Genomic DNA, 57,332 nt, shown 5'->3' on the forward strand with positions numbered 1-57,332 from the left:
GGAGTGGCGGCGCAACGCGGCACGCCTGTGGGACGTGCCTGCGGACGACGTGGCGGCGCAATGGGAGGCCTTGCAGCTCTCCTTTCCCCTGGCCGACCTGGGCGAGGTGGGCGCCTACAAGCAGGGCCTGCGCTACAGCGACCCCAAGGACTGGCACGTGGTTGCCGCGGGCCGCGCCGCGCTGGCCCGCTGGCCCGGGCAGCCCGCCGCCGTCCTGACCCGCAACATCAAAGACTTCGATCGCCGGGAACTGCGCGGCCTGGGGCTGCAATTGTACGAACCCGACCGCTATCTGGAGCTGTGCTGGGCGGCCTGGGGCGAGCCGCTGCGCCGCGGCCTGGAAGAACTGGCGCAAGAGCTCGCGCAGATCGAAGGCGCGGCTACGCTGGACGAAGTGCTGGGACGCGAACGCCTGTACCGCTTGCGCAAGCTGTGGCGCCTGCATGTCCGGCAGGCAGAGACCGGGAGCCGTCCGTCATGAAGCAGGGCATAGCCTTGTCGGTCGCCTCGTCGGGCCTGTTCGCGGTGCTGTACTACTACTCGACGATCCTGCCGCCGGTCACAGGCACGGAAATCTTCGCCTGGCGAGTGCTGCTGGCGCTGCCTTTCCTGGCCCTGCTGATTTCGCGCGGCCGCGCCTGGGGCGAGGTGGTTCGTTGCGCCCGGCGCGCCCGGACGCAATGGCGCTACGGCGCGGCGCTGGTCGTCAGCGCTGCGCTGCTCGGCGTGCAGCTCTGGCTCTTCACCTGGGCGCCGCTGCATCGCAAGGCCCTGGACGTGTCGCTGGGCTACTTCCTGCTGCCGCTGTGCATGGTGGTGGTGGGGCGCTTCTTCTATGGCGAGCGGCTCAGCCGCGTGCAATGGCTGGCGGTCGCCGCCGCCGCCGCGGGCGTGGTGCACGAAGTGCTGCGCCTGGGCACTTTTTCCTGGGCCACTGCCCTGGTGATGTTCGGCTATCCGCCGTATTTCATGCTGAGACGCAAGATACGCCTGGGATCCTTGGCCGGCTTGTGGTGCGACATGCTGTTGCTGGCCCCGCCGGCCTTGCTCGTGATCGCTACCCAGCAGCCGAGCCTGTGGCACCAGTTGGCGACGGCGCCGCGGCTGCTGGGCCTGATTCCGCTGCTGGGCGGGCTCAGTTCCGTCGCGCTGGTCTGCTATCTGTCGGCCAGCCGCATGCTGCCTCTGGCGCTGTTCGGGATCCTGGGCTATGTGGAGCCGGTGCTGCTGTTCTGGGTGGCTTTCCTGTTCCTGGGAGAGCCCATGGCCGCCGACGCCTGGTGGACCTACATCCCTATCTGGGTGGCGGTGCTGCTCATCGCCGGCGAGGGGGCGCTGCTGTGGCTGCGGGAGGCGCGACGGGCGGGCCTGAGGCAGTAACTTGAGCCGGCAGCGTGCCGTGCCACGGCTGCCGGGCACGGGGGCAACAACATGTCTTGTCCGGCTGCGGGGCCACGAAAGGCCTGCCCTGGAAACGAAGAAGCCCGCGACGCGCGGGCTTCTGGATTTTTGGGGGGCGGCCGCCGGCTGGCGGCGCGCCCCGGCGGGCTTCGTGCCTAGTTGCGGTTGTTGCCGCCCAGCACGCCCAGCAGCATGAGCAGGTTGACGAACACGTTGTACAGGTCGAGATAGATGGCGAGCGTGGCGCTGACGTAGTTGGTTTCGCCGCCGTTGATCACGCGCTGCAGGTCGACCAGCAGGAAGGCCGAGAAGATGACGATGGCCATGACCGAGATGGTCAGCATCAGAGCCGGCAGATGCAGGAAGATATTGGCCAGCGAGGCGACGATCAGCACCACTGCGCCGATGAAGAGGAATTTCTGCAGGTGCGAGAAGTCGCGCTTGGTGGTGCTGGCGATGCTGGCCATGGCGCCGAACACCACGGCGGTGCCGCCGAAGGCCAGCATGATGAGCTGGGTGCCGTTGGCCAGGCCCATGACCGCGCCGAGCAGGCGCGACAGCATGATGCCCATGAAGAACGTGAAGGCCAGCAGCAGGGCCACGCCCAGCGAGCTGTTCTTGTTGCGTTCGATGAGGAACATGAGGCCGAAGGCGCCGATCAGGAAGATGATGGCGCTGGTGCCCGGGTTGGCCCCCATGCTCTGGTTGACGCCGGTGTACAGCCCCACCAGCGCGCCGAGCACGGTGGGTATGAGTGACAGCGTCAGGAGCCAGTAGGTGTTGCGCAACACCCGGTTGCGCACGACTTCGCCCGGGGCGGCGGTATAGCCGCTGCGGGAGGGAAGGGGGGCTTGCCGAAAATCGCTCATGGTGAATCCTTTTGTGGGAGGCTGGGCGCGGGCGGCGGTGTGCCGCCACGCCAACCTCGTAGTCTACAACCTATAGGCTATAGAATAGCTTACAAATAACTGAATTATCAAGAGACCGCCCGGTAAGAGGCGGTCCGGAAAAGAACGCAGGGGGGCCGGGAGACGGCCGACAGGCATCGGCTGCGAACCGGCGGGCTACCGGTCGCGAGGCGCGCGTGCGCCGTCCCCGCCCTTGATGATTTAGACGGCTTCCGTCGTACTTGGTTCCTTGGCGGGCGAGCCCGGGCGCCGCCAGGGCGCTGCGGGGCGTTCAGGCGCGGCCCGAGACGTCGTGGGCGTGCAGCTCGTGCCCCGCGGCCTGGTAGGCACGCCAGCGCGTACGTGCCGCCTGCCGGTCGTCGGGGTCGTCCGAGACGATTTCCAGCACACGTTCGTAGGCCTGGATGCCGGGCGGACAGTCGGCGTCGAGGTTGATGAGCCAGGCGGGCAGGGCGTCGCCGGACGGCGGCGTCGCCGGCACCTCGTCGGCCAGCCACACGGGCGTGGAGGCCGCGAGCGGATCGCCTGCCGCCACGTGGGGCAGGAATGCGACGGGCTCGAAGCTCCAGAGCAGGCGGTCGATGCGCGCCAGCGTCTGCGCGTCGCGGCTGTATACCACCAGGGCCCGCCCGGCCGCGTAATGCCGCTGCGCCACGGTGCATGCCATGCGCAGGCGGTCCGGCGCGCCGAAGGCGAAATCCACCCGCGCCATCGGCCTAGGCCTGGTTCAGCAGGTACTGGACCAGCAGCGGCACGGGACGGCCGGTGCCGCCCTTGTCCTTGCCGCTGCGCCAGGCGGTGCCGGCGATGTCCAGGTGCGCCCAGGGGTAGGCGCCCGTGAAGCGCGACAGGAAGCAGGCCGCCGTGACCGAACCCGCGGGCCGGCCGCCGATATTGGCGATGTCGGCGAAGTTCGATTGCAGTTGTTCCTGGTAGGCGTCTTCGAGTGGCAGGCGCCAGGCGGTGTCGTTGGCCTGGCGGCCGGCCTGCAGCAGGCTGTCGGCCAGCGCATCGTCCTTGCTGAACAGGCCCGAGTTGACGTGACCCAGGGCGATGATGCAGGCGCCGGTAAGCGTGGCGATGTCGATGACGGCCGCGGGCTTGTAGCGTTCGGCGTAGGTCAGCGCGTCGCACAGCACCAGGCGGCCTTCGGCGTCGGTGTTGAGGATTTCTATGGTCTGGCCCGACATGCTGGTGACCACGTCGCCCGGCTTGTTGGCGCGGCCGCTGGGCAGGTTCTCGCAGGAAGGGATCAGGCCTATGACTTCCTGCTCGAGGCCGATTTCGGCCACGGCGCGCAGGGTGCCGAGCACGCTGGCAGCGCCGCACATATCGTATTTCATTTCGTCCATGTTGGCCGCGGGCTTGAGCGAGATGCCGCCGGCATCGAAGGTGATGCCCTTGCCCACCAGCACGATCGGGGCCTTGCGCGATTTGCCCGCACCTTTGGCGCCCGGCGGCGTGTGCTTGAGGATGATGAAGGCCGGCGGTTCGTACGAGCCGCGCGCGACCGACAGGAAGGAGCCCATTTTCAGGGCCTCGATCTGCTTGCGTTCGAGCACTTCGGCCTTGAGGCTCTTGAATTCGCGGGCCAGCTTGCGGGCCACGTCGCCCAGGTAGGTGGGCGTGCAGACGTTGGCGGGCAAATTGCCCAGTTCGCGCGCCAGGTTCGCGCCTTGCGCGATGGCGGCGCCGTTGCGCAGGCCGCGTTGAGTCTCGGCGGCCTGGGCGCGCGTCACCGACAGCGCGAATTTCTTGAGGCGCGGGGCGTCGTCGCGTTCGCGCTTGCTGAAGGTGGCGTCGTAGCGGTAGGCGGCCTGGCCGGCGGCCGCGGCGGCGGCCTGGGCGCGTTGCGCCAGGCCGGCAGCGGGGCATTCCGTGGCCGCGAGCGTGGACACCGCCTCGCCGATCCGGGCCTGCACGCAGAAATTGGCGAAGACCTGCTCGGCCTTGGCGTGCACGGAAGCGTTATATGCGTCTTGTTTGCCCAGGCCGATTAAAATGACCTGATTGGCGCTGACGCCTTCGAGTTTGCGCAGCGCCAGATGGGTGCCGGCCTTGGCCAGGAATTCTTTCTTGAGCACTTCGCGCAAGGCGCCATGGCTGGCACGGTCGATGACGTCGGCGGCGGGAGTGAGCATGCCGTCGGCAAAAACGCCCACAGCCAGGGCTGCGGTCTTGATCTGGTGCAGTGATGCGGTGGTCAGTGTGCTAAATTCCATGCGCGTTTTCCAAGTATTGCTGCGGGTTGCCTGCAGGATGCCGTTGATTATCTCGCATATTTTCCCATGTCTCTATTCAAGCGTTCCGTAGTTTCCGAGATCATGAGCCATGCGGGCGTGGTGTTTTCCACGCTGCTGATCGTATGGCTCAGTGTACTGCTGGTGCGCTTGCTCGGAGAGGCCGCCAACGGCAATATCGGCGCCGACGTGGTGCTGGGCCTGGCCGCGTTTTCCAGCATCACGGCCCTGCCCGTGATCCTGTCGGTGTCGCTGTTCATCGCGGTGCTCACCGCCGTCACCCGCAATTTCCGCGAGTCCGAGATGGTGGTGTGGTTCGCCAGCGGCCTGTCGCTCAAGGACTGGGTGCTCCCGGTGCTGCGCTGCGCAGTGCCGGCAGCGATACTCATCGCCATCCTGACCCTGGCCGCATCGCCCTGGGCCTACCGGCAGATCGCCGAGTACCGCCAGCGCTACGAGCAGCGCTCCGACCTGTCCAAGGTCACGGCCGGGCAGTTCATCGAGACCGAGGACGGCAAGCGGGTGTTCTTCGCCGAAGACCCCACCAAGCCGGGCGACCAGTTGGGCAAGGTGATCGCCCGCGTCATCGATCCGGAATGGCTGAGCGTGATCTCGGCCGACAGCGCGCGGGTCGAGACCGAGCCGGACGGCGACCGCTTCCTGATCCTGAGCCAGGGCCACCGCTACGATCTCAAGCCGGGCAAGCCGGACCTGCGGCTGTTCGACTTCAAGCGCTACGGGTTCAGGCTGGAAAGCAAGAACGACGCGGGCTCGATCAAGGCGGCGCGCGAGATGGCGGAGCGCCAGATCAAGGCCCGGCCCACCGATCAACTGATGCGCGACCACACAGACGATGCGCGCTCGCAGCTGATGTGGCGCCTGGCGCTGCCGCTGGCGGCGCTGAACCTGGCGCTGCTGGCCATTCCGCTGGGCGCGGTGAACCCGCGCCTGGGGCGCTCGGGCGACGTGCTGATCGCCGGCCTGGTGGCGTTGCTGTACATGAACCTGATCAATCTCTGCCGCGGCTGGATAGGCAAGGGCCAGCTCAGCTTCGGCGTGGGGGTCTGGCTGGTGCACGTCCTGTTCGCCGCGCTGATGGTCTACATGATGTGGCGCAAGCTGCGCGTCAAGGCGCCGAAGGATCCCGGGCTGCCCGCGGAACCGGCAAGCTAGCCGAGCTTCGTGCACATGGGCCGGACACGCAGGCCTGCTGTCCGGCGCCGCGATTCCCGGCCGCCGGGCCGCGCTTCCTACGGTTGCGGGTATTGCAGCCGGTCGGCGCGGCCCTGCAGCAGCGGCGCATTGAGCTGCACCGCCTTCTTCAGGTAGTCCCATAGCGCCATGACGCGCTTGGAGCGGCGCAGGTCTTCGTGGCAGTACATCCAGAAGCTGCGGGTGATGACCACCTGGTCTTCCAGCACGGGCCGCAGGCGGCTGTCCTGGGCCGCCATGAAGCAGGGCAGCACGGCCAGCGCGCCGCCGCGCAGGGCCGCATGATATTGGGCGATGACGCTGGTGCTCTTGAACACCACGCGGCTGCCGGGCAGGACGTCCTCCAGGTAGCGCAGCCTGTCGCTGAACACCAGCTCTTCCACATAGCCTATGAAGCTGTGGCCGGCCAGGTCGGCCCGGCTGCGGATGGGGCCGCTACGCTCGAGATAGGTGTGGGTGCCGTAGAGCCTGAGCTCGTAGTCGGTGAGCCGGGTGCAGATGTAGGGCCCGCGCTGCGGCTGTTCCAGGGCGATTGCCAGGTCGGCCTCGCGCTTGGACAGGCTGATGAAGCGCGGCACCGGCAGTATGTCCAGGGTGAGCTCCGGATAACGTCCCAGGAAGTCGGTCATGAGCGGCGTCAGCACGTAGTTGCCGAAGCCTTCGGTGCAGCCTATGCGCAGGTGCCCGGACAATGTCTGGCCGATGCCCGAGAGCTCTTCGCGGGCCGACAGCAGCGCGCCTTCCATTTGCTCGGCATAGGCGAACAGGCGCTGCCCGTCTTCGGTGAGGGTGAAGCCGCTGGCCTTGGATTTGTCGAACAGCACCGTGTCCAGGCTTTGTTCCAGGGCCTGCACGCGGCGCGAGACCGTGCTGTGCTGTACGCCCAGCCTGAGAGCGGCTGCGCTGACGCGCTGAGTGCGTGCCACCTCGAGGAAATAGCGCAGGCCGTCCCAATCCAGCATAGGTCTCCGATGCCGGTCGCGGCCGGCGTCATGGCGCCCTTGTCGTCCGGCCGCCGGGCTGCCCGGCGGGCCCGAGGGCGCGCGTTGCTTGTGCAAATATTAGCAAGGAATGTGCAAATATTTGCATAGTCATAGGTTTTTTAGACAACTACACTGCGCCTGTATCCCGTCCGGCCGGCCCACGGATCGACGGACGGGACGCCGGGCCCGCCAGTGGCGGGCCCGGCGGCGCGGCGCCTTCCCGCCCAGGGCGGTGTGCCGGTATCCGCTGCCTGGGGCTTGTTCACACTAAAAGGGGCACCCCTTTGTGAACAGATCCCAGGCCCATAACACTACAACGGAGACTCCCCATGAAGAAATTTTCCCTGTCATTGACGGCGGCGCTGTGCCTGGGCCTTGCGGCCGGCGCGCAGGCGAAGACCATTCCCCCTGTCAAGATCGGCGTGCTCACGGACATGTCCGGGCCCTATGCCTCGATGGGCGGCGCGGGCTCGGTGGCGGCGGCGAAGATGGCCATAGACGACTGCCTGAAGGCCGAATGCAAGGGCATGCATATAGATCTGGTCTCGGCCGACAACCAGAACAAGGCCGATGTGGGCGCCGCCAAGGCGCGCGAATGGATAGACCGCGACGGCGTCACCGCGCTGGCCGATCTGACCAATTCGGCGGTGGCGCTGGCGGTGCAGGGCGTGGCCAGGGAAAAAAATGTGGTGGCGATGTTCTCCGGGCCTGCCACGACCGATCTGACCAACAAGAATTGCTCGCCGGTGGGCTTTCACTGGATGTTCGACACCTATTCGCAGTCGGTGGGCGGGGTCAAGGCTACGGTGCACAAGGGCGGCAAGTCCTGGTATTTCCTGACGGTCGATTATGCGTTCGGCCACTCGCTGGAAAAGGGCGCGGCCGATATGGTCAAGCAACTGGGCGGCACCGTGGTGGGTTCCGTGCTGCATCCGCTGAACACTTCCGATTTCGCTTCCTACCTGTTGCAGGCGCAAAGCTCGAAGGCGCAGGTGGTGGCGCTGGCCAATGGCGGCCAGGACACGGTCAACGCGATCAAGCAGGCGCGCCAGTTCGGCATCGTCAAGGGCGGCCAGCGCCTGGTGGCCTTGCTGGTGTTCCTGTCCGACCTGCGCGCGCTGGGCCTGGCCAATGCCCAGGGCCTGACCTATGTGGACGGCTTCTATTGGGATTTCGACGATGCGTCGCGCAAATGGTCGGCGCGTTTCGCCCAAGCCTATAAAGGCCTGAAGCCGACCATGACCCAGGCAGGTGTATATTCAAGTGTGCTGCATTACCTGAAGGCCGTGGCGGCGTCGGGCTCGACCAAGGGCGACGTGGTTGCCGCCGAGATGCGCAAGATCCCCATCCAGGATCCGATCATGCACCATGCCTCGATACGCCCCGACGGGCGCGTAATACACGATATGTATCTGTACGAGGTCAAGACGCCGGCCGAATCGAAGAACGACTGGGATTATTCCAAGCTGGTGGCGACGATACCCGCCAAGGATGCGTTCCAGCCGCTGTCGCAATCGACCTGCCCGCTCGTGAAGAAGAGCTGACTCTCGCACACGCCTATATGAAATGAGCGCATCGCCGATGCGCGAAGGAGACCCTGATGAGTGCCGTACCCCGTATCCCTCTGTTGATTGGAGGCAAGCTGGTTCAATCCAAGACCACCGAATGGCGTGATGTGATCAATCCCGCCACGCAGGAGGTCGTGGCGCAAGTACCTTTCGCCACCCGCGAGGAGCTCGACCTGGCCGTGGCCGATTCCAAGCGCGCCTTCCAGACCTGGCGCAATACCAGCCAGGGCGCGCGGGTGCGGGTCATGCTGAACCTGCAGAAGCTGGTGCGCGACAATACCGCCAAGCTGGCCGAGCTGATCACTATCGAGCACGGCAAGACGCTGCCGGACGCCGAGGGCGAGGTAGGCCGCGGCCTGGAGGTGATCGAGCACGCCTGCGCGATGGCCACGCTGCAACTGGGCGAGTACGCCGAGAATGCCGCGACGGGCATCGATGTCTATACGCTGGTCCAGCCGCTGGGCGTCTGCGCGGGCATTACCGCCTTCAATTTCCCCATCATGCTGCCGTGCTTCATGTTCCCGATCGCGGTCACGGCGGGCAATGCCTTCATTCTCAAGCCGTCCGAGCAGGATCCGAGCTCTTCGCTGCTGCTGGCGCAACTGGCCCTGGAGGCGGGGCTGCCGCCGGGGGTGCTGAATGTGGTGCATGGCGGGCCCGACATGGCCAATGCGATCTGCGACCATCCCGACATCAAGGCGCTGTCGTTCATCGGTTCGACGCATGTGGGCACGCATATATACCGGCGCGCCTCGGAAGCCGGCAAGCGCTGCCAGGCGATGATGGGCGCCAAGAACCACAGCATCGTGCTGCCGGATGCCGATCGCGAAGCGGCGCTGAACCAGTTGCTGGGCGCGTCGTTCGGCGCGGCCGGCCAGCGCTGCATGGCGATTTCGGTGGCGGTGCTGGTGGGCGAGGCGCGCGACTGGCTGCCGGATTTCGTCGAGCGTGCGCGCAAGCTCAAGGTAAGTGCGGGCGTCGATCGCGGCGCCGACCTGGGGCCGCTGGTCTCGCCGAATGCGCGCAAGCGGGTCGAGGCGCTGATCGAGCAGGGCACGAAGGAAGGCGCGGAACTCGTCCTGGACGGTCGCAATATCGAGGTCTCGGGCTATGCCAAGGGCAATTTCGTCGGCCCGACGGTGTTCAATAATGTGACGGCCGATATGGCGATCTACAAGGAAGAGGTGTTCGGGCCGGTGTTGTGCGTGGTGGGGGTGGACACGCTGGAAGAGGCGGTGGATTTCATCAATCGCAATCCGAACGGCAACGGGGTGTCGATCTTCACGCAGGACGGAGGCGCGGCGCGCTATTTCCAGAACAATATCGATGTGGGCCAGGTCGGCATCAATCTGCCGATTCCGGTGCCGGTCGCGTGGTTCAGTTTCACGGGCTCGCGCGCCTCGAAGCTGGGCGATCTGGGGCCCAACGGCAAGCAGGCGGTGTTGTTCTGGACGCAGACCAAGACCGTGACGGCGCGCTGGGCGGCACATCACAAAGAGGTGAATACTACGATCTCGATGAAGTAAGTATATAACTAAAAATAATTAATATTTGTTGTTATATAACATATAATGGCCCTTCCTACAGGGCCATTTTCATGAACCTACAGCAATTCCGCTTTGTGCGCGAAACCATCCGGCGCAATTTCAATCTGACGGAGGCGGCGCGCACGCTGTTCACGTCGCAGCCGGGCGTCTCGAAGGCCATCATCGAGTTCGAGGACGAGCTCGGGATCAAGATCTTCGAGCGGCACGGCAAGCGTATCAAGGGCTTGACGAAGCCGGGTGCGGTGGTGTCGCATGTGATCGACCGCATCATGCGCGAGGTGGACAACCTGAAGAAGGTAAGCGACGAGTTCGCGCGGCGCGACGAGGGCGGGCTGGTGATAGGCTGCACGCATGCGCAGGCCCGCTATATCCTGCCGCGGGTGATTCCGGCTTTCCGCGAGAAATTCCCCAAGGTGCGTTTGTCGCTGGCGGAGGGTAATCCGCCGCATCTGGCGCAGATGCTGTTGCATGAGCAGGCGGATGTGGCGATTGCGACGGAGACGCTGAATGTGACGCCGGGGTTGGCTGCTTTGCCGGTGTATACGTGGGAGCATGTGATTGTGGTGCGCCCGGATCATCCGCTGGCCGAGCTGACATCCAGCGCGGCCAAGAAGTTGACGCTGGAGCAGTTGGGGCGGTATCCGATCGTGACGTACGATCATGCGTTTTCGGGGCGCCGCACGATAGACGAGGTGTTCGCGGCCAAGGGTGTGACACCGGATATTGTGCTGGAAGCGATCGATGCGGATGTGATCAAGACGTATGTGGATGTGGGCATGGGGATAGGGATCATCGCCGGGATGGCGTTCGATCCGCGCCGCGACAAGGGGCTGGTGGGTCTGCCGGCGGGGCATTTGTTCGGTACGCATGTGACTAATGTGGCGGTGAAGGCAGGGGTGTTCCTGCGGGATTATGTGTATGTGCTGCTGGAGATGCTGGCGCCGAACCTGACGCGGGATGTGGTGCAGGAGGCGGTGGAGACTGCGGAGAAGGGCGGGGTTGCCGGGTAGGGTTTTTCTTTTTTGATTTGAACGGGTTTCTCTCGGCCTGTGCTTTCTTCTGTTTTGATTCTTGGTCTGTGCGTTCCTTTTTTTGGGGTGTAGTGGGTTTCTTGGCCTGGGCCATGGGCGGTTGGAGCCGGTCGGGCTCGCTCTTTTGATTTTGAATGGGGTCTTGGCCTGCGTTTTGCTCTTTTTGGGGCGTTGTGGGTTCTTGACCCGCGCCGCGGGCGGCTGGAGCCAGTCAGGCTCGCTCGCCCGACCCCGGCTGCGCCGGGGTTGCCCTTGACCTCCGGGCGTTTTGGGGGCGGTCGGCAAACTCGCCCGGCGCACCAGCCCCCGGCTGGTGCGCACCCGTCGGACTCAAACAGTGCCTCCCTTGCATCCCCCAAAACACCCTACGGTGGCGGCGGGCTCGGACGAGCCTGACTGGCTCCAGCCGCCCCACAGCGCTGGACGGTGGCGTGTTTGTTGGGTTGTGGTGCGTTTGCTGGGTGATGACGTTGTTATGTTGTGGTGTCGTAGTGTCTAGTGTCGTGGTGTTATGGCGTTGTGGCATTGCGGTATAGCGGCAGCGGCAGCGGCAGCGGCATCGCGGCGTAGTAGTGTGTTTGGGGCGTGTTTTGTTTTGTGTAGCGGGTGTGCGAGGATCCGTTTGAGGGCCGTCGGCTTGCGCCGCACACGGCGGGCTCAGGGGCTGGGTGCCGGGGCGCGACGGCGTTTTCCCGCCGCGTTTCCTGGCCATAGGCTAGGCCTGCCAGTTATCACGAAATGTTTAAGATTCGATGAGGCTTTCGTAACGAGAGCGGCGGTACATTATTGACATCGGAATTGATGAGCTCGATCGACGAGTTCAATCGGCCGCGAGGTTCGATCTATCGGTTCGACGGAGGATGTCATGGCTACACGCAGGCAATTCATATTGGCCGGCGCCGGGGCCGCTGCGGCGGCGGGGGCGGCGGTGCTGTTTCCGGGCTTGATGCCGGGGGCGGCGCGGGCCGCGGACGGGGCGCCGGCCGAGCATTTCCCGTTTACTTTGACCGACGCGCAGTGGCGCGCGCGGCTTACGCCGGCGCAGTACAAGATATTGCGCCAGGATGGCACGGAGCCGCCTTATTCCAGTCCTTTGAACGATGAGCATCGCGCGGGGATTTTTTCGTGCGCGGGCTGCGGCAACCGGCTGTATTCGTCGCGCACCAAGTTCGAAAGCCACACGGGCTGGCCAAGTTTCTGGGCGCCGCTGGATGGCGCGGTCGGCACGCGCAGGGACACGTCGTTCGGGATGCTGCGCGACGAGGTGCATTGCGCGCGCTGCGGCGGGCATCTGGGGCATGTGTTCGACGACGGTCCGAAGCCCACCGGCTTGCGTTATTGCATGGATGGGTTGGCGCTGAGTTTCAAGCCGGGGGCCGCGTAAAGCCATGTTGATCCTGTTGCTTGCTTATCTGGGCGGAGTATTGACGATACTCAGCCCCTGCATATTGCCGGTGCTGCCCTTTGTGTTCTCGCGCACAGGCCAGCGTTTTACGCGCAGCGGCCTGCCGCTGCTGGCCGGCATGGCGCTGACTTTCGCGCTGGTGGCGACGCTGGCCTCGGTGGGCGGTGCGTGGGTGGTGTCGGCCAATCAGTACGGGCGCTGGCTGGCGCTGGCGTTGCTGGCGCTGTTCGGGCTGGCGCTGTTGTTGCCGAGGTTGGCCGAGCGCCTGGCGCATCCGCTGGTGCGGGCCGGCGATCGCCTGTCGCAGCCGGGGCGCGATGGGCGCGAGGCTAGCGTTTGGGCTTCGCTGCTGCTGGGAGTGGCAACGGGCTTGTTGTGGGCGCCATGCGCCGGGCCGATACTGGGTCTGGTGCTGACGGGGGCTGCGCTGCAGGGGGCGAATCTGGGTTCGACGGCGTTGTTGCTGGCTTATGCGCTGGGCGCGGCGACGTCGCTGGCCGCGGCGCTGTTGTTGGGCGGGCGGGTGCTGGCGGCGATGAAGCGTTTTCTGGGGGCGGGCGAATGGCTGAGGCGAGCCCTGGGCGGCGCGGTGCTGGCGGGTGTGGTGGCGATTGCGCTGGGCCTGGATACGGGCGTGCTGGCCCAGGTGTCGTCGTCGGGCTCGACCAATGGGCTGGAACAGGCGCTGGTGAATCGCCTGGCGCGTCAGCATGGCGTGGCGCAGGCTGGCAGCCAGGCGAGTGGTCAGGCAAACGGCCAGGCAAATGCGCAGGCAAATGCGCAGGCGGGCGCGGCGCCGGCTGAGCAGATGGCGATGCAGGGCGGTGCCGGCATGCGCGCGGCAGCGGCGCCTGCGGCGGCTCTGCCGGTGGAGGGCATGATGCCGTCGCTGGACGGTGCGGTGCAGTGGCTGAATTCGCCGCCGCTGACGACGCAGGGTTTGCGCGGCAAGGTGGTGCTGATCGATTTCTGGACGTATTCGTGCATCAATTGCCTGCGCAGCCTGCCTTATATCAAGGCCTGGGCGGACCGCTATCGCAATCAGGGGCTGGTGGTGATCGGCGTGCATGCGCCGGAGTTCGCCTTCGAGCGTGACATCGGCAATGTCAAGCGGGCGGTGCATAAGCTCGGCGTCGATTATCCGGTGGCCATCGACAATAATTATGCGATCTGGCGCGCGTTCAATAATGAATACTGGCCGGCGCATTATTTCGTCGATGCGCAGGGGCGCATTCGCTATCACCATTTCGGCGAGGGCGATTATGCCAAGTCGGAACAGGTGATCCAGGAGTTGCTGCGCGAGGCGGGCGCGCAAGGGGTGCCGGACAGCACCAGCCATGTGCTGGGGCAGGGCATCGAGCGGGCTGCGGACATGGGCGATGTCAAGTCTCCGGAAACCTATCTGGGCTACGAGCGGGCGCGCGGCTTCGCCTCGGGGCCGGCCGAGCATGATCTGGTGGCGTCGTACGACACGCCGCAGTTGCTCGGCTTGAATCGCTGGGGGCTGCAGGGCAAGTGGGATATCGGCGGCGAGCGCGCGACGCTGGTGGGCGCCACGGGACGCATCGTGTATCGCTTCCATGCGCGCGACCTGCATCTGGTGCTGGGGCCGGGCAGCGACGGCAAGCCGGTGCGCTTCAAGGTATTGCTGGACGGGCACGCGCCGGGCGATGCGCACGGGGTGGATGTGGCGCCGGATGGCACGGGGGTGGTGACCGAGCAGCGCCTCTATCAACTGTTGCGCCAGCCCGGCGAGGTGGCCGACCATACGTTCACGATCGAATTCCTCGATCCGGGCGTGTCGGCGTATGCATTCACTTTCGGCTGAGGCGTTGTCGGTCCGGCTTCGCAGCGCAGCGGACCGGCAGCCGGCCCACCCTGGCAACTGGAATTTAAACGGCTGGCCGGCAGCGGTTCGGCACTGCGTGGTACGCATCTGCAATCAAGAATTCATACAAGAGGTACTTATCTCTTTGAAAGCCGACTGGCATGAGACATCGGGCGGCTCGACGAGCCGGCCAGTGATTCGAGACTATGTAGGAGTATCGCCATGAGTATCTTCAATTCGCCACGTGCCGCCGCGGCGCCGGCGCGGCGGCGCGGCTTCCTGCGCCTGGCGCTAGGCGGTGCGCTGGCGGGCGCCGCCGGCCTGCTGGTGTGGCAGGGCGCGGCCTATTCCTTCGGCATGCAGGAACATGCGGTGGAGATCCCCAAGCCTGCGCGCGACGAGCCGGCGACGGGAGCGAAGGTGGAGCGGGCGGTCTTCGCCGGCGGCTGCTTCTGGGGCGTGCAGGGCGTGTTCCAGCATGTGCGCGGGGTGCGCAATGCTGTGTCGGGCTATGCCGGCGGCGCGGCGGCGACTGCGCATTACGATGTCGTCAGCGAGGGCGGCACCGGTCACGCCGAATCGGTGGAAGTCACGTTCGATCCGCAACAGGTCAGCTACGGCACCTTGCTGCGTGTTTTCTTTTCGGTGGCGCACGACCCTACGCAGCTCGATCGCCAGGGGCCGGACACCGGCACGCAGTATCGTTCGGCGCTGTTTCCCCTGGACGCGGCGCAGCGCGAGGTGGCGCAGGCCTATATCGCGCAACTGGACGCGGCGCACGTGTATGGCCGGCCGATCGTCACGCGCGTAGAAAGCGGCCGCAGCTTTTATCCGGCCGAGGCCTATCACCAGGATTTCCTGGTCCGGCACCCCGATTATCCGTACATCGTGATCAACGACTTGCCCAAGGTGCGCGCCCTGAAGCAGATGTTCCCGGCGCTGTACCGGGACCAGCCGGTGCTGGTCCAGCACTCGTGATGCCTGGGGACGCGGCATGGCACGTCCGCATAGTGATGCCGCGCCACGGCCCGCGGGCCTAGAGGCCCAGGTAGGCCTTCTGCAGTTCCGGATCGTCGATCAGTTCCTTGGCCGGGCCGCTGCGCACGATCCGCCCGGTTTCCAGCACATAGCCGCGGTCGGCCGTGGCCAGCGCCAGGTGGATGTCCTGTTCCACCAGCAGCACCGTGACGCCCTGGTCGCGGATGCTGACCAGTACGTCCATCAACTGGTCGACGATGATGGGCGCCAGGCCCAGGCTCATTTCGTCGACCATCAGCAGCTTCGGGCAAGCCATCATGGCGCGCGCCATGGCGCACATCTGCTGCTCGCCGCCCGACATGCTGCCGGCCAGTTGCTTGCGGCGTTCCGCCATGCGCGGGAACAGCCCGTAGATGCGTTCCAGGTCTTGCGCGACTTCGTGGCTGTTCTTGCGATGGTAGGCGCCCATCAGCAGGTTGTCCTGCACCGTCATGCGGTCGAACAACTGGCGCCCTTCGGGGACCTGGACCATGCCTTGCTCGAACACCTGGTCGGGCGTCATGTCGTTGATGAGCTTGCCCTGGTAGCGGATTTCGCCGCTGCAGGGCAGCAGGCGCGACAGCACTCGCAGCAGGGTGGTCTTGCCCGCGCCGTTGCTGCCCACCAGGGCCACGATTTCGGACGGGCGGATCTCGAGGTTGGCGTCCTCGAGCGCCAGCATCTCGCCGTAGCCGGCCGACACGCCGCTCATCTGCAGCAGGGGGGATTGGTCTTGTTGCTGGCTAGGGTTCATGCGCGTTTCTTTCCCAGATAGGCTTCGACGACGGTCTGGTTGGCCAGCACTTCGGCGGGCGCGCCGTCGGCGATCTTCTCGCCGTGGTGCAGCACCATGATGCGGTCCGACAGTGTCTTGATGGCCTTGATGACGTGCTCGATGACCAGCACGCTGATGCCCTGGCTGCGCACCTTGCGGATGACTTCGATGACTTCGTCGATTTCGGTCAGGTTCAGGCCCGCCATGACTTCGTCGCACAGCAGCACCTGCGGCTGCATGGCCAGCGCCTTGGCAAGTTCGAGGCGCTTGCGGTCGGGCCCGCCCAGCTCTTCGGCGCGCTGGTCGATGTGCCTGCCCAGGCCCACGAAGGTCAGGCATTCACGGGCCTTCTCGCGCGCCACGCGCAGCTTCTTCTCGCCGCCGCCGCGGCCGAACAACGCGCCCACGGCGACATTGTCCAGCACCGACAGGCCCGGGAAGGGGCGCATGATCTGGAAGGTGCGCCCGATGCCCAGGCGCGCCCGCTTGTAGGCGGGCACCGAATTGATCGAATGGCCCTGGAAATACACCTCGCCCTCGGTGGGCGCCAGCGTGCCGCTGAGCAGGCTGATGAGCGTGGTCTTGCCGGCGCCGTTCGGGCCGATGAACCCCAGGATTTCGCCCTGGTTCAGCTTGAAGCTGACGTCGTTGACGGCCACCAGGCCGGCGAACCGCCGCGTCAGATGGCGGGCTTCGAGTATCGTGGTCGTCATAAGCGGTTGGCCCGTATGTTTTCGATGAAATAGCGCCAGCCCAGCTTGCGGAAGCGCCGCAGCACATCGGCCAGCCCGCGCGGCATCAGGGTCACCGCCACCACGATCACCACGCCGAAGAACAGGCCGGCGATGCTGGTGACCTCGCTGGAGAGGATTTCCGAGATGGCCGACAGGATGAACGAGCCGACGATGGGCCCGAGGATGGTGCCGGGGCCGCCGAACACCGCCATGATGATCATCTTCACATTCAAGGTGATGTCGAAGGCGCTTTCGGGATCGAGGAAGGTGATCCAGTAGGCATGGATGCCGCCGGCCAGGGCGCTGAAAATGCCGGCCAGGGTGAAGGCCATGATCTTGTAGCGGGTGGTGTCCACGCCCATGACCACCGCGCCTTCTTCGTTTTCGCGGATGGCGATCAGGCCGAAGCCGAAGCGGCTGCGCGTCAGCCAGTAGATGGTCAGCGTGACCAGCACCAGCAGCACCAGCGACAGTTCGTAGAACAGCGGATCATTGTTCAGCGGCGGCAGCACCAGGCCGATGTTCTCGCCGGCGATCTTGATGTTGGAAACGATGGCGGCCATGATCTGCGCCAGGGCCAGCGTGGCGATGGCGAAGTAGTGGCCCTTCAGGCGCAGTACCGGCAGGCCCAGGCACAGCGCGAAGATCACCGCCAGCGCTACGCCCAGGGCCATGCCCACGCCAAACGGCAGGTGGAACTGCACCATGGCGATGCCCACGCCGTAGCTGCCCAGGCCGTAGAACACCGAGTTGCCGAAGGAGGCATAGCCCGTGTAGCCGCCGATGATGTTCCAGCCCTGGGCCAGCACGGCCAGCAGCAGCGTGCTGATGCCGAACTGGATCATGACGTCGGAGCCATACAGCGGCAGCAGCGCCAGCGCGATCAGCACCAGCACGATCAGGATGAAGCGCAACAGTTTCATGCGGTCCTCCCGAGCAAGCCGCTAGGCCGTACGATCAGCACCAGCACCAGCACGCCGAAGCTGGCGACGTCGGAGAAGGTGGGGCCCACGTACAGTGTGGTCAAGGATTCGACCAGCCCGAGGAACAGCCCGCCGACGATCACGCCCAGCGGATTTTCCAGGCCGCCGATGATGGCGATGGCGAAAGACTTGGCGGTCAGCGAGGCGCCGATATACGGGTTGATCTGCGAGACCGTGCCGTACAGGCCGCCGGCCGCCCCGGCCAGCGCCAGGCCCAGGCCGAAGGTGACGGCATACAGGTGGCGCGGCTCGACGCCATACAGGCGCGCGGCCACCAGGTTCTGGGCCGTGGCGCGGATCGCGCGGCCCAGCCGCGAGCGCAGCAGAAAATACCACATGCCCACGGTCAGCACCATGGCCACGCCGAACGCGGCCAGGCGCACCAGCGGTATGGTCAGCGGCCCGATCGAGAAGTTGGCGCCGGCATAGCTGGGGTTGATGGTGCGGAAGTCCGCCGAGAAGGCCAGTTGCGCCAGGTAGGTCAGCACGACCTCGAGCCCGAAGGTGATGAGCAGCGTGTTGAACATCGGCGCGCGCGCGATCAGATTCAGCAGGCCGCGCTGCACGGCGTAGCCCAGGCAGAACATGACGCAGGCGGTGATGGGCAGGCCCAGGAACGGGTCTATGTGCAGGTAAGTGAACAGGTGCCAGGAGATGTAGGCTCCCAGCATGATGAAGGCCCCGTGGGCCAGGTTGACGATGTTCAACACACCCCAGACCAGGGCCAGGCCGAGCGCCATGATGGCGTACAACCCCCCTTGCAAGATGCCGTTGACGAGGATCTGCAGCAGTAAATCCACGCTGGCTCCTATTTTATTTTGTGAATATCAATAATAGGTAGCCGGACCGGGCGTTGTGCGCCGGGTCCGGCTGGCGAGATGCGAGATTATATGCTAAGCGCTTTTAGCGGCTCGACCACGCGGGCATCGGGTACTTGGGCTGGTTGAGGAAGTCCTTGCCGTTGAAGATCGGCTTGAGTTCGTCTTTTTGCACTTGCACCACGACCTGGTCCAGGCTGATCTGGCCCGTCTTGCCGAAGGCGATCTTGCCATACAGGCTTTCGAAATCGCTGGCGGCGATCGCGTCGCGCACCTTCTGGGGATTGAGCGAGTTGGCCTTCTCGATGGCATGGACGAAGGCTTCCACGTCGGCGGCGCCCGAAGCTGCATGATAGTCGGGCTCGTAGCCATACTTGGCCTTGTAGGCGGTAGCGAACTGAGCCGCATCGCCGAACCAGCGGTCCTTGAGCTTGTCGCTGGGCAGCCAGGCGGTCATGCCGAAGGCATAGTCGGCATCCTTGCCCAGCGCCTTGCGGAAGTCTTCGCTGGGCACACCCACGGTGAACGAATACAGCTTGGGCGCCACGCCCAGGCTCTTGGCCTGGCGCACGAAGTTCAGGATTTCCGTTTCATGGCCGGCTACCAGCACGGCGTCGGCCTTCTTGGCCTTGATCTGCGACAGCAGCGAGTTGAAGTCGCTGGCGTTGGACGTATAGCGCTCGTCCATCACCGTGTCCAGCCCTGCCTTCTTGAGCAGCGGGCGGGTGCCATTGGCCACCGATACGTCGAAGGAATCGTCGGCATACAGCAGCGCCACCGACTTGGGTTCGGGCTTGAGCTGCTTGAACATGGCCAGCGTGCTGCCGAAGTAGTCGCTGGCGGGAGCCAGCGTACCGAATATGTACTTGAAGTTGCGCGCGAAGATCTGGTCGGACGCGCCGCCGCCCTGGACCATGGGCACACGGTATTTTTCCGAGACCGCGGAGTCGGCCAGCGCGAAGTTGCTGGCGAAGGGCCCGAGCAGGAAGTTGACCTTGTCCTTGGATACGAGCTGGGTGTATTGGCGTACGCTGAGATTGACGTCGGACTGGTTGTCGTAGATCTTCAGTGCCAGTTTGTAAGTCTTGCCGTTGACTTTGACGCCGCCCGCTTCATTGATCTTGTCGACAGCGAAGTTATAGGCGTCTTTATAGTAGCGGCCGGTGTTCGAAACGGGGCCGGTCAATTGCACCGAGGCGCCGAGCACGATTTCGTTGCCCGCCGCGTTGGCGACGGACATGCCCAGCGACAGGCTGATGGCCGTCAGGGCGAAGGGAAGGGCGCGCATGGAGCGCATGGATATAGGAAACATTGTGAGTAACCTCCTTTAAGACGTCCCCCATTTTCCTAGAATCGATTGACGGGAAACTGAATTTCCTTACAGCTTGTCAGTTTTATCTGTTTACATTTATATGCGATAACTGCAAGTGAGCTCGACATGCCCGAATATGCCGCCTCAATAGTTTGATTTAAAAGAAGATTTTTTGCAGGCAGAGGCTTGATTAGGATTTTCCCCAGGTGGGCTGCATAGGTGTTTCAAGGCGCTTGACTGTAGTTAATAAGAATGATTATCATTAGCACAACTATTGTTGATCAAGGAGTCGATATGTCGGGCTTAGTCAGTGCGGTGGTGGTCGGGGCCGACCGCCTGGGCAATATCCCCGAGCTGCTCAAGGGGCACAATATCGCCATCAGTCATCACATCAGCGGCCGCGATCCGGCCCATCAGAAGAAAACGCTGCAGTTGCCGTCGGGCACGGAACTGCTGATACTGCTGACCGATTTCCTCGGCCACAATGTCATGAAGACTTTCCGCGCCGCGGCGCAGCGCTCGGGCATACGCGTGCTTGCTTGTCGGCGCTCGGTCTGCAGCATGAAGCAGGCCTTGACGCAATGCGGCTATTGCGAGGCATGCCCGTCGCAGCGGGCAGGCGCCGGCGCCTTGCGGGCGATGGCATACACGCCGGCGGCGCAGCGCGCTTGAGCCGCGCCCGCATCGCCTGAGGCCAGCCTGGCCCGGCGGGCATGCCCAGGCTTGGCGCCGGGCAGGGCCCTGGCATCGGGGAAAATAAAACGGCGGCGACCCGTACAGGCGGGCGCCGCCGTTTTATTTTGTGTTTTCCCGGCCTTTGGGCCATCCGCCGGGGCGGTGTGCGCTGCCGGGCGTCAGGCCGCCGCGTTTCGCGTGCCGGCGGCCGCCGTGGCGCTTCAGCGCCGTTTGTGTACGGGCTTCCTGGCGACGGTGTGTGTGGCCTTGGCGTGTGTGGCGTGCGAGCTGACGACATGCCTGGCGCGCGTGCTGGATGTGTGCTTGACGGAGTGGGACGTGGAGCGAGCGTGCGTGGCGCGCGAGTGCGTATTGTGTGCCACCGCGGTGTGCTCGGCGCGGGCGCTGAGCGTGGGCTTGACGTCGCTGCTGGCGCTGTTGCCGGCATATGCCACCAGGCGGCGGGCGCCCGTATAGTGCTTCTGCCAGTAGGTCTCGTTCATGTCTTCGATGCGCACCACCGAGCCGCGATGCGGCGCGTGCACGAATTTGTGATCGCCCAGGTAGATGCCGACATGCGAGTAGCGGCGGCCCAGGGTGTTGAAGAAGACGAGGTCGCCTTTGCGCAGTTCGCTGCGGGGAATGGATTCGCCTTCGCGGGCCAGGCCGGCGGAGCTGCGCGGTAGCTTCAGGCCCAATGATTTTTCGGCGGCATAGTGCACCAGCCCGCTGCAGTCGAAGCCGCTCTTGGGGGAATTGCCGCCGTAGCGGTACTTGATGCCGAGGAAATCGAGCGCGGTCGAGGCAAAGGCCCTGGATGCGCCCGGCGAGGCTATGGACAGCGAAGACGAGCGGGAAGAGGGCGCCGAGTACACGACATCCTGGGCGTCTTCGTCGTCGATGTCGCCATCGTCTTCGTCATTGATGTAGGCGCCCAGCGGGTCGGCCCGGGTACGCGCAAGATAGTCGTCGCGCAGTTCGTGAGTGCTGGACAACTGCGCGTATTGATTCTTGGTGGTATTGGTGGCGGCGCAGCCCGCCAGTGCGAGAGTAGCGACCAGAACCAGATACTTGCCGGCGCGCCAGAGATTTTGGGGGTTAGAGCATAGGGATGATAGGGGGCTGGGGCGTCGATGGGGCGGCATAATCGGTCGTTCGTTTGGCCACGCCGCGCCCCTCGTTCTACAACGTCGGTATCATCGATATACGAGCATTGAAACCCTGGGCCGGGCGTACATTTGCGGCAGTAATTTTGTAGTAAGCTGACCGAGTTTAACTAATATTAACCATCAGGTAAAGCGAGGATTTTACCAATCGATGTGATCGCGGTAGCCCGCGCCTCGATGGCGGAAAACAGCCGGGCCGCAAGCCGGCCGAGGATTCGAACCAAGGAGACCGATCATGCAGAAAGTCCGCGAATTCCATCGCCAGTCCATCGAGCAGCGCGACGAATTCTGGCGGCGCGAGGCGCAGCGCATACATTGGCAGACGCCTTTCACCCAGGTGCTGGATTATACCCGCCCGCCTTTTGCGCGCTGGTATGTGGGTGGACGCACCAATCTTTGCTACAACGCCGTGGACCGCTGGGCGCAGATCGAACCCGAGCGGCCCGCGCTGATCTGGGTCTCCACCGAGGTCGACAAGGAAATCGTCTACAGCCGCGCCGACCTGGCGCGCGAAGTCAATGCGGTGGCGGCCATGCTGCGCGGCCTGGGCGTGGGCAAGGGCGACCGGGTGCTGATCTATATGCCCATGATCGCCGAGGCCGCCTTCGTCATGCTGGCTTGTGCGCGCATCGGCGCCATCCATTCGGTAGTGTTCGGCGGCTTCGCCTCGCACAACCTGGCGCAGCGCATCGACGACGCGCAGCCCAAGCTGGTCGTGTCGGCCGACGCGGGCTCGCGCTCGGGCAAGGCCGTCGCCTACAAGCCGCTGCTGGACCAGGCCCTGGCGTCCTGCGCGCATCCGCCCGCCAAAGTGCTGCTGGTCGATCGCGGCCTGGTGCCCTTCGAGGCCGTGGCCGGGCGCGATGTCGATTACGCCACGCTGCGCGCCCGGCACGACGGGGCGCAAGAGCCCGTCGAATGGCTGGAATCTTCCGAGCCCAGCTATGTGCTCTATACGTCGGGGACCACCGGCAACCCCAAGGGCGTGCAGCGCGACACCGGCGGCTATGCCGTGGCCCTGGCCGCCTCGATGGAATACGTATTCGGCGGCAAGCCGGGCGACGTCTACATGAGCACCAGCGATATCGGCTGGGTGGTCGGCCATTCCTATATTGTGTATGGGCCGCTGCTCAATGGCCAGGCTACCGTCATGTACGAGGGCCTGCCCACGCGGCCCGACGGCGCCATCCTCTGGAAGCTGGTCGAAAAATATCGCGTCAACGCCATGTTCTCGGCGCCGACCGCCATCCGGGTGCTGAAAAAGCTCGACCCGTCGCTGCTCACGCGGCACGACCTGTCCAGCCTGAAGGCGCTGTACCTGGCCGGCGAGCCGCTGGACGACACGACCGCCAACTGGATCTCGGAAGGCCTGGGCAAGCCCATTATCGACAATTATTGGCAGACCGAGACCGGCTGGCCCATATTGTCGGCGCAGCCCGGGGTGGAAGACGTGCCGACGAAGTTCGGCAGCCCCTCGTTCCCGGTCTACGGCTTCGACGTGCGCGTGGTCAGCGAGAGCACCGGCGAAGACCTGGGCCCGGGCCAGAAGGGGGTGGTGGCCATCGAGCCGCCGCTGCCTCCGGGCGCCATGAGCACGATCTGGGGCGATGACGAGCGCTACGTGCGCACGTATTTCACGTCTTTCCCGGGCCGCATGCTGTATTCCACTTTCGACTGGGGCCTGTACGACGAGGACGGCTACTGGTTCATCCTGGGGCGCACCGACGATGTGATCAACGTGGCCGGGCATCGCCTGGGCACGCGCGAGATCGAGGAATCTCTCAACAGCCATCCCGCCGTGGCCGAATCGGCCGTGGTGGGCGTGGCCGACTCGGTCAAGGGGCAGGTGGCCGTGGGCTTCGCCGTGCTCAAGGACCCTGCGGTGCTGGGCGATGCGCAGCGCGTGCTCGAACTCGAAAACGACATCAAGCGGGTCATAGAGCGGCGCATCGGCGCGGTGGCGCGGCCGGCGCGCATCCGTTTCGTGAGCACGCTGCCCAAGACGCGTTCGGGCAAGGTGCTGCGCCGGGCAATTGTGGCATTATGCGAGGGGCGCGATCCGGGCGATCTGACCACCATCGAAGATCCCGGTGCGCTGGAACAGATCAGAGACTCGATCAAGGACAACGCTGCATGAAAACCAAACCCGTATTGAACGCCGCCGACGTCAGGGCCATCATCGACGCCGCCGAGAAGCACGCCCGCGAGCACAGCTGGGCCGTCACCATCGCGGTGGTCGACGATGGCGGCCACCTGCTGGGCCTGTCCCGCCTGGACGACGCCGCGCCGGCGTCGGCCCACATCGCGCCGGCCAAGGCGCGCACCGCCGCGCTGGGGCGGCGCGAGTCCAAGGGCTACGAAGACATCATCAACAACGGCCGCTATTCCTTCCTGTCGGTGCCGTTTATCGACGGCATGCTCGAGGGCGGCGTGCCGGTGCTGGTGCAGGGCCAGGTGGCGGGCGCGGTCGGGGTGTCGGGCGTGAAGTCCAGCGAAGACGCCGAGATCGCGCGTGCAGGCATTGCCGCCCTGAACCTATGAGCCAGACGGTCCCGCAAGAAGGCGGGGCCGGCCAGGCCCACGCCGCGGCCGGCTTTCGCGACACGCTCAATCCGGGCGTGGCGCGGCGCGAAGTCTGGGCCTGGGCCATGTACGACTTCGCCAATTCGGGCTACACCACCGTGGTGCTCACCACGGTATTCAGCGCCTATTTCGTGGGCGTGGTGGCCGCCGGCAAGGCCTGGGGGACGCTGGCCTTTACCGGCGCGTTGTCGTTCTCGTACCTCATGATCATGCTGACCATGCCCACTCTGGGCGCGCGCGCCGATGCCCGCGCCGGCAAGCGGCGCCTGCTGTTCTCGAGCACGGTGGGCTGCGTGGCCTGCACCTTGCTGCTGGGCCTGGTCGGGCCGGGCGACGTGGCGCTGGGACTGGTGATGCTGGCGGCGTCCAATTACTTTTATTGCATAGGCGAATCGGTGGTGGCGGCCTTCTTGCCGGAAATCGCCCGCCCCGATGCGCTGGGGCGCGTGTCCGGCTGGGGCTGGAGCTTCGGCTATTGCGGCGGCATGCTCAGCCTGGGCCTGTGCCTGGCGCTGGTGTCGTGGTCCACGGCGCATGGCGAGCCCGCCAGCCTGTACGTGCCCAGGGTGATGGTGCTGACCGCGCTGATTTTCGCGGTGGCGGCGGTGCCGTCGTTCGTGTTCCTGCGCGAGCGCGCGGTCGCCACGCACAAGCCGCTGGAAGGCCTGCTCGGGCGGCTGCTGGCCGCCTGGCGCGACACCGGCAGCCACTTCCCCGATTTCCGCATGCTGCTGTTCTGCGGCGCCTGCTACCAGGCGGGGATCGCCGTGGTCATCACCTTGTCGGCGGTCTATGCCACGCAGGCCATGGGTTTCACCATGACGCAGACCATGATGCTGGTGTTCGTGGTGAATATCGCCGCGGCGGTCGGCGCCTTCCTGTTCGGGCACGTGCAGGACCGCATCGGCCACAAGCGGGCCCTGGCCCTGACGCTGTGCGGCTGGATCGTGATGGTGCTGATCGCCTACCTGGCGGTCAGCCTGTGGGTGTTCTGGATCGCGGCCACGCTGGCCGGCCTGTGCATGGGCACCAGCCAGAGCGCGGGGCGCGCCATGGCAGGGGCCTTCGCGCCCCAGCACCGCCTGGCCGAGTTCTATTCGCTCTGGACCTTCGCCATACAGTTGTCGGCCGTGATCGGCCCGCTCTGCTATGGGCTGGTGACCTGGCTGACCGGCGGCAACCAGCGCACGGCGCTGCTGTGCACGGGCCTGTTCTTCGTGGCCGGCCTGCTGGTGCTGATGCGCGTCGATTTTGCCCGAGGGGTGCGTCAGCGCGATACTATGTCTGAGTTTGTCAGTGTTCAGTAAGGCAGGTCGGTTAGTGTCGAGTCTCTGACGTTCGTGCCCACGATGAAATCGGCGGATGCGCGCGCGGCGCGCGCCGCCGTCCGGGCCGGCGGCACATCGGTAACCCCTCTGAACACGAGCAGCATGCTACCGGACACAACAGGTCCAGCAGACGCGTGGCAGATGCAGGCACGCGTGGCGGACACGAACAACAACTGAACCGAGATCGAGCAGTAGAGCCTGAAAGGAGTCCTTCATGACAACAGAAATCGAATCCGTCCTGGTGGAGAATCGCGTATTCCCGCCTTTTGAAAACCTGGTCAAGCACGCCAATATCTCCGGCATGGATGCCTATCGCGCCTTGTGCGACGAGGCCGACCGGGACCCCGAGGCGTTCTGGACCCGGCTCGGGCGCGAGAACCTGGTCTGGACCAAGCCTTTCACCCGGGCGCTGGATGAATCCGAGGCGCCTTTCTTCCACTGGTACGCCGACGGCGAGATGAATGTCTCGGCCAACTGCCTGGACCGCCACCTGAATACTCCGGTTGCCGACAAGGTCGCCCTTATTTTCGAGGCTGACGACGGCAAGGTCGAGCACGTCACCTACAGGCAGTTGCACGCGCGCGTCTGCGAATTCGCCAACGGCCTGAAGGCGCTGGGCTATGAGGCCGGGCAGCGCGCGGTGATCTACATGCCGATGTCGGTCGAGGCAGTGGTGGCCATGCAGGCCTGCGCGCGCCTGGGCATCATCCATTCGGTGGTGTTCGGCGGCTTTTCGTCCAAGAGCCTGCACGAGCGCATCGTCGACGTCCAGGCGGTCCTGGTCATCACGGCCGACGAGCAGGTGCGCGGCGGCAAGAAAATCCCGCTCAAGCCGGCCGTGGACGAAGCGCTCGGCTTCGGCGGCTGCGAGACGGTAAGCAAGGTCATCGTCTATCGCCGCACCGGCAGCGAGGTCGCCTGGAAGGCCGGCCGCGACCTGTGGATGCACGAAGTCTGCGCCGGCCAGGCGCAAACCTGCGAGCCGGTGTCCCTGTCCGGCGAGCATCCGCTGTTCATCCTCTATACCTCGGGGTCCACCGGCAAGCCCAAGGGCGTGCAGCATTCCACCGCGGGCTACCTGCTGTGGTCGCTCATGACCATGAAATGGACTTTCGACGCCAAGGACAGCGACGTCTACTGGTGCACGGCGGACGTGGGCTGGGTCACCGGGCACACCTACATCACCTACGGGCCGCTGGCGGCGGGCCTGACGCAGGTGGTGTTCGAGGGCGTGCCCACCTATCCCGATGCCGGCCGCTTCTGGGACATGATCCAGCGCCACAAGGTCACGGTGTTCTACACCGCGCCCACGGCCATACGTTCGCTGATCAAGCTGGCCGAGTCCACCCCGACGGTGCATCCGCGCGAATACGATCTGCGCAGCTTGCGCATCCTGGGCTCGGTGGGCGAGCCCATCAATCCCGAGGCCTGGATGTGGTACTACACCCAGGTGGGGGGCGAGCGCTGCCCGGTGCTGGACACCTGGTGGCAGACCGAAACGGGCGCGCACATGATCACGCCGCTGCCCGGCGCCACGCCGCTCAAGCCGGGCTCGTGCACGCTGCCGCTGCCGGGCATCGCGGCGGCGGTGGTGGACGAAACCGGCGAAGAAGTCGAACGCGGCAAGGGTGGCTTCTTGGTCATCAAGCGCCCGTGGCCGTCCATGGTGCGCACCATCTGGGGCGACCCGGAACGCTTCAAGAAGTCGTATTTCCCGCCCGAGCTCAAGGGCTGGTACCTGGCCGGCGACGGCGCGCAGCGCGACACCGACGGGTATTTCTGGATCATGGGCCGCATCGACGACGTGCTCAACGTGTCGGGGCACCGCCTGGGCACGATGGAAGTCGAGTCGGTCCTGGTGGCCCACGAACTGGTGGCCGAGGCGGCCGTGGTCGGCCGGCCCGACGACACCACCGGCGAGGCGCTGGTGGCCTTCGTGGTGCTCAAGCGTTCGCTGCCCGAGCGCGAGGAAGCCATGGAGATCGCCAAGCAGTTGCGCGACTGGGTAAGCAAGGAAATCGGCCCCATCGCCAAGCCCAAGGACATCCGCTTCGGCGAGAACCTGCCCAAGACACGTTCGGGCAAGATCATGCGGCGCTTGTTGCGCGTGGTAGCCAAGGGAGAAGAAATCACCCAGGACGTCTCCACGCTCGAGAATCCGGCCATACTCCAGCAGTTGTCGCAGTCCGTGTAATACGGATTCAGGCGCAAGGCAACGGCCCGCCCCAGGCGGGCCGTCGTCGTTTGGAACGGAAAGCGGCAACAGAAAGCCGTGTTTGCGCCCGGGGGTGCGGGTTATAGTAGATCCTCTTTCGCGCCGGCCGTGGGCCCGTATGGCCAGTCTTGCGCCCGCATGGCGGCCTCGCCGGCGAAGCCGGCTGTGGCTGCCGCCGTGCGCCGCCGCCATGCTCCACTTCTAGGGGATTTTGTTGGGACCGAATTCGCCGGACCGCTCGGCCTTTGCGCTGATGGGGCTCACTGTATTGCTGTGGAGCTTCAGTTGGGTGGTGATGAAGCAGTTGTCGCATCTGATCGGCCCGTTCGATCTCGTGGCGCTGCGCTACGCGATAGGGTTCCTGGCGCTGCTGGCCATATTGCTGGTGTTGCGCCAGCCGCTGCGCTGTCCGCCTTTCTGGCTGACCGTGGGCACGGCGGTATTTCAGACCACTGCTTTCCAGTGCCTGGCGCAATTCGCGCTGGTGGCGGGGGGCGCAGGCCACGTGGTGATGCTGTCCTACACCATGCCTTTCTGGGTGCTGCTGTTTGCCTGGGCGCTGCTGGGCGAACGGCCAGCGCTTGCGCACATGATCGGTTTCGTATTGGCGGCGGCGGGGCTGGTGTGCGTGATCGCGCCCTGGCGCGGGCTGGGCGGGATACTCAGTTCGCTGCTGGCCCTGGCGGGAGGCGCGAGCTGGGGGGTAGGGGTGGTGCTGTCCAAGCGCCTGTTCCTGCGCCACAAGGTCAATGTGATGACGCTGACGGCCTGGCAGATGCTGCTGGGCGCGCTGTTCACGCTGCCCCTGGCCTTGTGGATGCCGCAGATATCGCCCCAGTGGGGCGCGCAACTGGTGCTGGGCCTGCTGTATATGGGCGTGCTGGCCTCGGCGGTGGGCTGGGCGCTATGGATGTCGGTGGTGCGGCGTGTCAGCGCCACCGTTGCCGGCATGTCCGCGCTGGGGGTGCCGGTGCTGACCATCATACTGGCCTGGCTGCTGCTGAACGAACACCCGACGGCGCTGGACATCAGCGGCGCCGCCCTCATGATGGCGGGCCTGGTCGTGGTGACTTTGGCGCCGTCGCGCGCGGCGCGCTGAGGCCGCGCACGCGCACCCACGTCCGCTCCCGCCAAAAAATTTCCGGAAATTTGCTGCCGCGGCATGCCGCGAGAGCCGCCCGTGGGCTGCCCGCCGGCGGCGGCCTGGCCCGGCCAGTGCCGCGCGCCGCGGCGCTGTTGCTTACATGCCGTTGTAGACCGGACCTTCGCCGCCTTGAGGGGCGACCCACACGATGTTCTGGGTGGGGTCCTTGATGTCGCAGGTCTTGCAGTGCACGCAGTTCTGTGCGTTGATCTGCAGGCGATCGTCGCCGGTTTCGGTCTTGACGAATTCGTATACCCCCGCCGGACAGTAGCGCGCCTCGGGGCCGCCGTAGCGGGCGAGGTTGACCTTTACCGGCACGCTGGGGTCTTTCAGCGTCAGGTGGATGGGCTCGTTCTCGTCGTGGTTGGTATTGGAAATGAACACCGAGCTCAGGCGGTCGAAGGTCAGCTTGCCGTCGGGCTTGGGATAGTCGATGCGGGCGCATTCGGCCGCCGGCTTCAGGCTGGCGTAGTCGGGCTTGCGGCGGTGCAGGGTCCAGGGCATGCGGCCCTTGAGCAGCCATTGCTCGATGCCGGTCATGAGCGTGCCGACGGTGCGGCCCTTCTTGAACCATTGCTTGAAATTGCGCGCCTTGTTCAGCTCGGGGTAGAGCCAGGACCGCTCGAACGCGGCCGGGTAGGCCAGGAGTTCGTCCTGGCTGCGGCCGACCTGCAGGGCCTCGAAGGCGGCTTCGGCGGCCAGCGCGCCGGTCTTGATGGCGGCGTGGCTGCCCTTGATGCGCGAGGCGTTCAGGAAGCCCGCCTCGCAGCCCACCATGACGCCGCCGGGGAAACAGAGCTTGGGCAGCGACAGCAGGCCGCCGGCGGTGAGTGCGCGCGCGCCGTAGGCGATGCGCTTGCCGCCCTCGAAGGTCGGGCGGATGGCGGGATGCGTCTTGTAGCGCTGGAATTCTTCGAAGGGAGACAGCCAGGGGTTGGCGTAGTCCAGCCCCACCACCAGGCCCACGGCCACCAGGTTGTCGTTCAGGTGATAGAGGAAGGAGCCGCCGTAGGTGTCGGCGTCCAGCGGCCAGCCCGCGGTGTGCACGACCAGGCCCGGCTGCGAGCGCGCGGGGTCGACTTCCCAGAGTTCCTTGATGCCGATCGCGTAGCTTTGCGGATCGCGTCCGGCGTCCAGCTTGTAGCGCTCGATGAGCTGGCGGCCCAACTGGCCGCGCGCGCCCTCGGCGAAGATGGTGTAGGAGGCATGCAGTTCCATGCCGGGCTGGTAGCTGGCGGTGTGCGAGCCGTCTCGCGCCACGCCCATGTCGCCGGTGGCGACGCCGCGCACGGCGCCGGATTCGGTGTAGAGGATCTCGGTGGCGGCGAAGCCCGGAAAGACCTCGACGCCGAGCGCCTCGGCCTGTTCGCCCAGCCAGCGGGTGAAGTCGCCCAGCCGCACGATGTAGTTGCCGTGGTTGCGAAAGCAATCCGGCAGCAGCCAGCCGGGCGTGGCGCGCGCGCCCTTGCTCGTGAGGAACAGGAATTTGTCTTCCGTGACCGGAGTGTTCAGCGGCGCGCCTTTTTCTTTCCAGTCGGGGATGAGCTCGGTCAGCGCTTGCGGGTCCATGACCGCGCCCGACAGAATATGGGCGCCGATTTCGCCGCCTTTTTCCAGCACGCACACACTGGTTTCCTTGCCCTGTGCGGCTGCCAACTGCTTCAGGCGTATCGCCGCGGCCAGGCCCGCGGGCCCTCCGCCGACGATCACCACGTCGTATTCCATCGATTCGCGCTCGGCCATTTGTTGCAATCTCCCTTTGTTCCGTATGCGTTGGTATCGTGTATATGTCGCGGCGCGCAGGGCCGCGGCAGGTCCGCGGCCCACCCCGGCGAACCTTGTTGGGGCCATTGTATTGCAGTCCGGGCGGCCGCCGCGCCGCCCGGGCAGCGGTCCGGCAATTGCCGGAGCCTCGCGCGGCCCGCGGGCGCTGGTACTGCAGGATCGGCCGCGCGGCGCAAAGAAAAACGTGGCGCCCGCCCCAGGCGGCAATGGCGCTTGAATTCCTGGACCGGTCAAACGACATTCGGACGCCCATGGCGAGCCGTTATACTTGATTCGGGCGCGGGACCGGAGCGCCGGCGGCGCAGCCGCCGCATATCCCGCGCAATGCATACCAGGAGGAAGGGCAATCCATGCAGACTGCAGATTCTTCGGCCACGCCGCGCGTAGGCGCCATGTTCCGCTACGCGATGCCGGTGCGCTGGGGCGACCTGGATGCGCTGAACCACGTCAACAACACGCTGTATTTCCGCTACCTGGAAGAGACGCGCATCCGCCTGTTCGAGCGCGTCGGCATCGTGCTGCCTTCGGCCCGCGTGATGGTGCTGGCGCACGCTTCGCTGGATTTCCTCAAGCCCATGCTGTATCCGGCCACGGCGGTAGTGACCATGAAGCTGGCGCGGGTCGGCCGCTCCAGCATGGAATTCGACATACTGATAGAGTGCGAGCATGAGCCGGGGGTGGCCTATGCCCAGGGGCGCGAGGTGCTGGTCGGCACCGACTCGGCCAGCGGCAAGTCGCTGCCCTGGAGCGCCGACGAACTGGCCTCGTTCGCGCGCACCCTGGCCTGAATGGGCAATGAATATATGAAATGAATAGGCAGGAAGGGCTGGCGGCGACCCGCAGGGTTTCGGGCGCCGCGCTTCTTGCGGCGCCGTGCGGCGCGAACCGGCGCGCCGGCCCGGGAATTTCGAGGTGAGTACTTTTTATTTTCAAAAAGGATCAAGGTAATGGAAAAAGTCTATGCAAGTGCCGAAGAAGCACTCAAAGGCGTAGTCGCCGACGGCCAGACCATTGCGGTAGGAGGCTTCGGGCTGTGCGGCATCCCCGAGGCGCTGATCGCGGCCCTGAGGGATTCCGGCGTGCACGGCCTGACCTGCATCAGCAACAATGCGGGCGTGGACGGCTTCGGCCTGGGCCAGTTGCTCAATACGCGCCAGGTCAAGAAGATGATCGCCTCTTACGTGGGCGAGAATAAAGAATTCGAACGCCAGTACCTGGCCGGCGAGCTCGAGCTGGAATTCACCCCGCAGGGCACGCTGGCCGAGAAGCTGCGCGCCGGCGGCGCCGGCATCCCGGCGTTCTTCACGCGCACCGGCGTGGGCACGGTGGTGGCGGACGGCAAGGAAATCCGCGAATTCGATGGCGAAAAGTACGTGATGGAACGCTCGCTGGTGCCCGATGTGTCGCTGGTCAAGGCCTATATGGCAGACCGCAGCGGCAACCTGGTGTTTCGCAAGACCGCGCGCAACTTCAATCCGAACGTGGCCATGGCGGGCAAACTCACGATCGTCGAGGTCGAGAAGCTGGTGGACATCGGCGCCATCGACCCCGATGCCGTGCACCTGCCCGGCATCTACGTGCACCGGATCGTGGTCAACGCCCACCCCGAGAAACGCATCGAACAACGCACCGTGCGCAACGCCTGAGGAGATCTGACCATGGCATGGACTCGTGACGAAATGGCGGCGCGCGCCGCACGTGAACTGCAGGACGGCTTTTACGTCAACCTGGGCATAGGCCTGCCCACGCTGGTGGCCAACCACGTGCCTCCGGGCGTCGAGGTATGGCTGCAATCCGAAAACGGCCTGTTGGGCATCGGGCCTTTCCCCACCGAAGCCGAAATCGACGCCGACCTGATCAACGCCGGCAAGCAGACAGTCACCACGCTGCCGGGCTCTTCGATCTTCGCTTCGGCCGATTCGTTCGCCATGATACGCGGCGGCAAGATCAACCTGGCCATCCTTGGCGCCATGCAGGTGTCGCAAAAGGGCGACCTGGCCAACTGGATGATCCCGGGCAAGATGATCAAGGGCATGGGCGGCGCCATGGACCTCGTGGCCGGCGTCGGCAAGGTGGTGGTGCTGATGGAGCACGTGGCGCGCAAGAAAGACGGCACCGAAGACCTGAAGCTGCTGCCCGAATGCACGCTGCCGCTGACCGGCGTGGGCGTGGTCGACCTGGTCATCACCGACCTGGGGGTGATGGAAGTCACGCCCGACGGCCTGAAGCTCAAGGAACTGGCGCCCGGCGTCACCGTGGCCGAGATACAGGCCAAGACGGGGGCCAAGCTGGACGTCTCGGCGGTGGCCTAGCTGTGCCCGCGGCGGCGCAGGCGCAGGCCTGCCCGCCTTGGGCCAGGCCTGCGCCCGTCCGCGCTTGGCGGGTGCCCCGGCGGCAGCGCCTCGCAGCGCGTTGTATGATGGCCGTGCCCTCTCCGCGAGGGCGCGGCTTTTTCTTGAGGAATATTATCGTGGCCAGTTCCGTATACGCCGACCGCATTGCCGCCCTGCGCGCGGCGATGGCGGCGCAGCGGGTCGATGCGTGCATCGTGCCCTCGTCCGATCCCCATTCGTCCGAATACCTGCCCGAACACTGGCAGGCGCGCAGCTGGCTGAGCGGCTTCGACGGCTCGGCCGGTACGCTGGTGGTGACGGCGCAGTTCGCAGGCCTGTGGACCGACAGCCGCTACTGGGAACAGGCCGAACACGATCTGGCCGGCACCGGCATAAAGACCATGCGCGCCGGCGCCGAGGGTGTGCCGAGTTTCATCGACTGGCTGGCGGGGCAACTGCCTTCGGGCAGCAAGGTCGCTGCCGACGGCCAGGTGATCAGCGTGAGGGCGCACAGGCAGTGGCAAGCGGAACTGGGCGGGCGCGGCATTGCGCTGGCCATGGATCGCGATTTGGTGGGCTCGATCTGGGCCGATCGAGCCGGGCTGCCGCAGCAGCCCGTATACGAACACCTGCCTCCCTATGCCTGCCGCACGCGCGCCGAGAATCTGCGCGCGGTGCGCGCGGCCATGGGTGCGCACGGGGCGGACTGGCACTGGATCTCGTCGCTGGACGATATCGCGTGGCTGTTCAACTTGCGCGGCAGCGACGTGTCGTACAACCCGGTGTTCGTTGCGCATGCGCTGGTGGGGCGCGACACGGCCTGCCTGTTCGTCGGGTCGAGCCGAGGCGATTCCGGCCAGGGCGGCAAGGACAAGATCGATGCGAACCTGCGCGCGGTGCTGCGTCGCGACGGCGTGGACGTGCAGCCTTACGACGCCGCGGGCGCTGCCCTGGCGGGGCTGGCGCAAGGGCAGGCGCTGCTGGTCGACCCGGCGCGCACCACGATAGGCGTGCTGGCGGCCGCGGCCTATGCCGATCGCGTCGAGGCGATCAATCCCTCGCAGTTGCTCAAGTCGCGCAAGACCGATGCGGAATTGGCGCATGTGCGCGAATCCATGGAACAAGACGGCGCTGCGCTGTGCGAGTTCTTCGCCTGGTTCGAGGCGGCGCGCGCAAGCGGCGAAACTATTACCGAGCTGACGGTGGACGAGCGCATTTGCGCGGCGCGCGCGCGCCAGCCGGACTTCGTCTGCCCGAGCTTCGGCACGATCGCCGCCTACAACGCCAACGGCGCCATGCCTCACTATCACGCCACCGAAGCCTCGCATGCGGAAATACGCGGCGACGGGCTCTTGCTGATCGATTCGGGGGGGCAGTACAAGGGCGGCACCACCGACATCACCCGCGTGGTGGCGGTGGGCAGCCCCAGCCTCGAGCAGCGTCGCGACTACACGGTGGTGCTCAAGGGCATGATCGCGCTGTCGCGCGCGGTGTTCCCGCGCGGCACGCCGGCGCCCATGATAGACGCCATCGCGCGGCTGCCGATCTGGCAGGCGGGCGTGGAATACGGGCATGGCACGGGCCACGGCGTGGGCTATTTCCTGAACGTGCACGAAGGGCCGCAGGCGATTTCGTACCGTACGCCGGTCAATCCCCACATGGGCATGGAGCCGGGCATGATCACCTCGAACGAGCCGGGCCTGTACCGGCCCGGACGCTGGGGCATACGCATCGAGAACCTGGTGGCCAACCGCCCCGCGGCGCAGACCGAGTTCGGCGAGTTCCTGGGTTTCGAGACCCTGACTCTGTGCCCCATGGACCGGCGCTGCATCGAGTGCGACTTGCTCGAAGCGGGCGAGGTCGCGTGGCTGGATGCCTACCACGCCGAGGTGCGCGAGCGCCTGCTGCCGCGCGTGCAGGGGGCGGCGCGCCAATGGCTGGAAGACTCGACCGGGCCGCTCTGAAGGGTCGCGGCCGCGTGTGTGGAAGTCGGCATGCGATAGGCGGTGGCGGTAGGCGGTAGATGGGGAGCCGGCCTGGGGCCGGATCGCCGGGCGCGGGCAGGCTGTCGATCGGCGGCCGCGCCGTGCTTGTGCACCTTGCGGCGCGGCGAAATGCGCCCGCCGCAGCCCGGGCCCCGGAGCGGCGGGGCGTCCCGGCGCGGGCGGCGAGGACCCGGGCGTCCCGGCTATAATCCAAATTTCCTGCTGATGTCCGGCGGCCCCGGACACGAATCACAATGACCAAATACGTATTTGTAACCGGCGGCGTGGTGTCTTCCCTGGGAAAAGGCATCGCCGCCGCTTCTCTTGCCGCCATCCTGGAGTCCCGCGGCTTGCGGGTCACTCTGCTGAAGCTGGATCCCTACATCAACGTCGATCCGGGCACCATGAGCCCGTTCCAGCACGGCGAGGTATTCGTCACCGAGGACGGCGCTGAAACCGATCTCGACCTGGGCCACTACGAGCGCTTCATTTCCTCGCGCATGCGCAAGGTCAACAATTTCACCACCGGGCAGATCTACGAATCGGTGCTGCGCAAAGAGCGCCGCGGCGATTATCTGGGCAAGACGGTGCAGGTGATCCCGCATATCACCAACGAAATCCAGGATTTCGTGGCGCGCGGGGCCAAGTCGGCCTGGGACGGCAATACCGATGTGGCGATCGTGGAAATCGGCGGTACGGTGGGCGACATCGAGTCGCTGCCGTTCCTCGAGGCAGCCAGGCAAATGAGCCTGCGCCTGGGCCGCAACAACGCCGCGTTCGTGCACCTGACGCTGGTGCCCTACATCGCCTCGGCGGGCGAGCTCAAGACCAAGCCCACGCAGCACTCGGTGCAGAAGCTGCGCGAGATCGGCATTTATCCGAATGCGCTGCTGTGCCGCGCCGACCGTCCGATTCCCGACGACGAGCGCGCCAAGATCTCGCTGTTTTCGAACGTGCCGCTGGACGCGGTCATCTCGGTGTGGGACGCCGATTCGATCTACAAGATCCCGGCCATGCTGCACAAGCAGGGGCTGGACAACCTGGTCTGCGACGCGCTGGCGATCACGCCGCCGCCGGCCGACCTGACGATGTGGGACAGGCTGGTCGATGCGCTCGAGCATCCCGAGCACGAGGTGCGCATCGGCATGGTGGGCAAGTATGTCGACCTGACCGAATCTTATAAGTCGCTGACCGAGGCGCTGGTGCATGCGGGCATACATACGCGCTCGCGGGTGGTGGTGGAATACCTGGACTCCGAATCGATCGAGGAACAGGGCACCGGCTGCCTGGAACACCTGGACGCCATACTGGTGCCGGGCGGTTTCGGCAAGCGCGGCACCGAGGGCAAGATCGCGGCGATCCGCTATGCGCGCGAGCACGGCGTGCCGTACCTGGGCATCTGCCTGGGCATGCAGCTCGCGGTCATCGAGTTCGCCCGCGATGTGGCCAAGCTGGGCGGGGCCAACAGCACGGAATTCGATCCCTCCACGCCGCACCCTGTGGTGGCGCTGATCACGGAATGGCGCGACCGCGAAGGGCAGGTCGAAAAACGCGATGCCAGCTCGGACCTGGGCGGCACGATGCGCAAGGGCGCACAGCGCTGTCCCGTCAAGCCGGGCACGCGCGCCTACGAAATCTACGGCAGCGAAGTCAACGAGCGCCATCGCCACCGCTATGAAGTGAACAATGTATATGTCCCGCGCCTCGAAGAGGCGGGCATGGTGATCAGCGCGCGCACTCCTACCGAGAACCTGCCCGAGATGATGGAACTCCCCGCGCACCCCTGGTTCATGGGGGTGCAGTTCCACCCGGAATTCACCTCGACGCCGCGCGACGGCCATCCGCTGTTCTCGAGCTATATCCGGGCGGCGATCGCCTGCCAGGCGCAGCGCGAGCGCAAGATCCAGGCCGCCTGAGGCCCGGCGGGCCCGTGCGCGGCGCGAAGGGCTCGACGGGCCCGCGCCGTCGCGCCGGGCAGCATCCACGACGAGGTATATGTTCATGAGACTGTGCAATTTCGAGGCGGGCCTGAACCAGCCGTTCTTCCTGATCGCCGGGCCTTGCGTGGTGGAGTCGCGCCAGATGGCCTTCGACACGGCCGGGCGCCTGCAGGAAATCACGAGCCGGCTGGGCATTCCTTTCATCTACAAGAGTTCTTTCGACAAGGCCAACCGCAGTTCGGACCGCTCTTATCGCGGCCCCGGAATGGCCGCGGGCTTGCAGATCCTGGCCGATGTGCGGGCGCAACTGGGCGTGCCGGTGCTGACCGATGTGCACGAGACCGGGCAGATATCGGAGGTGGCTGCCGCGGTGGACGTGCTGCAGACGCCGGCGTTCCTGTGCCGCCAGACCGATTTCATCCACGCCTGCGCGGCGAGCCTGAAGCCGGTCAATATCAAGAAAGGACAGTTCCTGGCGCCGCACGATATGCTGCAAGTGGTCGCCAAGGCGCGCAACGCGGCGATCGAGGCCGGCGGCGACGGCAGCAATATCCTGGTGTGCGAGCGCGGCGCTTCGTTCGGCTACAACAATCTGGTGTCCGACATGCGTTCGCTGGCGATCATGCGCGAGACGGGCTGCCCGGTGGTGTTCGATGCGACGCATTCGGTGCAGTTGCCGGGCGGGCAGGGCACGTCGTCGGGCGGGCAGCGCGAGTTCGTACCGGTGCTGGCGCGGTCGGCGGTGGCGGCGGGCGTGGCGGGGGTGTTCATGGAAACGCACCCGAATCCGTGCGAGGCGCTGTCCGATGGCCCGAATGCGGTACCCTTGCATCACATGGAGGCGTTGTTGCGCTCGTTGGTGGATATCGACCGCAGTGTGAAGCGTCACGGGTTCATCGAGACTGATTTCGAGTGATTGCCGGATGCGGGCTCGAGGCCGCCCGGGCGACGCCAAGCAGATATATGTGACTGGGAGATATATGTGACTGCGTATTTGATTGCCAATGTGGATGTGACCAAGCCCGAGAAGTACGAGGAGTACAAGCGTTTTTCGTCGCTGGCGATGCGGGCGGCGGACGCGAAGGTGCTGGTTCGCGGCGGCAAGACCCTGGGGCTGGAAGGCGAGACGCCGGCGCGTACGGTGGTGCTGGAGTTCCGGTCCATGGCCGCGGCCAAGGCTTTCTACAATTCCTGGCAGTATCGCCGGGCGCGCAATGTGCGGGAAGGCGCGGCGGTGATGACGATGTACGTAGTTGAAGGGGCCTGACGACCGGGCCTTCGGGGGCCTGTGCCGGGTGGCTGCTTCTTGGTCTTGATTCTTGGTTCGTCGAAGGGCACGGTTCTTGTGACGCGGCCTAGAACGGGGTACCTCCTTCCGGTTCGATGACCCACTCACCTCCAGGAGATACCCCATTCTCTCCGCTGGTTTTGCAGGCGGGCGTGGCGGCTGGTTCTTTGCCTGCGCCGCTGCAGCGGTGGGCTAAAATTTCTTCCATGACCGATCAACTCAAGAAGTACCTATTTCCCGACCAGAGTGTGCGGGTGCAGGCCGCCAGGCTGGACGAGGCCTGGCAGGCGGGGCTTGCGCATCAATCGTATCCGGCCTGCCTGCAGCGTTTGCTGGGCGAACTGGCGGCGGCCTCGGTGCTGCTGGCTTCCAATATCAAGTTCCAGGGTTCGCTGGTGCTGCAGTTGCAGGGCGACGGGCCGGTGGCGCTGATCGTGGTGGAATGCAGCGCGGACCTTTCCATCCGCGCCACCGCGACGCTGCGAGAAGGCCGCGAGGTGCCGGCCGATGGCACGCTGCAAAGCCTGCTCAATACCGGCGGCCAGGGCCGTTTCGTGGTGGTGCTGGACCCGGGCCGCGAGCGGCCCCAGGCGCAGCCCTACCAGGGTGTGGTGCCGCTGGGCGGCGACACGGTTGCAGAGGTGCTGGAACTCTATATGCGCAATTCCGAGCAACTGGACACGCGCCTGTGGCTGGCCGCCGATGCGCAGCGCTGCGCCGGGCTGCTGGTGCAGCGCATGCCGGGGCAGGACGACGCGCAGGGCGAGGCGCTCGACAGCACCTGGGAACGCGCCTGCCATTTGGCGGCGACGATCCAGGCCGACGAACTGCTGAGCCTGGACACCGATACGCTGATCCATCGCCTGTTCTGGGACGAATCGCTGACCGAACTCGAGCCGCGCGGCATACGCTGGCATTGTCCGTGCACGCGCGAGCGCGTGGCCGACATGCTGCGCATGCTGGGCCGCGCCGAGGTCGACGGCCTGCTGGCCGAGCGCGGCCAGGTCGATGTGGCCTGCAATTTCTGCGGCAAGCCCTATCACTTCGATGCCGTGGATTGCGCGGGCCTGTTCAGGCCGGCGCTGGATACGCCGGCCGGGGACAGCAAGTCGGTGCATTGATGCGGGATGGGGCGCCGCGGCGCCCACGCATATTCCACAATCGACTTGGGGGCGGCTTGCGGGCACACTGGCAGCATGCCAGCCGCCATTTCCCGCCGCCGTTTGCGGTGGCCGCGTTTTCGGCGCCGCCGCTGCGCAGGCACATGTTCCCCGCTACGCCACCTTACGGGCTCGTGTTCCTGGCGCTGGCGCTGCATGGCTTCGGGCCAGCGCGGCGCCAGCATGGTCGAGTTTTCTCTGCTTGCCGTGCCGATATTGCTGGCGGGGCTGGGCTGTGTCGAGGTCGCCCGCTGGTTCCAGGTCAGGCAGTTCGTCGATGTGGCCTTGCTTCAGGGCGCGCGTGCGGGCATCACCGGGCATGCCCGTCCGGTGGCCATAGAGTCGGCCTTCGAACAGGCCTTGCTGCCCTTGTATGCCTCGGGCTCGGGGGCCTCGCCTGACAGCCGCATGCGCGCCGACTTTGCGCGGCGCAGCGCCGCGACGGGCGATGCGCCGTGGCGCATCGAGGTCCTCAATCCTTCGAAAGCTTCCTTTGCCGACTATGCCGATCCGGCGCTGTCCATAGCCCGCGACACGGGGCTGGCGGCCATCAATAACGATTATCAGGCCGAACAGCACCAGCGCTACCTGCAGCAGGGGCGGCCGCAGGGGGCGGCCTCTGGGCAGACCATCTACCAGGCCAATGTGCTGGTCTTGCGCTTGACGTACTTGCACGAGCCGCTGGTGCCCGGGGTCGCGGCCCTGTTGCGCCAACTGGGCGACCCCGCGGGTTCGTATGCGGCGCGCGCCATGGCGCTGGGGGGCTATCTGCCCATGGTGCGTGAACTGCGGCTGGGCATGCAGTCGCATCCGGTCGACTGGCCGCAAGGGCAGGGGGGCAAGATGGTGGCGCGCCAGGAGGCCGCGCAGGCTGCGCCCAGAGGCGTCGGGGCGGCTTCGTGCGATGGCTTGTGGTGCCTGCGTCCGTCCGCAAGCGGCGGGACGATGCCGGGCGCGGAGCCCGATCTGCCTGTCTGGCCGGATGCGCCCTTGGGCGATGCCGCTGCACCGAATCCTGAAGGGCCTGCGCCAGGAGCCGGCCCCTCCGATCCCGCCGGCCCAGGCTCGGGCGTCACGCCGGACGACCCGGCCTGTGGCGTGAGCTTGTGCTGTGTGCCCGCTTAGCCGGGTGCGTTGCGTCGAGCGGCCTCGCCCGCGTCTGGCCGAAGGCGCTCTTCCTCTAGCCGCGCGTCACTTTTTAGGATGAGCAACTCGTAGCGTCTTCAGGGTGAACAGGCCTGATGTCGTGTCTCGCAAATTCGCAAGCGTGGCATCGCGTCTTCGCGCGCAGGGCGGCGTTGCAAATCGAAACTAGTTGCCGCGTTGCTGCTCGGGCGTGGCGAGATGCGGCGTTTGCACGGCCGGCGCTTGTTCGTTGGGGGAAAGGATCTGGACGAAGATTTCGCCGTCCTTGATCATGCCGAGCTCGCCGCGGGCGCGTTCTTCCATGGCCTGGGTGCCGGATTTCAAGTCCTGGACTTCGGCCTGCAGGGCGTTGTTGCGCGCGGTCAGCGCGTCGTTGGTGTCATGCTGGCTGGCAAGCTGTTTCTGCAGGTCGTGGACTCGCTGCCAGCCGCCTTTGCCCCACCATAGCGGGTACTGGATGATGAGTGTCAGCAGCAGCAGAGCCAGGAATAGCAGTCGCATATCAGGTCATCGCAGTATGGCATCGGTCCGATGCCGTGCCCGGACCGCCTTGCGGCAGCCCGGGCGTATCGTCTAGCGCAAGTTGTAGAACGCGTCACGCCCCGGGTAGGTGGCGACTTCGGCGAGTTCTTCCTCGATGCGCAGCAACTGGTTGTATTTTGCCATACGATCCGAGCGCGACAGCGAGCCGGTCTTGATCTGCAGGGCGTTGGTGGCCACGGCGATGTCGGCGATGGTGGAGTCTTCGGTCTCGCCCGAACGGTGCGAGATCACCGCGGTGTAGCCGGCGCGCTTGGCCATTTCGATGGCGGCGAAGGTTTCGGTCAGGGTGCCGATCTGGTTGATCTTGATCAGTACCGAGTTGGCGATGCCTTGCTCTATGCCTTGCTTGATGATCTTGGTGTTGGTGACGAAGATGTCGTCGCCGACCAGCTGGATCTTGCGGCCCAGTTGTTCGGTGAGGATCTTCCAGCCGTCCCAGTCGCCCTCGGCCATGCCGTCTTCGATCGAGATGATGGGGTACTTGTCGCACCAGGTGCTGAGCAGGTTGGCGAATTCCTGCGAGCTCAGGCTGATGCCGCCTTCGCCGGCCAGGTGGTAGCGGCCGTCGCGGTAGAACTCGGAACTGGCGCAGTCCAGGCCCAGCGCGATTTGCGAGCCGGCTTCGTAGCCGGCCTCGCCGATGGCCTGCAGGATGAGCTGGATGGCGGCCTCGTGGTTGGGCACGTTGGGCGCGAAGCCGCCTTCGTCGCCGACCGCAGTGGACATGCCCTGGCTCGAGATCAGTTTCTTGAGCGTATGGAAGACTTCGGCGCCCATGCGCAGCGCTTCGTGGAAGTTGGCCGCGCCCAGGGGCAGGATCATGAATTCCTGCATGTCCAGGGTGTTGTTGGCGTGGGCGCCGCCGTTGATGACATTCATCATGGGCACCGGCATCTGCATGGGGCCGCTGCCGCCCAGGTAGCGGTACAGCGGCAGGCCGGATTCGTCGGCGGCTGCGCGCGCCACGGCCATGCTGGCCGCGAGTATGGCGTTGGCGCCGAGGCGTTCCTTGGCGTCGGTGCCGTCCAGATCGATGAGGGTGCGGTCGACGAAGGTCTGTTCTTGCGCGTCCAGGCCCATCAGGGCTTCGGAGATTTCGGTATTGAGGTTTTCGACGGCGCGCAGCACGCCCTTGCCGCCGAAGCGCGTCTTGTCGCCGTCGCGCAGCTCGATGGCTTCGCGGGTACCGGTGGAAGCGCCCGACGGCACGGCTGCCCGCCCCATGGACCCGGATTCGAGCAATACGTCGCATTCCACGGTCGGATTGCCGCGCGAATCCAGAATTTCGCGCCCGATGATATCTACGATTGCACTCATATGAGACTGTCCTGCCTGAATTGAGATGGACTATACGGCCCGTGCCGGGCACCAGTGCCGTGCATGGCCGGCCCGCGGGCCGGCCAAGGCGGCCATAGGGCCCTGGGCGGAAAAAATTGCTTGAAAGGTCCGATTGTACCTGTGCCGGCCGCCTGGGTGCGGGATCGGCGCGGCGGCTTGTATTTTTTTGTACGGGATGGAGGCGCAGCACTCGCACGGCGCCGCTGGGGCGGGCAAGAAGAGGGCAAGGAATGGGCGGATCGCCGCCAAGAGAGCGGCGGAAATGCGCGGCGCCGTTCGGGCGGGCGAAGATCGGGCGGCCCGCGATCGGGCGGCCCACGATCGGGCGGCCGACGATCGGGCCGCGCGCGTCAGTCTGGGTTGGCGCGCGGCGCTTCGTGGCGCATGCGCGTCTCGATCCGGTCCAGCATGCCGCCGAGCAGTTCCAGCTCTTCGGCGGTCAGGTCGGCCAGCATGCGCTGGATGAAGACGGTGCGCCGCGGCATGGTCTGTTCGACCAGTTCCAGGCCGGCCGTGGTCAGCCAGACGTTGGTCAGGCGGTTGTCGTCGGGGTCGTTGCGGCGCTGCACCCATCCCAACTGCTCGATGGTCTTCAACTGGCGGGTGAGCGCCGCGGGGTCCATGCGCAGGACGTCCGCGAGTTTCTTCTGCGACGTGATGCCGCGCTGGTAAAGCATCAGCAGCACGCGCCAGCGCGGCATGGGTTGCCCGATTCGGGTGTCGAAGGCCGCCAGCATGGCTCGGTAGGTGCGGCCCAGCTTCTGCATGACGCGGATCTGCGGGAACTCCTCGTCGCTGGCATGCGCCGGGCTGCTTGGTTGCGGCTGCGCGGCTTCGTTCCCGTGGGAGGAACGAGCATGTCCTTCGGACGGCCGGGCGGACATGACCGGTTGACGGCCCTCCTGCCGCTGCGCGTCATCCTCCCCATGGGAGGAACGAGCATGTCCTTCGGGCGGCCGGGCGGACATGCTCTTCATTCCCCCGCCGGCACGCTGGCCTTGACGCCGCGCGACAGGTGCACGGGGGGCACGCGGCGCACCCAGGCGAAGGCGATGATGGCGACCAGCAAGGCGAGCGCGACGCCGGAATGCACTGCGCTGACCAGCGACTGGCGGGCGGCCTCGAGCAGCACGGCGCCGTTCAGGCCGGCGTGCTGCGACTGTTCCAGGAAGCCGTGCTGGACCGACAGATTGACCAGCACTTGCGGGTCTTCCAGGGTCTTGAACCAGGTGGCCGCCTGGTTGCCCGAGGCGGCGGCGCGTACGCCACCTATGTAATAGTGGGTGACCAGGGTGCCCACGATGGCGGTGCCCAGCATGCCGCCTATCATGCGGATGGATTGCAGCAGCGCCGTGGCGATGCCCAGGTGCGAGCGGCCGGCGGTTTCCTGGGCGAACACGGTGAGATTGGGCATCACGAAGCCCAGGCCCAGGCCGCCCATGGTCATGTACAGCACTATCAGCCAGGTAGCCGTGTCGCGGTGCATGAACACGATGCCCAGGCAGGACAGGATCATGAGCAGGGATCCCGCATACAGCATGGCGTTAGGATTCGGGATACGGACCACAATGCGCGCGTTGGTGATGCTGCCCACCGTAGTGCATACCACCAGCGGCGTGATGAGCAGGCCGGCGTCCTGGGGATTGAGCCCGAAGCCTCCCTGCAGCAGCAGCGGCACGTAGAACAGGATGGCGAACATGATGAAGCCGACCAGCAGCGACAGCGTGAATAGCGCCGCCAGGCTGGGGTTGCGGAACATCTCGAAGGGCAGCAGCGGCTCGGGGCAGCGCTTTTCCCACCATATCAGGGCTAAGACCGTGACGGCGCTGAACAGGCACAGCAGCAGCATCGGCGCGCCCAGGCCGTGGGCCGGCAACAGCTCGACGAACAATTGCAGACTGCCCAGCCCCAGGGCTACCAGCAGCGCGCCGGGCCAGTCCAGCCGTATCTTGCCGGCCTTCATCTGGCGGATCAGGGGCAGGTGGCGCCAGACGAACCAGAGGCTCAGCAGTCCGATGGGCACATTGACGAAGAACACCGAGCGCCAGCCTGCATATTGGGTGAGAAAGCCGCCCAGCGAGGGGCCTACAGCGTTGGCGATGCCGAAAGCGGCGCTCATCAGCACCTGCCAGCGCAGGCGCACGTGCGAATCGGGGAATAGGTCCGGAATACACGCAAAGGCCGTGCCGACCAGCATGCCGCCGCCCACGCCTTGCAGGGCGCGGGCCATCACCAGTTGGAGCATGCTCTGCGACACGCCGCACAGCACCGAAGCCCCGGTAAAGACGACGATGGAGGCGATGACGAAGTTGCGCCGGCCGTAGTAGTCGCCGAGGCGGCCGAAAACGGGCACGGTGATCACCGAGGTCAACAGATAGGAAGTCGCCACCCAGGCATAGAGTTCGAAGCCGTTGAGCTCGGCCACGATGGTGGGCAGGGCGGTGCCTACGACGGTCTGGTCCACCGCCACCATCATGGTGACGAAACATAATCCCACCATGGCCAGCAGCGACTGTCGTACCGACAATACGCGACCGCTGGTGGTTATGCCTGGAGCTGCAACGGGAGCCATGAATATGCCCTGGACGGGGTAATGATTGACAAGTCAATGATTCTAGCGCCGCGGCCTTATAAATACAAGGGATAACCCTAGGTTTGCGGAGATACAACAGGGGGCGGAGGGAACAGAGGGGGTTGCAGGGAAAGCAAAAAAACGCCGCACATGGCGGCGCCGGATGGCTGCTGGCTGTCAGAGGCGTTTCAAGGCGCCGCGGTACTGGCGGCCACGCTCGAGGTAGTGATGGGTATTCTTGTGCATGCCTGCGATTTCCTCGGGCGCCAGTTCGCGCACTACCTTGCCGATGCCTATGACCAGGGAATTATCGGGGATGTGGCGGCCTTCGGGCACCAGGGCGCCGGCGCCTATGAGGCAGTTGCGGCCGATGACGGCGTTGTTCAGCACGATGGCCTGCATGCCGACCAGCGAGCCGGCGCCGATGGTACAGCCGTGCAACATGGCCTGGTGGCCGACCGTGACGTTTTCGGCGATAGTCAGGGGCACGCCTTCGTCCACGTGCAGCACGCTGCCTTCCTGGACATTGCTGCCCGCGCCTATGATGATGGGGGCGTTGTCGCCGCGTATGCTGACATTCGACCAGATGCTCACGCCTGCCGCCAGGCGCACGTCGCCGATGATGTCGGCGCTTTCGAAGATGAAAGTGTCTGGGTCGATGCTGGGCTTGAGGGCCTCGAACTGGTAGATCGCCATGCGGATGTCCGGTGAAAAGGGCGGGCGTCGGGCGAGCCTGCACAGGCCGCGGCATATGCCGCTGCGCGGGCTGCAGAGCCCGGCGGCCCTGGGGTTTCGATTGTAGCGCGGCCGCGGGAGCCGCCCGCCCCGGAGAAGGCCGGCGTCAACAGGCGCCGGGGTGTGGGCGCCAGGCGGTCGCAGGCATGCCGGCGTCGATTCGGCAAATTTATCCCATCTTTCTACCGCCCGCTTCGATTCGGCAAATTGCTACCGCTTTTACCGCCCGCTTCGAGTCGATAAATTCCTACCGTCCGTGCTCCTGGGCCGGGACGGGCACGGCGCGGCGCAAGGCCTTGCCGGCCGCGGTCAAGGGCAGGGCCTCGGTGAATTCGATTTCGCTGGGCGCCAGGGCACTGGAGAGCCGTTGCCGCACATGTTCTTTGAGGGATTCGGCCAGGGCCGCCAGATCGTCGTCGAGCTTCGCCTGCCGGCGCTGGACATAGGCCTTGAGGACCACAGGCTGATCGGCGGGGCCCGACGGCACCACGACGGCGTCGGCCACCGCCGGATGGGCAAGCAGGCATTCTTCGATCTCGCCGGGGCCGACGCGCCGGCCCGAGCTCGTGAAGACTTCTGCCGTGCGGCCCACATACCAGTAGTAGCCGTCTTCATCGACCCTGGCGAGGTCGCCGCTCAGGCGCCAGTCGCCGCCGTGATCGGCTTCGCCGGCGCGGTCGTCGCGCCAGTAGCCCAGGAACAGGCCTGGGTCGGGGTATCCGTGGATATCGTGGCGGTTCAGCGCTATTTCGCCGATTTGCCCGGCGGGACAGAGCCTGCCGCGGGCGTCCAGCACGCCGACTCGGTGGCCGGGATAGGGCCGGCCCATGCTGCCCGGGCGCGTAGGCCATTTCGTGCGGCTGGCGCCGATCACGCTGGGCATGGACGCACGGCCGTATATTTCGTTCGGGGCGACCCCCAGGGACTGCACGCACCAGTCGTACAGCACGGCGCCCAGGCTTTCGCCGGTGCTTGCCAGGCTGCGCAGCGCGAGCTTGAAATGCTGGCGTGGTTCGTCGCCTTCGGCGCGCAGCGCCTTGATGGCGCGAGGCGGCAGCAGCAGGCTGGTGATCTGGTAGCGTTCGAGGATCTCGAATGCGCGCCGGGCGGGCACGTGGCCGGGCGTGGCGACAATGGCATGGCCGAAGTAGAGTGTGGGCAGCAGGGCTGCGAACAGCGCATCGGCCCAGGCCCATTCGGCGCAGGTCCAGAAAATATCGCCTTTCTGTGGGAACCAGTCCTGGGACGCGACGAAGCCCGGCAGGCTGCCGATCAAGGCGCCATGGGCCAGCAGCGCGCCGCGCGGGTCGGTTTCGTCGTCGGAATACAGCAGCAGCGCAGGCGCGTCCGAGCGCGTGGCGAGCGCCTTGTATTCGGCAGGCTGGCGGGCCAGCAGCGTGCGCCAGGCAATGATGCTGTCGTGCTGGAACCCGAGCCCTATGACTTGCGACAAGGCGGCGCATTGGGGCTGGGCGCCCAGCAGTTCGGGACCGGCGTTTTCGTCGATGATGGCGATGCGGGCCTCGGAGTTGCGCAGGCGCGCGACCAGGGCCTGCGTGTCGTAGCGTGTCGACAAGGGAACGACGATGGCGCCGAGGCTGAGGATGGCCATGCAGGCGGCGACGGCCTCGGGCCGCTGCGCCATGCAGACGGCAATGCGGTCGCCGGCGCCGGCGCCCATGCGCGCCAGGCCGTTGGACAGCCGGTTGGCGGTTTCGGACAGCCGCGCATAGGTCCAGACCTCGCGCTGGCCGAGTTCGTTTTCGTAGTAGACCGCTATGCGCCGGCCTTCGTGCGGATTTTCAGCCCAACGATGGACACACGCCTGGGCGATATTGAAGTGACTGGGGACAAACCACTGATAGGACGAGTACAGCTCCGAATATTGGTCGTTCATTGTCTTTGTGGTCGGGTGCGGGGCGTCGCGACAGGAAACAGACTACCCTCAAGCATGAACGACAAGCGGGTTATGTGCAATCCCCCCTCTATTCAAAGCCGATCACCCTAGGGTTTCTACGGGTTCCCTATTTGTGTCTTCAATGTTGATCAGGCGCGTGCCGAGCAGGCGATCGTGCAGGAACTGCCTGTCATTATCGAACCAGGTCCAGAGGAATATGCTGAAAGGCGCGAACACGATGAACAGGTCGACCGAGCCGTAGCCGGTGGCATGCGAGGCCGCGCGCACGATCATGGCGGCCACCAGCGGCAGCGGCCAGATCAGGATATAGCGCAATACCAGGCGCGACAGGCGCGGCGTACGCCCGTCGCGGTCGACCAGGCGAATGTTCCAGGTCTTCATGGGCAAGGTCTGGCCGCGCTTGCGCCAGCACAATATGAAATAGGCGCCTATGGCCAGGAACAGCAGGACCTGGCGGGCATGGCGCAGGGTCATGCCGCTGCGGCTCTGGGTAAGCGTGTCGAACAGGTAGCTGGCCAGGAATACGACGCCGAACAGCAGGACGGCTTCGTACATCATGCAGGCGAAACGGCGCCAGCGGGTCGGCGCGGGCAGGGCGGCCAGCACCGTGTGGGGAAGTTCGGGCCGGGCCGCGGTTTTTCTCGATTTTTTCATGGGCGCCATTATCCCGCAATTTCTTGCCGGCCAAGGATACTGCTTGGGGGGCGGGCCGGCGTGGGCGGAAATACCTTGGCTCCTGGGCTAGAGCAAGTTCGGCGCAAATGAGTACGGAATTTTGCAGCGCTTACCTGATACAGCGCATTGAAAAGTGTAAATACTTGAGCCGAAAATGCTCGAGCCTGTTCGCCGATGGCCTGCACCCCGGGTGCGGCCGGCCTTGGCAAAGGCCGAAAAAGCAAAAGCCGCCAGTAGCGGCGGCTTGCAGTGGGCGAGGCGGCAGGATTTACTGCGATGCAGCATGCGCCTCTGTGCGGGCCCTATCAGTGGGCCGACTTCACTTGGCCATGACCATAACCGAACAGCCCGGTGACTTTGCTCGCCAGATTCTTCAGGGCGACGCTGGGGCGGAAGCGGAATTGCTCTTCGATGGCCTGGAGCATCAGTTGGCGTTCGAGTTCGTCGGTCAAGCGGAAGTTTTGTTGCAGGTCTTTCATGGCAGTGCTCTATATAAATTGAACGTTTCGTTCAGGGTTAACCCTATTATAGGGGTTAACCCCTAGCAAAAGCAAGCCAGAATGCTGCGGCGCGATATAAATGTTGCGCTACGGCAAAATTTGAGGGAAGGAGCCTGCGCAAGTCTATGCACAACGGGCCTGGAAGGGGCGCTGCGGGCCCGGAATTCGGCTGCTTCGCCGGCGGTTCGAGGCCAGCCCGATGGGCAGGCCCCATACGCATCGAAGGAAGCTTGAATGTGGCCAAGATGGCTCAGGGCTAGTTCAGAGCCCTGGTTCAGAGGCAGCTCAGACGTAGCTCAGGGGGAGCTTAGAGGTAGTTCAGCGGCGTTCGGATGCCCTCGTAGGCGCTCGCGGGCGCCCAGAGGCGCCGGCCGAGCGGGCCTTGCGGCTTGCCGTCTTCAGCGCCGATAGCTGGCCTGCACCATCTCGAAGCTGAACAGCCGGCAGTCCAGGGCGCCGTTGTGCAAGGGGTAGCGGCGCAGCGGCTTGAGCCGCAGGCGGCGCGGCAGGTCCAGGTCGCTGGAGATGACGTTGATCGACCAGCCGCTGTAGTGCCGCTTGAGATTTTCTGCCCAGGCGGGCCAGAGATCTTCGCCGTCGCCGGCCATGCGTTCGCCATAGGGCGGATTGGTGACCAGCCAGCCGGCTTCGGGCGGCGGCGCCACCTGGCGGGCGTCGCCGATCTCGAGATGCACCGATTCCGGCGTGAGCCAGGCGCGTTCCAGGTTGAGGCGGGCCGCATCGATGGCGCTGGCGTCTACGTCATAGCCGATCAGGGGCGTATCCAGGCGCGGGGCGATGCGGCTGCGGGCTTCTTCCTTGATGTCGCGCCAGCGCCGGGCGTCGTGGTTGCGCAGGCGCTCGAAGCCGAAGGGGCGCCAGATGCCCGGCGGCACGCCCAGGGCGATCCAGGCGGCCTCTATGAGTATCGTGCCACTGCCGCAGAACGGGTCCATCAGCGGACGCGCCGGATCCCAGCCGGACAGGGCCAGCAGGCCGGCCGCCAGGTTCTCGCGCAGCGGCGCCTCGCCCTTGTCCAGGCGCCAGCCGCGCTTGAACAGGGATTCGCCCGAGGTGTCCAGGTACAGGGTGCCGGTGTCCTCGGTAAGAAACAGATGCACGCGCGCGTCCGGCCTGACGGTATCGATATCGGGGCGCGCGCCTTCGCGCTCGCGCAGTCGGTCGCAGATGCCGTCCTTGGCCCGCAGGTTGCAGAACTGCAGGCTCTTCATGGGGCTGTGGATGGCCGAGGTGTCGACCCGCAGGGTCTGTTCGGCGCCGAACCAGTCTTCCCAGGGGGTATCCAGGGCGAGTTCGTAGATGTCGTCCTCGTGGTACACCGGCTGCTGCGAGACCTGCACCAGCACGCGGGTGGCCAGGCGCGAATAGAGATTGGCGCGCTGTACGCCTGCCCAGTCGGCCTCGAAGCTGCAGCCGGCGCGCGATGGCGCCACGGCGTCGAAACCCAGCGCCTGCAGTTCGGCGGCCAGGGCCTCTTCGAGCCCGTGCGGACAGGGCGCAAAGACCGGAAAGATACGCGCCGGCACGCCGCGCCGCGGCCGGCGGCTGATGCGCGGCGCTTGGCTTGCTTCGTATATTTCGGGCGCTTCGGCGCCGCGCCCTTCGAACGGCGCGGCGATGGATTCGCTGCGCCGGCGATCGGGGGCGGGCCTTTCGGCCAAGCCTGCGTCTCGTCCGCGGTGTTGCGGGGCGCCGCTAGCGCCCGCGTCGCGTGCCGGGGCGCGTCGGCCTGCATCTCTGTTGCGGCCTGTCGCTTGCGGGGTCTCGGGCGCTGCTGTCCGGCTTCGGCCAGGGTTCGGTTTGTCGGCCGGCTTGGGGGCGTCGCGGCGCGGCCGCGCCGCGGGCCTGGCATCGTGCCCTGTTGCGGTTTCGGCGGACGTCGCGCGCTTGCGGGCCGGCGCGGAGGCGCCACGCGGCGTATCGGCGCGGGCAGAGGGCCCGGCGCCGTTCTTGCCGCGCGAGATTTCCATTTGCGCAACCTGCCGGGCGCGAGCGCCTCTGCGCTTGCGCGGTTCGGAAGTATCGCTTGCCGCGGCCGATGTGGCCTTTTTTATCGTCAGGGTCTTGCGGGGCTTGGTCGGGGTGTCGGTCATGGTGGCCGGGAATCAGAAGGGCTGGACTACGACCAGGATCAGGATGATCAGCAGCAGCAGTACGGGTATTTCGTTGAACCAGCGGTAGAACTTGTGCCCGCGGGTGTTGCGGCCCGCGGCGAAGGTGCGCAGCATGCGCCCGCAGGCCAGATGGTATATGACGAGCAGCAGCACGAACAGCAGCTTGGCATGCATCCAGCCGCTGGCGCGGCCTATGCCGTAGCCGATGAACAGCCACAGGCCGAAGGCCACCGCCAGCACGGCCAGCGGCGTCATGAAGCGGTACAGGCGGCGCGCCATGCCCAGCAGGCAGTCGGCCGTGGCGGCGTCGTGCGCCTGGGCCAGGTTGACGTAGATGCGCGGCAGGTAGAACAGGCCGGCGAACCACGATGTTACGAACAGGATATGAAAGGTCTTGACCCAGAGCATCCGGCGGTATCCGTGTCAGCCTTGGCCGCGCAACTGGCCGTCGCCGGTCAGTACCCACTTGAGCGTGGTCAGGCCTTCGAGGCCGACCGGGCCGCGGGCGTGCAGGCGGTTGGTGGAAATGCCGATTTCCGCGCCCAGGCCATATTCGTAGCCGTCGGCGAAGCAGGTGGGCAGGTTGATGTAGACCGAGCTGGAATCGACCTCGCGCTGGAAGCGCGTGGCCGCCGCCAGGTCTTCGGTGACGATGGAGTCGGTGTGGCCGGAGCCCCAGCGGGCTATGTGGTCCATGGCCTCGTCCAGGCTGTCGACGATGCGGATCGCCAGTATGGGTTCGAGGTATTCGGTGCCCCAGTCGGCTTCGGTGGCGGCCACGGCCTGCGGCACCAGGGCAAGCGTGCACGGACAGCCGCGCAGTTCCACCCCGGCTTCGGTCAGGGTTTGGGCGAGCCTGGGCAGCACGGCTTCGGCGATGTCGCGATGCACCAGCAGGGTTTCCATGGCGCCACAGATGCCGTAGCGGTAGGTCTTGGCGTTGACGGCGATGTCATGGGCGCGCTGCGGGTCGGCGGCGGCGTCGATGTAGACGTGGCAATTGCCGTCCAGGTGCTTGATGAGAGGAACCTTGGCTTCGGCCGCGAGCCGCGCGATCAGGCCCTTGCCGCCGCGCGGCACGATGACGTCGATGTATTCGGTCATGGTGACGAGCTGGCCCACCGCGGCGCGGTCGGTGGTGCCGACCACTTGCACGGCGTGGGCCGGCAGGCCGGCGTCTTCCAGGCCGCCGCGGATGATTTCGCCCAGCGCCATATTCGAATTGAAGGCTTCGCTGCCACCGCGCAGGATCGCCGCGTTGCCCGATTTCAGGCACAGGGCGGCGGCGTCGATGGTGACGTTGGGCCGCGATTCGTAGATGATGCCGATGACGCCCAGCGGCACGCGCATCTGCGCCACGCGCATGCCGTTGGGGCGTATGGTGGAGGCGGTGGTGCTGCCTATGGGATCGGGCATGTCGGCGATCTGCAGCAGGCCGGCGGTCATGGTCTGCAGGGATTTTTCCGACAGCGCGAGGCGGTCGACCATGGCGGGCGCCAGGCCGTTGCGGCGCGCGGCATCCAGGTCGAGGGCATTGCGTTCGAGCAGTTGCGCCTTGCCGGCCTGCAGGCGTTGCGCCATGGCGCGCAGGGCCTGTGCCTTGGCCTTGCCGGTGGCGCGCAGCATGAGGCGCGAGGCGGCGCGCGCCTGGCGGCCCAGAGGGGTCATGTCGAGAGCCGCGGCGTTCGCGGCGGCTTCGCGCTCGATGGTGTTGCTAGTGGTCGTCATGGATGCAGGGCCCGGGCTGCAGGGGCCCCGGGCGGGTAATGAATAGAGCCCGCGCGCGGCGGGGCATAAGAGAATTATCCCAGCTTTCGGAGCTTTCACAAAAACATGGCCGCGCCTTGCGCCGGATGGCGGTGCCGCGCCCGGGATGCAGGGCGGGCCGTGCGCATGCCGCGGGCCGGAAATCCGGCGGACGTCCCGAGTGCGGGTGTGCCTGTGGCTACGCGCCGGGCGGCGGGCCGCGGCGCGCGGGTGCGGGCCGCACGGCGGCCACGCGCAGCGCCAGGCGGCCCATTTCTTCCCAGGGGTCGTCGAGCCGGCCCGGCACCTTCAGGCCCTTGACGAGCCGGTCGACCTCATGGGCGTGCTGGACCGCCGCGGGCCAGGCGCCGGGCGAGACCCGCGCCAGGGCCTGGCGCGCCAGGCGTTCGTGATTGCCAAAGACGCGGTTCTTGCGCAGCTCGCCGCCCAGGTCGCGGCCTTGCGAACGGGCCTCGGCCAGGCGCGCCAGGATGCGGATCTCGTCGCCCACGGCCCACAGCACCAGGGGCAGGGCGGTGCCCTCGGCGCGCAGGCCGGCCAGCATGGACAGCGTGCGCGCAGGCTGGCCGGCCAGCATCGCGTCGCGCAGGCCGAAGACGTCGTAGCGCGCCACATTGAGCACGGCCCGCTCGACCTCGGCGGCTTCGATGCGGCCCTCCGGATAGAGCAGGGCCAGCTTCTGGATTTCCTGGAAGGCGGCGAGCAGATTGCCTTCGACCTTGTCGGCCATCCATTCCAGCACTTCCGCGTCCACTTCCTGGTTCTGCCGCGCCAGGCGCTGGCGTATCCAGTCGGGCAACTGAGCGCGCTCGACGCTGGCGAGTTCCAGGGTGGTGGCATGTTGCCACAGCGCGCTGGCCCATTTGCCGGTACGGGTGGCCTTGTCCAGGCGCGGCAGGCTGACGAGCATTACGGTGTCGTCGCCCCATTGGCCTGTGCCGGCCATCTCGGCCAGCCGTTGCAGTGTTTCGCCGCCGGTCTTGCCCGGCTTGCCGCCGGGCAGCTTGAGTTCGACCACGCGCCGGTCGCCGAATAGCGAAACATTGCGCGTGGCAGCCAGCACGGCGCTCCAGTCGCTGTTGGCGTCCAGCACCATGCTGCTGCGCTCTGTATAGCCTTGCGCGTGGGCCGCGGCGCGCAGGCCGTCCATGGTCTCGGTAACCAGCAAGGGCTCGTCGCCCGAAATCACGTACAGCGGATCCAGGGGCATGCGCCCCTGGCGCAAGGCGCCGAGCAGGCTGTCCGGGTCGAGAGGCCGTCCCATGCAGGCCCTAGAGCCCCATGCTGGGTTCGACGCGCGGCGTAACCCAGGGAACCGAGGGAGGAGGCAGCTCGGCGCCGCCGGCAGCCTTGGAGTTTTGCGAGGGCTGGCTCAATTGCGCCTTGCGGGCGGCCTCGATCACGTCGGGCGAACTCAGGCGCCGCACGATGCGGTCCACCAGGCTCTTCTGCATTTCCAGGAACAGCGTGGCGATTTCGCCCTGCTTGGCCTGGACCTGGTTCGGGTCGTAGGGCAGGTCCTGGCTGGATGTCAGGGTGGTGGGCGCCAGCAGCACATTGCCCTTGGCGTCCATCAGCTCGAACACGAAGGACAGGTTCAATTCGTATTCTTCGACCAGGCCCTGGGCATTGAGAGACAGCTCGCGCAGCGACTGGTTGTTGGAAATCTGGATCAGCCGCACTTGGGCGTCGCCCATGCGCGAGACGAAGCGCAGATTCGGAGAACTGGCCTGCAGGGCGCGGCGCAGCCGCGCGCCGAAGTCGGAATTTTCCGCGATATTGGTATACACCGTGGAGAAGGGCAGCGGCACCGGTCCGCGCAGCCTGAAGCCGCAGGCCGCCAGCAGCGCGCACAGCATGGCGCAGGCCAGCCCGCGCGCCCAGAGGCGTGCTGCCGGAAGGGATGCCGCCGCGCTGGCGGGCCGGAGCTTGCGCATGCCTGTGTTCACCCTGTGCTTACCCCACTACGTTGACCAGTTTGCCCGGCACCACGATGATGCGCTTGACGGGACGGCCTTCCAGGAAGCGCGCCACCGCGTCGTGCGCCGCGGCGAGCTGTTCGATATCGGCCTTGACCGCCGTGCTGGCGACGGTCAGCGAACCGCGCAGCTTGCCGTTGACCTGCAGCATCAGTTCGATTTCGTCGGCCACCAGCGCCGCTTCGTCGACCGCAGGCCAGGGGGCGTCCAGCAGGTCGCCCAGTGCCGCGTCGTAGCCCAGATCCTGCCACAGTTGCCAGGTGATGTGCGGCACCACCGGGTACAGCACGCGCAGCAGGATGCTGACGCATTCGGCCAGGGCCGCCGCCGAGGCGGGGCTGTCGTCCAGGGCCGCGGACTCGATGGCGTTGAGCATCTTCATGCTGGTCGACACCACCGTGTTGTACTGCATGCGCTGGTAGTCGTAGTCGGCCTGCTTTAGCAGCGTATGGATGTCGCGCCGCAGGGTCTTGGCCGCGCCCGCCGCCTGCGAGGCCGCGGCGCCGCCGCCCAGCCCCGCCTGCACGGCCTCGCGGCGCGCCAGGCAGAACGCCCAGACCTTGCGCAGGTAGCGGTTGGCGCCGTCCACGCCCGAGTCGGACCATTCCAGGGTTTGTTCAGGCGGGCTGGCGAACATCACGAACAGGCGCGCGGTGTCGGCGCCCAGGCTGTCGATGAGCGATTGCGGGTCGACGCCGTTGTTCTTCGACTTGGACATGGTGCCTATGCCGCCATAGGTCACCGGCGAGCCGTCGGCACGCAGGCGCGCGCCGACGATGGCGCCCTTGGCGTCGACGATGTTCTCGACCTGGTCGGGCCAGAAGTACTCGATGCCGCCCTGTGCGTTCTTGCGGGAATAGATATGGTTGAGCACCATGCCCTGGCACAGCAGGCGGGTGAAGGGTTCGTCGAATTTCACCAGCCCCAGGTCGCGCATCACGCGCGTCCAGAAGCGCGCATACAGCAGGTGCAGCACGGCGTGCTCGATGCCCCCGATGTACTGGTCCATGGGCATCCAGTAGTCGTTGCGGGCGTCGACCATGGCCGTGTCGTTGCCCGGCGAGGTGTAGCGCATGAAATACCAGGACGAATCGACGAAGGTGTCCATGGTGTCGGTTTCGCGCCGCGCCGCCTTGCCGCAGTGCGGGCACGAGCAGGCCAGGAAGGACTCGCTGCGCGCCAGCGGATTGCCGCTGCCGTCCGGAATCAGGTCTTCCGGCAGGATCACGGGCAGGTCTTGTTCGGGCACGGGCACCGGCCCGCAGTCGGGACAGTGGATGATGGGTATCGGGGTGCCCCAATAGCGTTGGCGCGAAATGCCCCAGTCGCGCAGGCGCCACGTGGTCTGTTTCTCGCCCAGGCCCATCGCGGCCAGGTCCGCGGCCACGGCGTCGACCGCCTGGGCGGTGCTCAGGCCGTCGTACTTGCCGGAATTGACCGTACGGCCGCGCTGCTTGTCGGCATACCATTCCTGCCAGGCGGTGGCGTCGTAGGCCTGGCCTTCGACATCTATGACCTGGCGTATCGGCAGGCCGTACTTGAGCGCGAAGGCGAAATCGCGTTCGTCGTGGCCGGGCACGCCCATGACGGCGCCGTCGCCGTAGCTCATCAGCACGTAATTGCCAACCCAGACCTGCACCGCGGCACCGGTCAGCGGGTGCGTGACCGACAGCCCCGTGGGCATGCCTTCTTTTTCGCGGGTGGCCAGCTCGGCCTCGGTGGTCCCGCCTTGCTTGCAGGCTTCGATGAAGGCCGCCAGGGCGGGATTGTTCGCAGCGGCGTGCGTCGCCAGCGGATGCTCGGGCGCCACCGCGCAGAAGGTCACGCCCATGATGGTGTCGGCGCGCGTGGTGAACACGTGCATGCGGCCGTCCTGGATCAGGGCGCCCGTGGTGTCGCGGATGTCGTGCGTGAAGGCGAAGCGCACGCCTTCGCTCTTGCCGATCCAGTTTTCCTGCATGACGCGTACGCGCTCGGGCCAGCCGGGCAGGCCGTCATGCACTTGTTCGAGCAGTTCCTGGGCGTAGTCGGTGATGCGCAGGTAGTAGCCGGGGATCTCGCGTTTTTCGACCAGGGCGCCGGAACGCCAGCCGCGGCCGTCTATGACTTGTTCGTTGGCCAGCACGGTCTGGTCGACGGGGTCCCAGTTGACGGTCTGCGTCTTGCGGTAGGCGATGCCTTTTTCCAGCATCTTCAGGAACAGCCACTGGTTCCATTTGTAGTACTTGGGGTCGCAGGCGCACATTTCGCGCGACCAGTCGATGGCCAGGCCCATGGCCTGCATCTGCTTTTTCATGTACGCGATGTTGTCGTACGTCCACTTGGCGGGCGGCACGCCGGATTTCATCGCGGCGTTTTCGGCAGGCATGCCGAAGGCGTCCCAGCCCATGGGCATGAGCACGTTGTAGCCGCGCATGCGCAATTGGCGCGCCATCATGTCGTTGATGGTGTAGTTGCGCACGTGCCCCATGTGCAGTTTGCCGCTGGGGTAGGGCAGCATCGAGCAGGCGTAGAACTTGGGCTTGGGGGAGCCGTCGGCCGCGGTGGCGGTCTCGACCACGCGATAGGCGTCCCGCGCCTGCCAGTTCTGGTGGGCGGCGGCTTCGACGGCGGAAGGGTTGTAGCGTTCCTGCATGGAATTCGAATCTGTATGGGGGAAG

At 65.9% G+C, this 57,332-nt stretch carries 48 protein-coding genes and 1 pseudogene (1 of these 49 running past the window's edge); 24 read left to right on the top strand and 25 right to left on the bottom strand.

Annotation, left to right across the window (positions count from 1 at the left end; all coding sequences use genetic code 11):
* On the top strand, positions 1-481 hold the 3' portion of the coding sequence (locus KVP10_RS10150; RefSeq protein ID WP_217964423.1) for a PIN domain-containing protein. 230 nt of this gene lie to the left of the window's left edge; only the last 481 of its 711 coding nucleotides appear in the window; its start codon lies off the left edge, out of view; the stop codon is at positions 479-481.
* Positions 478-1,380, top strand: coding sequence for an EamA family transporter RarD (rarD, locus tag KVP10_RS10155; protein ID WP_217964424.1), 903 nt, complete (start codon positions 478-480; stop codon positions 1,378-1,380). Before KVP10_RS10150 ends, rarD begins: the two co-directional genes overlap by 4 nt.
* Before the next feature lie 176 nt (positions 1,381-1,556).
* On the opposite strand, the gene KVP10_RS10160 is transcribed toward rarD, so the two are convergent.
* The 3 genes from KVP10_RS10160 to KVP10_RS10170 all read right to left on the bottom strand — a co-directional run bounded on the left by KVP10_RS10160 (position 1,557) and on the right by KVP10_RS10170 (position 4,531).
* On the bottom strand, positions 1,557-2,270 hold the full coding sequence (locus KVP10_RS10160) for a Bax inhibitor-1/YccA family protein (protein ID WP_217964425.1): 714 nt from the start codon (positions 2,268-2,270) through the stop codon (positions 1,557-1,559).
* A 310-nt stretch (positions 2,271-2,580) separates the two neighbouring features.
* On the bottom strand, positions 2,581-3,021 hold the full coding sequence (locus tag KVP10_RS10165; RefSeq protein WP_217964426.1) for a DNA polymerase III subunit chi: 441 nt from the start codon (positions 3,019-3,021) through the stop codon (positions 2,581-2,583).
* Positions 3,022-3,025: 4 nt separating this feature from the next.
* A complete protein-coding gene (locus tag KVP10_RS10170; protein ID WP_217964427.1) occupies positions 3,026-4,531 on the bottom strand; it encodes a leucyl aminopeptidase in 1,506 nt (501 codons plus the stop codon).
* Between the two features lie 66 nt (positions 4,532-4,597).
* Here KVP10_RS10170 and lptF point away from each other — a divergent pair, with 66 nt between their 5' ends.
* A complete protein-coding gene (lptF, locus tag KVP10_RS10175; RefSeq protein ID WP_217964428.1) occupies positions 4,598-5,722 on the top strand; it encodes an LPS export ABC transporter permease LptF in 1,125 nt (374 codons plus the stop codon).
* A gap of 77 nt (positions 5,723-5,799) precedes the next feature.
* Here lptF and KVP10_RS10180 read toward each other — a convergent pair whose 3' ends face one another.
* A complete protein-coding gene (locus tag KVP10_RS10180; protein ID WP_217964429.1) occupies positions 5,800-6,723 on the bottom strand; it encodes a LysR family transcriptional regulator in 924 nt (307 codons plus the stop codon).
* A gap of 350 nt (positions 6,724-7,073) precedes the next feature.
* Between KVP10_RS10180 and KVP10_RS10185 the strand changes: the two genes are divergently transcribed.
* The 6 genes from KVP10_RS10185 to msrA all read left to right on the top strand — a co-directional run bounded on the left by KVP10_RS10185 (position 7,074) and on the right by msrA (position 15,101).
* Positions 7,074-8,288 (top strand): ABC transporter substrate-binding protein, encoded by a 1,215-nt coding sequence (locus KVP10_RS10185; protein ID WP_217964430.1) that lies wholly within the window; start codon positions 7,074-7,076, stop codon positions 8,286-8,288.
* 56 nt (positions 8,289-8,344) lie between these two features.
* Complete coding sequence (locus KVP10_RS10190) at positions 8,345-9,838, top strand: CoA-acylating methylmalonate-semialdehyde dehydrogenase (protein WP_217964431.1); 1,494 nt, start codon at positions 8,345-8,347, stop codon at positions 9,836-9,838.
* A 71-nt stretch (positions 9,839-9,909) separates the two neighbouring features.
* Positions 9,910-10,869, top strand: a complete 960-nt coding sequence (locus KVP10_RS10195; protein WP_217964432.1) for a CysB family HTH-type transcriptional regulator — start codon at positions 9,910-9,912, stop codon at positions 10,867-10,869.
* Positions 10,870-11,755: 886 nt separating this feature from the next.
* On the top strand, positions 11,756-12,274 hold the full coding sequence (gene msrB, locus KVP10_RS10200) for a peptide-methionine (R)-S-oxide reductase MsrB (RefSeq protein ID WP_217964433.1): 519 nt from the start codon (positions 11,756-11,758) through the stop codon (positions 12,272-12,274).
* A gap of 4 nt (positions 12,275-12,278) precedes the next feature.
* Positions 12,279-14,123 (top strand): cytochrome c biogenesis protein DipZ, encoded by a 1,845-nt coding sequence (locus KVP10_RS10205; RefSeq protein WP_217964434.1) that lies wholly within the window; start codon positions 12,279-12,281, stop codon positions 14,121-14,123.
* A 222-nt stretch (positions 14,124-14,345) separates the two neighbouring features.
* A complete protein-coding gene (gene msrA, locus KVP10_RS10210) occupies positions 14,346-15,101 on the top strand; it encodes a peptide-methionine (S)-S-oxide reductase MsrA (protein WP_217964435.1) in 756 nt (251 codons plus the stop codon).
* A gap of 58 nt (positions 15,102-15,159) precedes the next feature.
* On the opposite strand, the gene KVP10_RS10215 is transcribed toward msrA, so the two are convergent.
* From KVP10_RS10215 to KVP10_RS10235, 5 genes are all read right to left on the bottom strand, one after another.
* Positions 15,160-15,894, bottom strand: coding sequence for an ABC transporter ATP-binding protein (locus KVP10_RS10215; protein ID WP_217964436.1), 735 nt, complete (start codon positions 15,892-15,894; stop codon positions 15,160-15,162).
* Positions 15,891-16,628 (bottom strand): ABC transporter ATP-binding protein, encoded by a 738-nt coding sequence (locus tag KVP10_RS10220; RefSeq protein WP_217964437.1) that lies wholly within the window; start codon positions 16,626-16,628, stop codon positions 15,891-15,893. Before KVP10_RS10220 ends, KVP10_RS10215 begins: the two co-directional genes overlap by 4 nt.
* Positions 16,625-17,572, bottom strand: a complete 948-nt coding sequence (locus KVP10_RS10225; protein ID WP_217964438.1) for a branched-chain amino acid ABC transporter permease — start codon at positions 17,570-17,572, stop codon at positions 16,625-16,627. Before KVP10_RS10225 ends, KVP10_RS10220 begins: the two co-directional genes overlap by 4 nt.
* Positions 17,569-18,432: a branched-chain amino acid ABC transporter permease gene (locus KVP10_RS10230; RefSeq protein WP_217964439.1), complete on the bottom strand. Its 864-nt coding sequence runs from the start codon at positions 18,430-18,432 to the stop codon at positions 17,569-17,571. Before KVP10_RS10230 ends, KVP10_RS10225 begins: the two co-directional genes overlap by 4 nt.
* Before the next feature lie 103 nt (positions 18,433-18,535).
* Positions 18,536-19,762 (bottom strand): amino acid ABC transporter substrate-binding protein, encoded by a 1,227-nt coding sequence (locus tag KVP10_RS10235; protein ID WP_246600522.1) that lies wholly within the window; start codon positions 19,760-19,762, stop codon positions 18,536-18,538.
* Positions 19,763-20,056: 294 nt separating this feature from the next.
* Here KVP10_RS10235 and KVP10_RS10240 point away from each other — a divergent pair, with 294 nt between their 5' ends.
* Positions 20,057-20,434 (top strand): DUF2325 domain-containing protein, encoded by a 378-nt coding sequence (locus tag KVP10_RS10240; protein WP_246600523.1) that lies wholly within the window; start codon positions 20,057-20,059, stop codon positions 20,432-20,434.
* Positions 20,435-20,892: 458 nt separating this feature from the next.
* On the opposite strand, the pseudogene KVP10_RS10245 reads toward KVP10_RS10240, so the two are convergent.
* A pseudogene (locus KVP10_RS10245) lies at positions 20,893-21,582 on the bottom strand (C40 family peptidase); the annotation flags it as partial.
* 256 nt (positions 21,583-21,838) lie between these two features.
* Here KVP10_RS10245 and KVP10_RS10250 point away from each other — a divergent pair.
* The 5 genes from KVP10_RS10250 (at position 21,839) to KVP10_RS10270 (ending at position 28,828) form a co-directional block, all read left to right on the top strand.
* Entirely contained in the window at positions 21,839-23,740 is a 1,902-nt protein-coding gene (locus tag KVP10_RS10250; protein ID WP_217964441.1) for a propionate--CoA ligase, read from the top strand.
* Entirely contained in the window at positions 23,737-24,144 is a 408-nt protein-coding gene (locus KVP10_RS10255; protein ID WP_217964442.1) for a GlcG/HbpS family heme-binding protein, read from the top strand. Before KVP10_RS10250 ends, KVP10_RS10255 begins: the two co-directional genes overlap by 4 nt.
* Positions 24,141-25,493 (top strand): MFS transporter, encoded by a 1,353-nt coding sequence (locus tag KVP10_RS10260; protein ID WP_217964443.1) that lies wholly within the window; start codon positions 24,141-24,143, stop codon positions 25,491-25,493. The genes KVP10_RS10255 and KVP10_RS10260 overlap by 4 nt, the downstream gene beginning before the upstream one ends.
* Before the next feature lie 235 nt (positions 25,494-25,728).
* Positions 25,729-27,708 (top strand): acetate--CoA ligase, encoded by a 1,980-nt coding sequence (acs, locus tag KVP10_RS10265; RefSeq protein ID WP_217964444.1) that lies wholly within the window; start codon positions 25,729-25,731, stop codon positions 27,706-27,708.
* A 235-nt stretch (positions 27,709-27,943) separates the two neighbouring features.
* Positions 27,944-28,828: a DMT family transporter gene (locus KVP10_RS10270; RefSeq protein WP_343218719.1), complete on the top strand. Its 885-nt coding sequence runs from the start codon at positions 27,944-27,946 to the stop codon at positions 28,826-28,828.
* Positions 28,829-28,969: 141 nt separating this feature from the next.
* On the opposite strand, the gene KVP10_RS10275 is transcribed toward KVP10_RS10270, so the two are convergent.
* Positions 28,970-30,616 (bottom strand): electron transfer flavoprotein-ubiquinone oxidoreductase, encoded by a 1,647-nt coding sequence (locus KVP10_RS10275; protein WP_217964445.1) that lies wholly within the window; start codon positions 30,614-30,616, stop codon positions 28,970-28,972.
* Between the two features lie 392 nt (positions 30,617-31,008).
* Between KVP10_RS10275 and KVP10_RS10280 the strand changes: the two genes are divergently transcribed.
* The 9 genes from KVP10_RS10280 to KVP10_RS10320 all read left to right on the top strand — a co-directional run bounded on the left by KVP10_RS10280 (position 31,009) and on the right by KVP10_RS10320 (position 40,489).
* Positions 31,009-31,446: an acyl-CoA thioesterase gene (locus KVP10_RS10280; RefSeq protein ID WP_217964446.1), complete on the top strand. Its 438-nt coding sequence runs from the start codon at positions 31,009-31,011 to the stop codon at positions 31,444-31,446.
* 159 nt (positions 31,447-31,605) lie between these two features.
* Entirely contained in the window at positions 31,606-32,304 is a 699-nt protein-coding gene (locus tag KVP10_RS10285; protein ID WP_217964447.1) for a CoA transferase subunit A, read from the top strand.
* Between the two features lie 12 nt (positions 32,305-32,316).
* Positions 32,317-32,970, top strand: coding sequence for a CoA transferase subunit B (locus KVP10_RS10290; RefSeq protein ID WP_217964448.1), 654 nt, complete (start codon positions 32,317-32,319; stop codon positions 32,968-32,970).
* A gap of 107 nt (positions 32,971-33,077) precedes the next feature.
* Positions 33,078-34,955: a M24 family metallopeptidase gene (locus KVP10_RS10295; RefSeq protein ID WP_217964550.1), complete on the top strand. Its 1,878-nt coding sequence runs from the start codon at positions 33,078-33,080 to the stop codon at positions 34,953-34,955.
* A 275-nt stretch (positions 34,956-35,230) separates the two neighbouring features.
* Positions 35,231-36,892, top strand: coding sequence for a CTP synthase (gene pyrG / locus KVP10_RS10300; RefSeq protein WP_217964449.1), 1,662 nt, complete (start codon positions 35,231-35,233; stop codon positions 36,890-36,892).
* Positions 36,893-36,977: 85 nt separating this feature from the next.
* Entirely contained in the window at positions 36,978-37,832 is an 855-nt protein-coding gene (gene kdsA, locus KVP10_RS10305; protein WP_217964450.1) for a 3-deoxy-8-phosphooctulonate synthase, read from the top strand.
* Positions 37,833-37,898: 66 nt separating this feature from the next.
* A complete protein-coding gene (locus KVP10_RS10310) occupies positions 37,899-38,183 on the top strand; it encodes a DUF1330 domain-containing protein (RefSeq protein ID WP_217964451.1) in 285 nt (94 codons plus the stop codon).
* A 227-nt stretch (positions 38,184-38,410) separates the two neighbouring features.
* On the top strand, positions 38,411-39,325 hold the full coding sequence (gene hslO / locus KVP10_RS10315) for an Hsp33 family molecular chaperone HslO (RefSeq protein WP_217964452.1): 915 nt from the start codon (positions 38,411-38,413) through the stop codon (positions 39,323-39,325).
* A gap of 195 nt (positions 39,326-39,520) precedes the next feature.
* Positions 39,521-40,489 (top strand): TadE/TadG family type IV pilus assembly protein, encoded by a 969-nt coding sequence (locus KVP10_RS10320; protein ID WP_217964453.1) that lies wholly within the window; start codon positions 39,521-39,523, stop codon positions 40,487-40,489.
* A gap of 186 nt (positions 40,490-40,675) precedes the next feature.
* On the opposite strand, the gene ftsB is transcribed toward KVP10_RS10320, so the two are convergent.
* The 14 genes from ftsB to leuS form a co-directional block, all read right to left on the bottom strand.
* Positions 40,676-41,011, bottom strand: coding sequence for a cell division protein FtsB (gene ftsB / locus KVP10_RS10325; protein ID WP_217964454.1), 336 nt, complete (start codon positions 41,009-41,011; stop codon positions 40,676-40,678).
* A gap of 72 nt (positions 41,012-41,083) precedes the next feature.
* Positions 41,084-42,370 carry a phosphopyruvate hydratase gene (gene eno / locus KVP10_RS10330; RefSeq protein ID WP_217964455.1) on the bottom strand — a complete coding sequence of 429 codons (1,287 nt, stop codon included), beginning with the start codon at positions 42,368-42,370 and terminating at the stop codon, positions 41,084-41,086.
* Between the two features lie 371 nt (positions 42,371-42,741).
* On the bottom strand, positions 42,742-43,275 hold the full coding sequence (locus KVP10_RS10335) for a MarR family winged helix-turn-helix transcriptional regulator (protein WP_217964456.1): 534 nt from the start codon (positions 43,273-43,275) through the stop codon (positions 42,742-42,744).
* Between the two features lie 89 nt (positions 43,276-43,364).
* A complete protein-coding gene (locus tag KVP10_RS10340) occupies positions 43,365-44,963 on the bottom strand; it encodes an MFS transporter (RefSeq protein ID WP_246600525.1) in 1,599 nt (532 codons plus the stop codon).
* A gap of 177 nt (positions 44,964-45,140) precedes the next feature.
* Positions 45,141-45,659, bottom strand: coding sequence for a gamma carbonic anhydrase family protein (locus KVP10_RS10345; RefSeq protein ID WP_217964457.1), 519 nt, complete (start codon positions 45,657-45,659; stop codon positions 45,141-45,143).
* A 286-nt stretch (positions 45,660-45,945) separates the two neighbouring features.
* Positions 45,946-47,595: an acetate--CoA ligase gene (locus KVP10_RS10350; RefSeq protein ID WP_217964458.1), complete on the bottom strand. Its 1,650-nt coding sequence runs from the start codon at positions 47,593-47,595 to the stop codon at positions 45,946-45,948.
* 102 nt (positions 47,596-47,697) lie between these two features.
* The gene (locus tag KVP10_RS10355) at positions 47,698-48,270 is read right to left on the bottom strand and encodes an RDD family protein (protein ID WP_217964459.1); all 573 of its coding nucleotides are present in this window, start codon (positions 48,268-48,270) and stop codon (positions 47,698-47,700) included.
* Positions 48,271-48,596: 326 nt separating this feature from the next.
* Complete coding sequence (locus KVP10_RS10360) at positions 48,597-48,770, bottom strand: hypothetical protein (protein WP_217964555.1); 174 nt, start codon at positions 48,768-48,770, stop codon at positions 48,597-48,599.
* Between the two features lie 419 nt (positions 48,771-49,189).
* Positions 49,190-50,905 (bottom strand): THUMP domain-containing protein, encoded by a 1,716-nt coding sequence (locus KVP10_RS10365; RefSeq protein ID WP_217964460.1) that lies wholly within the window; start codon positions 50,903-50,905, stop codon positions 49,190-49,192.
* A 12-nt stretch (positions 50,906-50,917) separates the two neighbouring features.
* On the bottom strand, positions 50,918-51,334 hold the full coding sequence (locus KVP10_RS10370; RefSeq protein WP_217964461.1) for a CopD family protein: 417 nt from the start codon (positions 51,332-51,334) through the stop codon (positions 50,918-50,920).
* Between the two features lie 15 nt (positions 51,335-51,349).
* The gene (locus KVP10_RS10375; RefSeq protein ID WP_217964462.1) at positions 51,350-52,654 is read right to left on the bottom strand and encodes a glutamate-5-semialdehyde dehydrogenase; all 1,305 of its coding nucleotides are present in this window, start codon (positions 52,652-52,654) and stop codon (positions 51,350-51,352) included.
* A 217-nt stretch (positions 52,655-52,871) separates the two neighbouring features.
* On the bottom strand, positions 52,872-53,957 hold the full coding sequence (gene holA, locus KVP10_RS10380) for a DNA polymerase III subunit delta (RefSeq protein ID WP_217964463.1): 1,086 nt from the start codon (positions 53,955-53,957) through the stop codon (positions 52,872-52,874).
* A 7-nt stretch (positions 53,958-53,964) separates the two neighbouring features.
* Positions 53,965-54,630, bottom strand: a complete 666-nt coding sequence (locus KVP10_RS10385; RefSeq protein ID WP_217964464.1) for an LPS-assembly lipoprotein LptE — start codon at positions 54,628-54,630, stop codon at positions 53,965-53,967.
* Between the two features lie 19 nt (positions 54,631-54,649).
* Positions 54,650-57,307, bottom strand: coding sequence for a leucine--tRNA ligase (gene leuS / locus KVP10_RS10390; RefSeq protein WP_217964552.1), 2,658 nt, complete (start codon positions 57,305-57,307; stop codon positions 54,650-54,652).
* Positions 57,308-57,332 lie beyond the last annotated feature (25 nt).

Origin of the sequence: Candidimonas humi (genome assembly GCF_019166065.1) — a bacterium.
Lineage (GTDB): Bacteria > Pseudomonadota > Gammaproteobacteria > Burkholderiales > Burkholderiaceae_B > Candidimonas > Candidimonas humi.

Coding starts and splice junctions, on each gene's coding strand:
- rarD (WP_217964424.1), top strand. CDS start 478: ATGAAGCAGGGCATAGCCTTGTCGGTCGCCTCGTCGGGCCTGTTCGCG.
- KVP10_RS10160 (WP_217964425.1), bottom strand. CDS start 2,270: ATGAGCGATTTTCGGCAAGCCCCCCTTCCCTCCCGCAGCGGCTATACC.
- KVP10_RS10165 (WP_217964426.1), bottom strand. CDS start 3,021: ATGGCGCGGGTGGATTTCGCCTTCGGCGCGCCGGACCGCCTGCGCATG.
- KVP10_RS10170 (WP_217964427.1), bottom strand. CDS start 4,531: ATGGAATTTAGCACACTGACCACCGCATCACTGCACCAGATCAAGACC.
- lptF (WP_217964428.1), top strand. CDS start 4,598: ATGTCTCTATTCAAGCGTTCCGTAGTTTCCGAGATCATGAGCCATGCG.
- KVP10_RS10180 (WP_217964429.1), bottom strand. CDS start 6,723: ATGCTGGATTGGGACGGCCTGCGCTATTTCCTCGAGGTGGCACGCACT.
- KVP10_RS10185 (WP_217964430.1), top strand. CDS start 7,074: ATGAAGAAATTTTCCCTGTCATTGACGGCGGCGCTGTGCCTGGGCCTT.
- KVP10_RS10190 (WP_217964431.1), top strand. CDS start 8,345: ATGAGTGCCGTACCCCGTATCCCTCTGTTGATTGGAGGCAAGCTGGTT.
- KVP10_RS10195 (WP_217964432.1), top strand. CDS start 9,910: ATGAACCTACAGCAATTCCGCTTTGTGCGCGAAACCATCCGGCGCAAT.
- msrB (WP_217964433.1), top strand. CDS start 11,756: ATGGCTACACGCAGGCAATTCATATTGGCCGGCGCCGGGGCCGCTGCG.
- KVP10_RS10205 (WP_217964434.1), top strand. CDS start 12,279: ATGTTGATCCTGTTGCTTGCTTATCTGGGCGGAGTATTGACGATACTC.
- msrA (WP_217964435.1), top strand. CDS start 14,346: ATGAGTATCTTCAATTCGCCACGTGCCGCCGCGGCGCCGGCGCGGCGG.
- KVP10_RS10215 (WP_217964436.1), bottom strand. CDS start 15,894: ATGAACCCTAGCCAGCAACAAGACCAATCCCCCCTGCTGCAGATGAGC.
- KVP10_RS10220 (WP_217964437.1), bottom strand. CDS start 16,628: ATGACGACCACGATACTCGAAGCCCGCCATCTGACGCGGCGGTTCGCC.
- KVP10_RS10225 (WP_217964438.1), bottom strand. CDS start 17,572: ATGAAACTGTTGCGCTTCATCCTGATCGTGCTGGTGCTGATCGCGCTG.
- KVP10_RS10235 (WP_246600522.1), bottom strand. CDS start 19,762: ATGTTTCCTATATCCATGCGCTCCATGCGCGCCCTTCCCTTCGCCCTG.
- KVP10_RS10240 (WP_246600523.1), top strand. CDS start 20,057: ATGTCGGGCTTAGTCAGTGCGGTGGTGGTCGGGGCCGACCGCCTGGGC.
- KVP10_RS10250 (WP_217964441.1), top strand. CDS start 21,839: ATGCAGAAAGTCCGCGAATTCCATCGCCAGTCCATCGAGCAGCGCGAC.
- KVP10_RS10255 (WP_217964442.1), top strand. CDS start 23,737: ATGAAAACCAAACCCGTATTGAACGCCGCCGACGTCAGGGCCATCATC.
- KVP10_RS10260 (WP_217964443.1), top strand. CDS start 24,141: ATGAGCCAGACGGTCCCGCAAGAAGGCGGGGCCGGCCAGGCCCACGCC.
- acs (WP_217964444.1), top strand. CDS start 25,729: ATGACAACAGAAATCGAATCCGTCCTGGTGGAGAATCGCGTATTCCCG.
- KVP10_RS10275 (WP_217964445.1), bottom strand. CDS start 30,616: ATGGCCGAGCGCGAATCGATGGAATACGACGTGGTGATCGTCGGCGGA.
- KVP10_RS10280 (WP_217964446.1), top strand. CDS start 31,009: ATGCAGACTGCAGATTCTTCGGCCACGCCGCGCGTAGGCGCCATGTTC.
- KVP10_RS10285 (WP_217964447.1), top strand. CDS start 31,606: ATGGAAAAAGTCTATGCAAGTGCCGAAGAAGCACTCAAAGGCGTAGTC.
- KVP10_RS10290 (WP_217964448.1), top strand. CDS start 32,317: ATGGCATGGACTCGTGACGAAATGGCGGCGCGCGCCGCACGTGAACTG.
- KVP10_RS10295 (WP_217964550.1), top strand. CDS start 33,078: ATGGCCGTGCCCTCTCCGCGAGGGCGCGGCTTTTTCTTGAGGAATATT.
- pyrG (WP_217964449.1), top strand. CDS start 35,231: ATGACCAAATACGTATTTGTAACCGGCGGCGTGGTGTCTTCCCTGGGA.
- kdsA (WP_217964450.1), top strand. CDS start 36,978: ATGAGACTGTGCAATTTCGAGGCGGGCCTGAACCAGCCGTTCTTCCTG.
- hslO (WP_217964452.1), top strand. CDS start 38,411: ATGACCGATCAACTCAAGAAGTACCTATTTCCCGACCAGAGTGTGCGG.
- KVP10_RS10320 (WP_217964453.1), top strand. CDS start 39,521: ATGGCTTCGGGCCAGCGCGGCGCCAGCATGGTCGAGTTTTCTCTGCTT.
- ftsB (WP_217964454.1), bottom strand. CDS start 41,011: ATGCGACTGCTATTCCTGGCTCTGCTGCTGCTGACACTCATCATCCAG.
- eno (WP_217964455.1), bottom strand. CDS start 42,370: ATGAGTGCAATCGTAGATATCATCGGGCGCGAAATTCTGGATTCGCGC.
- KVP10_RS10335 (WP_217964456.1), bottom strand. CDS start 43,275: ATGTCCGCCCGGCCGTCCGAAGGACATGCTCGTTCCTCCCACGGGAAC.
- KVP10_RS10340 (WP_246600525.1), bottom strand. CDS start 44,963: ATGGCTCCCGTTGCAGCTCCAGGCATAACCACCAGCGGTCGCGTATTG.
- KVP10_RS10345 (WP_217964457.1), bottom strand. CDS start 45,659: ATGGCGATCTACCAGTTCGAGGCCCTCAAGCCCAGCATCGACCCAGAC.
- KVP10_RS10350 (WP_217964458.1), bottom strand. CDS start 47,595: ATGAACGACCAATATTCGGAGCTGTACTCGTCCTATCAGTGGTTTGTC.
- KVP10_RS10355 (WP_217964459.1), bottom strand. CDS start 48,270: ATGAAAAAATCGAGAAAAACCGCGGCCCGGCCCGAACTTCCCCACACG.
- KVP10_RS10360 (WP_217964555.1), bottom strand. CDS start 48,770: ATGAAAGACCTGCAACAAAACTTCCGCTTGACCGACGAACTCGAACGC.
- KVP10_RS10365 (WP_217964460.1), bottom strand. CDS start 50,905: ATGACCGACACCCCGACCAAGCCCCGCAAGACCCTGACGATAAAAAAG.
- KVP10_RS10370 (WP_217964461.1), bottom strand. CDS start 51,334: ATGCTCTGGGTCAAGACCTTTCATATCCTGTTCGTAACATCGTGGTTC.
- KVP10_RS10375 (WP_217964462.1), bottom strand. CDS start 52,654: ATGACGACCACTAGCAACACCATCGAGCGCGAAGCCGCCGCGAACGCC.
- holA (WP_217964463.1), bottom strand. CDS start 53,957: ATGGGACGGCCTCTCGACCCGGACAGCCTGCTCGGCGCCTTGCGCCAG.
- KVP10_RS10385 (WP_217964464.1), bottom strand. CDS start 54,630: ATGCGCAAGCTCCGGCCCGCCAGCGCGGCGGCATCCCTTCCGGCAGCA.
- leuS (WP_217964552.1), bottom strand. CDS start 57,307: ATGCAGGAACGCTACAACCCTTCCGCCGTCGAAGCCGCCGCCCACCAG.